At 67.1% G+C, this 57,671-nt stretch carries 48 protein-coding genes (2 of these 48 running past the window's edge); 11 read left to right on the top strand and 37 right to left on the bottom strand.

All coding sequences use genetic code 11. From position 1 onward, the window contains the following. The 7 genes from ABIB51_RS01915 to rfbA all read right to left on the bottom strand — a co-directional run. Positions 1-363 carry the 5' portion of an NAD-dependent epimerase/dehydratase family protein gene (locus tag ABIB51_RS01915; RefSeq protein ID WP_354184891.1) on the bottom strand. The gene continues 732 nt to the left of window position 1, outside the view, so the window shows 363 of its 1,095 coding nt (coding positions 1-363); it begins with the start codon at positions 361-363; its stop codon lies beyond the left edge, outside the window. Between the two features lie 23 nt (positions 364-386). After that, positions 387-1,274, bottom strand: a complete 888-nt coding sequence (locus tag ABIB51_RS01910; protein WP_354184889.1) for a glycosyltransferase family 2 protein — start codon at positions 1,272-1,274, stop codon at positions 387-389. A gap of 74 nt (positions 1,275-1,348) precedes the next feature. Further along, positions 1,349-1,750, bottom strand: coding sequence for a DUF2304 domain-containing protein (locus tag ABIB51_RS01905; RefSeq protein WP_354184887.1), 402 nt, complete (start codon positions 1,748-1,750; stop codon positions 1,349-1,351). Between the two features lie 2 nt (positions 1,751-1,752). Next, complete coding sequence (locus ABIB51_RS01900; protein WP_354184885.1) at positions 1,753-2,502, bottom strand: glycosyltransferase family 2 protein; 750 nt, start codon at positions 2,500-2,502, stop codon at positions 1,753-1,755. A 71-nt stretch (positions 2,503-2,573) separates the two neighbouring features. Beyond that, positions 2,574-3,572, bottom strand: a complete 999-nt coding sequence (locus ABIB51_RS01895) for a glycosyltransferase family 2 protein (protein ID WP_354184883.1) — start codon at positions 3,570-3,572, stop codon at positions 2,574-2,576. Between the two features lie 5 nt (positions 3,573-3,577). Beyond that, positions 3,578-4,897: a polysaccharide biosynthesis protein gene (locus tag ABIB51_RS01890; RefSeq protein ID WP_354184881.1), complete on the bottom strand. Its 1,320-nt coding sequence runs from the start codon at positions 4,895-4,897 to the stop codon at positions 3,578-3,580. Positions 4,898-4,903: 6 nt separating this feature from the next. After that, on the bottom strand, positions 4,904-5,767 hold the full coding sequence (gene rfbA, locus ABIB51_RS01885) for a glucose-1-phosphate thymidylyltransferase RfbA (protein WP_354184879.1): 864 nt from the start codon (positions 5,765-5,767) through the stop codon (positions 4,904-4,906). 130 nt (positions 5,768-5,897) lie between these two features. Here rfbA and ABIB51_RS01880 point away from each other — a divergent pair, with 130 nt between their 5' ends. Beyond that, positions 5,898-7,064 carry an acyltransferase family protein gene (locus ABIB51_RS01880; RefSeq protein WP_354184877.1) on the top strand — a complete coding sequence of 389 codons (1,167 nt, stop codon included), beginning with the start codon at positions 5,898-5,900 and terminating at the stop codon, positions 7,062-7,064. 162 nt (positions 7,065-7,226) lie between these two features. Here ABIB51_RS01880 and ABIB51_RS01875 read toward each other — a convergent pair whose 3' ends face one another. The 5 genes from ABIB51_RS01875 to glf form a co-directional block, all read right to left on the bottom strand. Beyond that, positions 7,227-9,188, bottom strand: coding sequence for a DUF6541 family protein (locus ABIB51_RS01875; protein ID WP_354184875.1), 1,962 nt, complete (start codon positions 9,186-9,188; stop codon positions 7,227-7,229). Between the two features lie 116 nt (positions 9,189-9,304). Next, entirely contained in the window at positions 9,305-10,060 is a 756-nt protein-coding gene (locus ABIB51_RS01870) for an ABC transporter ATP-binding protein (protein ID WP_354184873.1), read from the bottom strand. Position 10,061: 1 nt separating this feature from the next. Further along, positions 10,062-10,931 (bottom strand): ABC transporter permease, encoded by an 870-nt coding sequence (locus ABIB51_RS01865; protein WP_354184871.1) that lies wholly within the window; start codon positions 10,929-10,931, stop codon positions 10,062-10,064. After that, positions 10,932-12,923, bottom strand: a complete 1,992-nt coding sequence (locus tag ABIB51_RS01860; protein WP_354184869.1) for a glycosyltransferase — start codon at positions 12,921-12,923, stop codon at positions 10,932-10,934. Next, positions 12,920-14,107: a UDP-galactopyranose mutase gene (gene glf / locus ABIB51_RS01855; protein WP_354184867.1), complete on the bottom strand. Its 1,188-nt coding sequence runs from the start codon at positions 14,105-14,107 to the stop codon at positions 12,920-12,922. The genes ABIB51_RS01860 and glf overlap by 4 nt, the downstream gene beginning before the upstream one ends. A 189-nt stretch (positions 14,108-14,296) precedes the next feature. On the opposite strand from glf, the gene ABIB51_RS01850 reads away from it, so the two are divergent. Then, complete coding sequence (locus ABIB51_RS01850; RefSeq protein ID WP_354184936.1) at positions 14,297-18,319, top strand: FtsK/SpoIIIE domain-containing protein; 4,023 nt, start codon at positions 14,297-14,299, stop codon at positions 18,317-18,319. A gap of 12 nt (positions 18,320-18,331) precedes the next feature. Here the strand turns inward: ABIB51_RS01850 and ABIB51_RS01845 are convergent, their stop codons facing one another. Beyond that, positions 18,332-18,799 carry a hypothetical protein gene (locus ABIB51_RS01845; protein ID WP_502916053.1) on the bottom strand — a complete coding sequence of 156 codons (468 nt, stop codon included), beginning with the start codon at positions 18,797-18,799 and terminating at the stop codon, positions 18,332-18,334. A 239-nt stretch (positions 18,800-19,038) separates the two neighbouring features. Here ABIB51_RS01845 and ABIB51_RS01840 point away from each other — a divergent pair, with 239 nt between their 5' ends. Next, on the top strand, positions 19,039-19,287 hold the full coding sequence (locus tag ABIB51_RS01840; protein WP_003804966.1) for a WhiB family transcriptional regulator: 249 nt from the start codon (positions 19,039-19,041) through the stop codon (positions 19,285-19,287). Positions 19,288-19,452: 165 nt separating this feature from the next. Here the strand turns inward: ABIB51_RS01840 and ABIB51_RS01835 are convergent, their stop codons facing one another. From ABIB51_RS01835 to ABIB51_RS01820, 4 genes are read right to left on the bottom strand one after another with little or no spacing between them, the layout of a single operon-like run. After that, a complete protein-coding gene (locus ABIB51_RS01835; RefSeq protein WP_354184865.1) occupies positions 19,453-20,922 on the bottom strand; it encodes a sensor histidine kinase in 1,470 nt (489 codons plus the stop codon). 37 nt (positions 20,923-20,959) lie between these two features. Further along, on the bottom strand, positions 20,960-25,870 hold the full coding sequence (locus ABIB51_RS01830; RefSeq protein ID WP_354184863.1) for an NAD-glutamate dehydrogenase: 4,911 nt from the start codon (positions 25,868-25,870) through the stop codon (positions 20,960-20,962). Positions 25,871-25,929: 59 nt separating this feature from the next. After that, the gene (locus ABIB51_RS01825; RefSeq protein WP_354184861.1) at positions 25,930-27,225 is read right to left on the bottom strand and encodes a CpaE/TadZ family protein; all 1,296 of its coding nucleotides are present in this window, start codon (positions 27,223-27,225) and stop codon (positions 25,930-25,932) included. Next, a complete protein-coding gene (locus ABIB51_RS01820) occupies positions 27,222-27,866 on the bottom strand; it encodes a hypothetical protein (protein ID WP_354184859.1) in 645 nt (214 codons plus the stop codon). Before ABIB51_RS01820 ends, ABIB51_RS01825 begins: the two co-directional genes overlap by 4 nt. Before the next feature lie 152 nt (positions 27,867-28,018). Between ABIB51_RS01820 and ABIB51_RS01815 the strand changes: the two genes are divergently transcribed. Continuing rightward, a complete protein-coding gene (locus ABIB51_RS01815) occupies positions 28,019-28,234 on the top strand; it encodes a helix-turn-helix domain-containing protein (RefSeq protein ID WP_354184857.1) in 216 nt (71 codons plus the stop codon). A gap of 15 nt (positions 28,235-28,249) precedes the next feature. Here the strand turns inward: ABIB51_RS01815 and ABIB51_RS01810 are convergent, their stop codons facing one another. After that, positions 28,250-28,822 carry a hypothetical protein gene (locus ABIB51_RS01810; protein ID WP_354184855.1) on the bottom strand — a complete coding sequence of 191 codons (573 nt, stop codon included), beginning with the start codon at positions 28,820-28,822 and terminating at the stop codon, positions 28,250-28,252. Positions 28,823-28,985: 163 nt separating this feature from the next. On the opposite strand from ABIB51_RS01810, the gene ABIB51_RS01805 reads away from it, so the two are divergent. Together ABIB51_RS01805 and ABIB51_RS01800 are read left to right on the top strand one after the other, a co-directional pair. Then, positions 28,986-29,783 carry a LysM peptidoglycan-binding domain-containing protein gene (locus ABIB51_RS01805; RefSeq protein ID WP_354184853.1) on the top strand — a complete coding sequence of 266 codons (798 nt, stop codon included), beginning with the start codon at positions 28,986-28,988 and terminating at the stop codon, positions 29,781-29,783. Between the two features lie 113 nt (positions 29,784-29,896). Continuing rightward, entirely contained in the window at positions 29,897-30,433 is a 537-nt protein-coding gene (locus ABIB51_RS01800) for an Rv3235 family protein (RefSeq protein WP_354184851.1), read from the top strand. Positions 30,434-30,577: 144 nt separating this feature from the next. Here ABIB51_RS01800 and secA read toward each other — a convergent pair whose 3' ends face one another. From secA to mtrA, 7 genes are all read right to left on the bottom strand, one after another. Continuing rightward, entirely contained in the window at positions 30,578-33,316 is a 2,739-nt protein-coding gene (secA, locus tag ABIB51_RS01795; RefSeq protein WP_354184849.1) for a preprotein translocase subunit SecA, read from the bottom strand. 70 nt (positions 33,317-33,386) lie between these two features. Further along, positions 33,387-34,655 carry a winged helix-turn-helix domain-containing protein gene (locus ABIB51_RS01790; protein WP_354184848.1) on the bottom strand — a complete coding sequence of 423 codons (1,269 nt, stop codon included), beginning with the start codon at positions 34,653-34,655 and terminating at the stop codon, positions 33,387-33,389. A gap of 32 nt (positions 34,656-34,687) precedes the next feature. After that, positions 34,688-35,419, bottom strand: coding sequence for a ribosome hibernation-promoting factor, HPF/YfiA family (gene hpf / locus ABIB51_RS01785; protein WP_354184846.1), 732 nt, complete (start codon positions 35,417-35,419; stop codon positions 34,688-34,690). Positions 35,420-35,562: 143 nt separating this feature from the next. Continuing rightward, positions 35,563-36,552 carry a ComF family protein gene (locus tag ABIB51_RS01780; RefSeq protein ID WP_354184844.1) on the bottom strand — a complete coding sequence of 330 codons (990 nt, stop codon included), beginning with the start codon at positions 36,550-36,552 and terminating at the stop codon, positions 35,563-35,565. 78 nt (positions 36,553-36,630) lie between these two features. After that, positions 36,631-38,352 (bottom strand): LpqB family beta-propeller domain-containing protein, encoded by a 1,722-nt coding sequence (locus ABIB51_RS01775; protein WP_354184842.1) that lies wholly within the window; start codon positions 38,350-38,352, stop codon positions 36,631-36,633. Then, entirely contained in the window at positions 38,349-40,121 is a 1,773-nt protein-coding gene (mtrB, locus tag ABIB51_RS01770; RefSeq protein WP_354184932.1) for an MtrAB system histidine kinase MtrB, read from the bottom strand. The genes ABIB51_RS01775 and mtrB overlap by 4 nt, the downstream gene beginning before the upstream one ends. Positions 40,122-40,263: 142 nt before the next feature. Further along, entirely contained in the window at positions 40,264-40,938 is a 675-nt protein-coding gene (gene mtrA, locus ABIB51_RS01765; protein WP_354184840.1) for an MtrAB system response regulator MtrA, read from the bottom strand. A 176-nt stretch (positions 40,939-41,114) separates the two neighbouring features. On the opposite strand from mtrA, the gene ABIB51_RS01760 reads away from it, so the two are divergent. Then, entirely contained in the window at positions 41,115-41,828 is a 714-nt protein-coding gene (locus tag ABIB51_RS01760; protein ID WP_354184931.1) for a DUF4166 domain-containing protein, read from the top strand. A 19-nt stretch (positions 41,829-41,847) separates the two neighbouring features. Here the strand turns inward: ABIB51_RS01760 and ABIB51_RS01755 are convergent, their stop codons facing one another. From ABIB51_RS01755 to mnmA, 7 genes are all read right to left on the bottom strand, one after another. Further along, on the bottom strand, positions 41,848-42,891 hold the full coding sequence (locus tag ABIB51_RS01755; RefSeq protein ID WP_354184838.1) for a uroporphyrinogen decarboxylase/cobalamine-independent methonine synthase family protein: 1,044 nt from the start codon (positions 42,889-42,891) through the stop codon (positions 41,848-41,850). Position 42,892: 1 nt separating this feature from the next. Further along, entirely contained in the window at positions 42,893-43,324 is a 432-nt protein-coding gene (locus ABIB51_RS01750) for a chorismate mutase (RefSeq protein ID WP_354184836.1), read from the bottom strand. A 181-nt stretch (positions 43,325-43,505) separates the two neighbouring features. Next, positions 43,506-45,212, bottom strand: a complete 1,707-nt coding sequence (locus ABIB51_RS01745; protein WP_354184834.1) for an ABC transporter ATP-binding protein — start codon at positions 45,210-45,212, stop codon at positions 43,506-43,508. After that, positions 45,209-46,234 (bottom strand): ABC transporter permease, encoded by a 1,026-nt coding sequence (locus tag ABIB51_RS01740; protein ID WP_354184832.1) that lies wholly within the window; start codon positions 46,232-46,234, stop codon positions 45,209-45,211. Before ABIB51_RS01740 ends, ABIB51_RS01745 begins: the two co-directional genes overlap by 4 nt. Before the next feature lies 1 nt (position 46,235). Further along, complete coding sequence (locus ABIB51_RS01735; RefSeq protein ID WP_354184830.1) at positions 46,236-47,327, bottom strand: ABC transporter permease; 1,092 nt, start codon at positions 47,325-47,327, stop codon at positions 46,236-46,238. Between the two features lie 131 nt (positions 47,328-47,458). After that, the gene (locus tag ABIB51_RS01730) at positions 47,459-49,093 is read right to left on the bottom strand and encodes an ABC transporter substrate-binding protein (RefSeq protein WP_354184828.1); all 1,635 of its coding nucleotides are present in this window, start codon (positions 49,091-49,093) and stop codon (positions 47,459-47,461) included. Positions 49,094-49,384: 291 nt separating this feature from the next. After that, a complete protein-coding gene (mnmA, locus tag ABIB51_RS01725) occupies positions 49,385-50,509 on the bottom strand; it encodes a tRNA 2-thiouridine(34) synthase MnmA (protein ID WP_502916056.1) in 1,125 nt (374 codons plus the stop codon). A gap of 224 nt (positions 50,510-50,733) precedes the next feature. On the opposite strand from mnmA, the gene ABIB51_RS01720 reads away from it, so the two are divergent. After that, on the top strand, positions 50,734-51,990 hold the full coding sequence (locus ABIB51_RS01720) for an NAD(P)/FAD-dependent oxidoreductase (RefSeq protein WP_354184824.1): 1,257 nt from the start codon (positions 50,734-50,736) through the stop codon (positions 51,988-51,990). Here the strand turns inward: ABIB51_RS01720 and ABIB51_RS01715 are convergent. Next, positions 51,969-53,222, bottom strand: a complete 1,254-nt coding sequence (locus ABIB51_RS01715) for a cysteine desulfurase family protein (RefSeq protein WP_354184822.1) — start codon at positions 53,220-53,222, stop codon at positions 51,969-51,971. The genes ABIB51_RS01720 and ABIB51_RS01715 overlap by 22 nt on opposite strands. Before the next feature lie 118 nt (positions 53,223-53,340). Here ABIB51_RS01715 and ABIB51_RS01710 point away from each other — a divergent pair, with 118 nt between their 5' ends. Further along, complete coding sequence (locus tag ABIB51_RS01710; protein WP_354184820.1) at positions 53,341-54,216, top strand: DMT family transporter; 876 nt, start codon at positions 53,341-53,343, stop codon at positions 54,214-54,216. A gap of 31 nt (positions 54,217-54,247) precedes the next feature. On the opposite strand, the gene ABIB51_RS01705 is transcribed toward ABIB51_RS01710, so the two are convergent. After that, the gene (locus ABIB51_RS01705) at positions 54,248-54,949 is read right to left on the bottom strand and encodes a helix-turn-helix domain-containing protein (protein WP_354184818.1); all 702 of its coding nucleotides are present in this window, start codon (positions 54,947-54,949) and stop codon (positions 54,248-54,250) included. A gap of 89 nt (positions 54,950-55,038) precedes the next feature. On the opposite strand from ABIB51_RS01705, the gene ABIB51_RS01700 reads away from it, so the two are divergent. Beyond that, positions 55,039-55,452, top strand: a complete 414-nt coding sequence (locus tag ABIB51_RS01700) for a hypothetical protein (RefSeq protein WP_354184816.1) — start codon at positions 55,039-55,041, stop codon at positions 55,450-55,452. A gap of 22 nt (positions 55,453-55,474) precedes the next feature. Here ABIB51_RS01700 and ABIB51_RS01695 read toward each other — a convergent pair whose 3' ends face one another. The 3 genes from ABIB51_RS01695 to ABIB51_RS01685 all read right to left on the bottom strand — a co-directional run bounded on the left by ABIB51_RS01695 (position 55,475) and on the right by ABIB51_RS01685 (position 57,194). Further along, complete coding sequence (locus ABIB51_RS01695) at positions 55,475-55,645, bottom strand: hypothetical protein (RefSeq protein ID WP_354184814.1); 171 nt, start codon at positions 55,643-55,645, stop codon at positions 55,475-55,477. A gap of 62 nt (positions 55,646-55,707) precedes the next feature. Then, the gene (locus tag ABIB51_RS01690) at positions 55,708-56,145 is read right to left on the bottom strand and encodes a hypothetical protein (RefSeq protein ID WP_354184812.1); all 438 of its coding nucleotides are present in this window, start codon (positions 56,143-56,145) and stop codon (positions 55,708-55,710) included. A 146-nt stretch (positions 56,146-56,291) separates the two neighbouring features. Then, entirely contained in the window at positions 56,292-57,194 is a 903-nt protein-coding gene (locus ABIB51_RS01685; protein WP_354184810.1) for a diacylglycerol/lipid kinase family protein, read from the bottom strand. Between the two features lie 122 nt (positions 57,195-57,316). Between ABIB51_RS01685 and ABIB51_RS01680 the strand changes: the two genes are divergently transcribed. Next, positions 57,317-57,671, top strand: partial view of a J domain-containing protein gene (locus ABIB51_RS01680; protein ID WP_354184808.1) — the 5' portion only. It continues 629 nt past the right edge of the window; the window shows 355 of its 984 coding nt (coding positions 1-355); its start codon is at positions 57,317-57,319; the stop codon falls past the right edge of the window.

Here is a 57,671-nt window from a genome sequence, read left to right as displayed (position 1 = left end):
GAGGCCGTCCAGCAGCTGGGTCGTGCCGACGACGTTGACGTGTGCGTGCCGCGTGGACTCTTCGAGGGACTGCCCGGTGCCGGTTTCGGCGGCCAGGTGGATCACGACGTCGGGTGTCACGTCCTTGAGCAGCTGGTCCCATGTTTCCGCGTGGGTGACGTCTGCGACCACGAGCTCGGCGCCGCTGTCGAGTGCGGCCGGGCGGGCTCCGCTCGAGTGGATCTGGGGGTGCAGGTTGTCTACAACAACGACCCGGTCAAAATTCTCGACAAGGGCCGGGGAAATCGCGCAGCCGATGAATCCAGCACCGCCGGTGACGACGACGGTGCCACCGGGGCGAAGGGCATTACTGGTTTGGGACACAATGGACCTTTCGGAGCGTGTTGTTAGGAACCGATCGAATGGCGGGCGAGGGCGTAGCAGCCCGCCTTGTCGCGACGCACGGCAGCCTTCGGCAGGAGCGCGAACGCGTGGGCCCGGGATGTCAGCCTGAGTTTCGCCGAGCGCTCGGCTTTCTTCCAGCCGAGTTCCCTGGCCTGCGCTGCAGCGACTGCAAAGTAGCCCCGCTCGCCGTCGAACCGGGACCCGTCGATCAGCTTGGCCGACGACGCACTGTTGGAGTGCCGGCGGTAGGAGAAGCAGACTGTCGGGACGACCAGGAGCTGGGCGCCCCGGTAGATCATGTCCATGACCAGGGCGAGGTCCTGGATGATGGGGAAGCCATCCCGGAATTCGACCTCGCGGATTTTCTCCGTCCGGAACGCAAGGGACGGCCAGTACAGCCAGTCGCCGTGCATGAGGTTCGAGGCAATTGCCTCCCCTGCCAGGATCTGCATGCCGCCGCCGCGGGGCCGGACGAGCTTTTGCTTGACGACGTCAACGAGGGTGCGTGTGGGCCGGCCTTCGCCGTCGATGACGCGGACACCCGGCTGGATGATGGCGGCGTCCGGGAACTGGGCGTGCGCGTGCGCGATCACATCCACGTAGTTCGGCAGGAGGACGTCATCGCAGCCCAGGATCACCATGATGTCCTGGGTCGCCATCGCAACGCAGCTCCGGTAGTTCGCCGTGATGCCCTCGTTGACGTCCTTCCGGACGTACTTGACGCGGGGGTCGGTGATGGAGGCCATGTAGTTCGTGATCTCAGGATCAGGATAGGCGTCATCCACGACGGTCAGGAGCCAATCCGGGTTGTCCTGTTCCAGGACGCTTTGTACTGTTTCCTTCATGTACGCGGGGTCGCCCCAGTACGGAACGAAGATATCGACTGCCATTGCTGGTCCGTTCTTTAGAGCTGCAGATGGGCACCGGATGGACCCTGTCCCTGGTCCGGTGCTGAATTCTTGCGTTATTCGATCGGTTTTTTGAGGCCCTCTGCTGCGCCGTGCTGACGCGCCAGATCGGCGTCGAGCCGCGCTTCCAGGCGTTCCAGGTCAGCGCGGAGGATCGCCGATTCCTCGGCCAGGACCCTCGTCTCGTCTTCCACCACGGAAATCTCCCACGAAAGGTGCAGGCAGACGCCCAGAGCAAGGAGGATGCTGAGCGCAAAGAGCAGGTTGGACGGGACCTGCACGCCGAGTGACTTGGCGATTCCGGCCAGCAACTGCGGAAACGCCGCCAGGACCAGCGTCGCGAGACCGACAACGAGCCACAGCGCAGCGTACTTTTCCCGCAGGACCTTACGGCGGAGCATCTCAAAAATAACTACGACTATCAGGAGTGCCAAAACGAAGGCCACGAAGATGCCCATGATCATATCCCTTCGGTGAAGACCTTCCGGTCTTCTAAGTGGGAGGGCTTGCGCGTAAGCGCGAACAGCAATGCGAACACGGACCGGCCAAGATACACAGCGGCCTTTGCCGGGTTGTGGCTGGGCTGGCCGCCTTGCCGCGGACGCATCTCGACGGGCACCTGGGTGACAACGCAACCCGACTTGATGGCCACAACCAGCGAGTCGATGGTGTCTCCGAGGTACTCGGCCGGATAGTGGTCAATGAACTGGGAGATCCCGCGGCTGTTCGCCGCTTTGAAGCCGGACGTGACGTCGGTCAGCTTCTTGCCGGCCATCGCGGAGATGACGCGGGCAAGGAAGACCATGGCCCATTTGCGGGGTCCGCGTACGACGTAGTTGCCTTTGTCGGCAAACCGCGCGCCGATCGATATGTCGGCGTGGGCCAAACCGTCGAGCACCCGCTGGATGTCCCTGGGGTCATGCTGGCCGTCGGCGTCGACCTGGATGACGGCGTCATAGCCGTGCCGCTGGGCGTATTTGAAACCTGCCCGCATGGCGCCGCCGACTCCGATGTTGAACGGCAGCTCAAGGACCTGGGCGCCGGCGGCGGCCGCTGCTGCGGATGTCGCATCCGTTGATCCGTCATTGACGACGAGGACATCGTAGGAGACCGGCTGTGCCAGCACCTCGCGGACTGTTGCAGCTACTGACTCTGCTTCGTTCCAAGCCGGCATGATGACAAGCGCGCGCGTGAAGGGGGGGCGGGACATATAAACCAATCTATACCAATGAGGAATGCTGAACTAAGCCCGCGAAGGGGCGGCGTCGGCCGGCCAGTGGCTCACTGGGCCAGCCCGTAGCTGGCGGCGGAATGCCTGATGTAGAGGGCTGCAAACGGCCGGGGGAAGACTTTCAGGAGCAGCGCGGCGGCGGCGAACGGCGGCCGGGTCAGCGTTGTCAGGGCGATTTGCCGGAACGTCAGCGCGCGGCGGCAGTCGTCAATGGTCTCCTGCGCGGCGGGCTGGTTCTTCAGTTTCATGATCGCGCTTTGGGCCGTGATGAGGGTGATGAGCAGCCTCATGCTCGCGTAGAACCGTCCGTTGCTTCCGGACCGGAGCCGCTGGGGTAGGAGCGCGTCGAGGTCCCGCAAGGCCAGGTCCGTGTCGGACCGGGTGGGAATCCGGCCCCAGGTCAGGGACTGCGCGGAGATGTAGTACCGGTGCATCGGACGCTCAACGCTCCGGATCTTCCGTGCCCGAGGGTACAGGATGATGTTGACCGTCATGTCTTCGAACCGGGTCGACCCGACCGGGTACCTGACACCGGCGAACAGCGACGCCCGGTAGAGCTTGTCCCACGTGAACGGCGTCAGGCGGTCCGACATTGCATGGCGCATGGCCTGCTCGCCGGAGCATTCGCCGAGGAACCGGCTGTGGCGCGGTGCCTGTGATCCGTCGGGGCGGACCACCATATGTCCGGCGACGGCGATGTCGACATCCCCGGCCATTTCGCCGGCCATGGTTTGGAGGAATTCGGGGAGATACTCGTCGTCGGCGTCGAGGAAGGTGACGAATTCGCCGGCGGCAGCATCCAGGCCCGCGTTCCTGGCGCCGGACAGCCCGACGTTGGCGGGCAACGTGATGAGGCGCAGCCGGTGGTCCGGGACGGCGGCGAGCTTGTCCTTGACCACTGCTTCGGTATCGTCGGTCGATGCGTCGTTGACGATCAGCAGTTCGAAATTTTCATACGATTGCGCCAGCACGCTGTCGATCGCGCGCAGCACGGTCGAGGCGACGTTGTACGACGGCATGATTACGGAAATGGTCGGAGCATTCAGCACGCTGGTCAGATCCCTTTCTCTTCTGCAGGTGAGCGGTTGCCCCTACGCCGGTCCGCCCAGAGCCCCCAAAGATGCACCGCTGAACCGGCGAGGGGACCCGCCGCGAGGCTGCAGACCACTTTCAAGTCTAACGGCGCAGGCACGGTCAGGAGCGCAACGGAGACCACCGTCGCCGTGAACCATCCGGCCAGGTAGACCCGGTGCTGACCGGCGGAAAGGGCTGCCGTGCCCGTCAGGGTGACGACGGCCAGCAGGGCGGCGTCGACTGTCAGGAGCCCGATCCAGAGTCCGTCGATTGCATAGCTTGGTCCGAAGATGAGCATGATCGAGGGGCCGATGACTGCTGCCAGCACACCGGCCACCAAACCGGCGACGGCGATCAGGCCCAGTGGCGCAAGAAGCACGCGGTGTAGCTGGCGGCCGGAACCCATGAGCTTGGTCATGACCAGGCCCTGGAACGCCTGCAGCGGGATCAGGATGGGAGCCCGAGTGAGGGAGACCGCCAGCAGCAGCGGTGCGGCGCCGGCGAATTCGGCGTCGTCCGACATCAGTTTGATGAGCGCCGGGAATCCGGTGATGAGGACAGCGTTCGACGCGGCGGTCGCCATCGAATACCCGCACCGGCGGAGGTACTCGCCCATTCCGACGTCGGCCCGCTGGCTCAGCGCCGCCCTGCCCCGTGCGGTGGCGAAGACAAACACCAGCCACACGAGGGTCCCGGACAGCGCGGCAAGCTCCAGGCCGCCCAACCCGAAACCGAACAACGCGGCGGCAGCCACCACGACGAGGCGGACGCCTGATTCCGCTGTGGTCAGCGCGGCGTATCGGCTCCAGTTTTCCCGTCCGCCCAGCGTTCCGGCCAGGCCGACGTGGCCCGCGTAGAGCAGCACGGCAAGGCTGAGGCCGACCCACAGGGACACGGTCGACGGCGACGGGAACAAGCCCGGCATCCACCACGCGCCGCTCGCCGCGACCGCGGCTGCGGCAACTGCACCGATCAGGAGGGAAGACCCGATGATGGGGGCGCCCCGGTCCGCGGCGGTCCGGGCCTTGATCGAGGCCGACTTCACGGCCCGGGTCGCTTCGTGCATCAGACCGGTCATCACGCCGAACAGGCCGAAAAGCACACCCCAGAACGCCAGGAAGTCAGCGTTCTGCTCCACCGGCAGGACCCGGGCCGCGAGGACGAAAATGGCGTAGCCGCTGCCGGCGGCGAAGATCGACGAGAGGCCCACGAAGGAGACATTGCCCCGGGACGCCGTCTTCTCCCCCGGGCCGGTGCCGGGCCTCAAAGCCTCAGGGGATTCTGCGGGATCCGTGTTCACGCGCAGCTAGTTTTCCAGCAGACCGAGAAGGTACGCCCCGTAGCCGCTCTTCAGGAGCGGCTCGGCCCGTTCGCGCAGTTCATCGTCCGAAAGGAACCCGACGCGCCACGCGATTTCTTCCGGCGCGCCGATCTTCAGGCCCTGCCGGTTTTCCACGGTCCGCACGAAGTTCGAAGCGTCGTTCAAATCATCGATTGTTCCGGTGTCCAGCCAGGCTGTGCCACGCGGCAGGATCTCAACGTGCAGTTTGTTGCGCGCGAGGTAGGACTTGTTGATGTCGGTGATCTCCAGCTCGCCCCGGGGCGAGGGCTTGAGGCCGCTGGCGATCTCCACGACCTCGTTGTCGTAGAAATACAGGCCGGGGACGGCGTAGTGGCTCTTGGGTTTCGCCGGCTTCTCCTCCAGCGACAGTGCGCGGCCCTCATCGTCGAACTCGACGACGCCGTAGGCGCCCGGATCCTTGACCCAGTATCCGAAGACTGCGCCGCCGTCGATGTCAGCGTGCTTGCGCAGGTGCGTGCCCATGCCCTGGCCGTAGAACACGTTGTCCCCGAGCACGAGTGCGACCTTTTCCTCGCCGATGTGCTCCGCCCCGAGGATGAAGGCCTGCGCCAGACCATCCGGATTCGGCTGCTGCTTGTAGGTCAGATTCACCCCGAAGCGCGATCCGTCTCCCAGGAGCCGGTAGAACTGCTCGGCGTCGTGCGGAGTGGTGATGATCAGGATGTCGCGGATGCCCGCGAGGATGAGAGTGGACAGGGGGTAGTAGATCATCGGCTTGTCGTAGACTGGTACTAGCTGTTTGCTGATACCCATCGTGATGGGATGGAGTCGAGATCCGGTACCGCCGGCCAGTATGATTCCGCGCATCCGTCCATCATTCCGTGTGGCCATGCTGGGAGCAAATCACTGACCTGAGGGGAACTCCGTAGAAACCGTTGTTCCGTAGCCTCGCCGACCATGGCCGCGCGTGCCTTTCTTCTCCGGAGATTTTGTACCCTTGAACTCACGAAAATCGGAACTCCTGGTGGGGCGAGAGTTCAATCCTCGCACCAACAGCCTCAATCTGATCCGGCTGGTCCTTGCCCTGGCTGTCCTGGTGCACCACAGCTGGCCGCTGAGTGGAACACCCGACGAGCCCGTGTTCGCGGGCGAAAGCCTCGGCGGCTGGGCCGTCGCCGGCTTCTTTGGAATCAGTGGGTATCTCATCACGGCCAGCCGCTGGTCCCATGGGCTGGGTGACTACCTGGTGCACCGCCTCGCCAGGATCATGCCGGCCTTCATCGTCTGCCTTTTCCTGATGACCGCCGTTTTTGCTCCCATCGGGTACTGGGTCGCCAAGGGAAACCTGTCCGGTTATTTGTCGACCGCGACGAGCCCGCTGAACTTCCTGATCTCCAACGCCGGTTTGAAGATGGTCCACTACGACATCGCGGGGACTCCGCTGAACGTGCCGTACCCCGGGGCCTGGAACGGTTCGCTCTGGAGCCTGTACTACGAGTTCGTCTGCTACATCGTTGTTGCCCTCATCGGCATTTTTGCGGTCTTCCGCCGCTCGCCCTGGCCTGTGACGATCCTGTTCGTCGCGAGCGTTGTGGCACAGATCAATATCGATACCGTGAGCCGGCTGACCGACGGAAACTTCGACGTCGTCCTGCTGCTGCGGCTCCTGCCCTTCTTCCTCGGCGGAGCAACGGTCTTCGTGTGGCGGAACACCATCGGCATCCACTGGATACTTGGCGTCCTCAGCATCCTGGCTGCCCTGTGCCTGGTCTCGCTCTTTCCCGCCTGGGGCGGCCAGGCCTCCGGAGCCTTCGTGGCTTACGGCACGCTCTGGATTTCGACGTGGCTCCCCCAGCCCCGCGTCATCGGGAAAAACGACGTCTCCTACGGCGTCTACATCTATGCGTTCGCCTTCCAGCAGCTGCTGGCCGTGTTCGGCGCGCACCACTGGGGAATCATCGGCTTCAGCCTGGCCGCCACGGTGCTCACAGTGCCTACGGCAATCGCGAGCTGGTTGTGGATTGAACGTCCTGTCATGCGCCGTGTCCGGCGCAAGGACCACAACGACGCCCGGCCCGGTCCCGAAGCTTCCCCCGCCGCAGCCCTGGCCCCGGCGCCCAGCCCGGCGTTGACCCCCGCGGAAAGCACTCAGCCCGGATCCTGACAGACCGGGCCGCGGCGCAGGCCTGCACAACCGCAGGGCTGCAAGCTGCGGGGCTGCAACGCAAAGGAGGACCTCCCGATGGGAGGTCCTCCTTGTTTTCATGCCCCGTTGGCAACAACGTCGGCTGCGTCCCGGATGCCGGACGCGGCCTTCTGTTTCCGGCTAGTCCCAGCAGGCGCGGACCTTGAAGAGCCTGACGTCCGGCCCCTCCTGGTCGATGAGTTCCAGGCTTTCGTTCGGCTCCAGGTCCATGACTCCGCCGTAGCCGGCGAGCGTGCCGGTGACGGTCCGGGTACCAAAGTCCAGAACGTACTTCACGTTCAGTTTGCGGACCGACTCGCAGACTCCCGGGAACGTGGCCGCGTCCTTCAACCCCGCGTTGACCACGTCGACGTCGGAGCCGTGGGTGGTGAGGATGTGGGGCTGGATCACGGATCGTCCGGAGAAGGCGTACGCCAGGGAGGTGCCGCTGCTGGGGAGTCCGGCAATCGCCGCGCCCGGCTCGACGCCGTCTGCCAGGCGTTCGAGCATCTTTCGCTCCTCGGGAGACAGCAGTGCCGACTGCTCGTCGCTCCTGTACTGCCAATGGGCGTGCTCCGCAGCGAAGGTGGTGATGCCGGTCTGCGTCACGACGACCAACACCGCGAGGGCGGCCAGCGAGGAGGCCATGACGCCTCTGGGGGTTTGTGGCATTCGGGCGAAGCGGGACAATCCGGACGTCCTGGACTGGTCCCTCCGGCTGAGCCACCTGCGGCCGGCATCGATGAGGAAGGACGCGCCGATGACAGCGGGGCCCATGGTCGCCACGGGCAGGAGTGCGGCAAGTCGGTTGCTGTCGAAGTACCAGACGCCGGTGACGAACAAGCGGGGAATTCCGTTGTAGCCGGCGGCAAGGAAGAAGAAGAATGCCGCGATGGCATAGATCCCGATGAGCCAGCGTCGGCTTTTGAGCGCCCACAGCCGCCACAGCCCGACGAACAGGCAGATGCTGACGATCTCCTGGGACGGACGGCCGAGTGGTGCGTTGAGCAGCAGCTCTCCGACGGCCTGGGCCGGGGTCTCCACGACGGGCCAGTCGGCCGAACCTTCCGGCGGCCGGAGGTAACCCCAGAGGACGGCAAGGCCGAGCAGCCAGCCCAGGAACGCCACGGTGAGCAGGATGATGCTGCGTCGTCCGGTAGGGGACCTTTGCGGCCAGAGACGGCGGATTTTGAAGTAGTAGACGGCCGCGCTCGGGGGGATCATGAATGCCAGGAAGGCCATCAAGGTACTGGGGTGCGCCAGCGCAACGCCGGCGACGCCGACTCCCAGGCTGAGCCAGACCACAACCGAACTCTGCCGGTGGTGCCGGCCCAGACCGAGCGCGGTCAAGGCCATGCCGATGGCGGCGGGCAGGACGGAGATCGACAAGAGGTTGGGGTACAGCACGCCCCAGTCGATCATCAGCATGGGGAACGTCGAGAAGCCTGCCGCGAAAACGAAGGCCAGTACCGTCGTCGTGATCCTGTGGCCGGCGACTGCCTGGACGAGGTACAGGCAGCCGAGCGGCCAGACGACGGCACCGATCGCGATGTTGGTGGCGTTCACCACGACCGGAATCGTGGCGCCGCTCAGTTCCCCGACGATCGCCACCATGCCGTGCCAGCCGGAGGGATAGGCGCTGATGCCGGTGAAGGCTCCGAGATTGAGCGGCGACGCATTATGCGTTTCCATCGTCCAGCGGACCGCGTTCAGATGGAAGACGTTGTCATACGTCTGGGAGATGGAGTCCGGCGATATCATCGCCGTGCCCATCTGGACCCCGATGAGCAGGGCCGCTCCCAAGGCTCCCAGCCCGGCGGCAAGCACCATGGAACGCCGCTGGGGCTCAGCTTCCGGCTCCGGCGATTTCCGGATGACGGCGTTCCGGATCGCCCACGCGGCCGCCGAGACGGCAACGACCCCGGCCAGGAACGTGGCCGGCCCCCACGGAACACCCACGAAGGGATAGACCGTGGCCAGGAATCCTCCCACGCCGACAGTGAACGCCGGGGCAAGCAGCACCGAGTTGATGCCGCGTATCCGGATGGCCAGGGACAGAATCAGGCCGGGCAGGATGAACGCCAGCACGGCAAGAAGGATCACTGGCAAAGACTGCCACCAGGACAAGGAAACACCACTCTCAACGATTCGGGACGGATACTGCTAGCGAGGCGTCGGTCTACAAGACTACGTAACTCTACTTCACAGGCTTGGAATGCTTAGGTTTCACTGAGGGAGCGCCGGCGCAACTCTGAAACGACGTCGTGCACTTCCCCGTCCATCACGATCTCGCCGTGATCCAGGAGGACACCGCGCTCACAGACGGTGGCGACCAGGTCCAGGTCGTGGCTGACGACGAAGAGCGTCTTGCCCTTGTCCGAGAGTTCCTTGATCTTGGCGATGCACTTGCGCTGGAACGGCTCGTCGCCGACGGCGAGGATCTCGTCGATCAGGAAGACTTCCGGGTCCGTGTGCACCGCGATGGAGAACGCCAGGCGCAGGTACATGCCCGAGGAGTAGAACTTCACTTCGGTGTCGATGAACTCGCCGATCTCGGAGAATTCCACGATGGAGTCGAACTTCTCGTCGATCTGATTTTCGGTCATCCCGAGGATCGCACCGTTGAGGTAGACGTTGTCGCGGCCGCTGAGGTCGTGGTGGAATCCCGCCCCGACTTCGATCAGGCCCGCGACGCGGCCCCGTGTCCGCACCGTGCCGCCGTCGGGCTGCAGCACACCGGAGATCAGCTTCAGGAGTGTGGACTTGCCGGAGCCGTTGAGCCCCAGCAGGGCAACAGTTTCACCCTGCTTGACCTCGAGCGAGACGTCCTTGAGGGCCAGGAATTTCTTGGACAGATCCCCCTTGCGGCCCTTCACGAGCCAGACGAGGGCTTCCTTGAGGGACCGGGTGTGACGCAGAACGAACTGCTTCCGGATTCCCTCGCAGCTGATGGCAACATGGCCGTGCGCAGTCATCTCAGAGCTCCTGTGCAAAGTGGATGGCGAGCCGGCGGAACGTCAGCTGTCCCAGGAACAGCACCCCGAGCGTCACCAGCATGGAGACGGGGAGCCAGACAGTCAGCAGGCCCGGCGGCATGGTTCCGCTCACCATCTGGTCGGGTTTGAGCGTCGGTTCCCAGAAAGCCCAGTGGAAGACTTCGACGGCGACCGTCATCGGGTTCAGCTGGTAGATCCAGAACCACGGCCCCATCACGCCTTGGACCATCGACCAGACGTACAGGACTGGGGAAGCCCAGGTGACGATCATGACGATCATGTCCACGATGTTCTCGGAGTCCCGGAAGTAGACATTCATGGCCCCGAACAGGAGCCCCAGGCCGGTGGCGAGAACCGCCACCATCACGAAGATCAGGACGACGGATGCCAGTTGCACGATCGACGGCCTCCAGCCCACCACGAGGCAGGCACCGATCAGCACCACGAGCTGCGGCAGGAAGTGGGCGGCCGAGACCCACACCGTGGACACGGGGAACAATTCCCGCGGCAGGTAGATCTTCCGGATGAGATCACGGTTGTCCACGATGGACCGGGTGGCGTTCGACAGCGACTCGGTGAAGAAGTTCACCAGGACGATGCCGGCGAAGAGGTAGATCGCGTAGTTCGGCGTGCCCCGCTGGAGGTTAAGGAAGATGCCCAGCGCCACGAAGTAGATCAGGAACTGCACGAGCGGCTTGACGTACGACCACAGCAGCCCAAGCACCGAGCCGCGGTAGCGCACCTTGATTTCTTTGCGCACCAGCAGCTTCAGCAGGAACCGGTCTCCGTAGACGTCGAGGAGTCCGCGCCCGCTTCCGGGCTTGACGAGCTGGTCGGTCTCACCGGCCATCTAGTTGCCATCCTTGGAATGCGCCTCGAACGTCTTCTTCCACGAATCGATCGAGCTGATGTCGGCCACGGCGGACCGGTACTGCTCGGCCAGGCTGTCCCATTCACGGTACAGCCGCAGATGCAGGCGGGTCGCTTCGGTCAGCATGGATTTGAGCTTCTTCGGGTCCCGCTGGTACCAGGACGCGCCGGTGCCTTCGGCGTTGGAAACCACCACGCTGTCGTAGTGCGCGACCCTGAACCAGCGGTTGTCGCGGTGCGCCAGGTAGCCCTGCGGCCTCTCGGCGCTTTCCGGCTCGGGCGCCTTCATCAGCTGCCGCGCGACGGTCTTGATGCCCCAGGGAATCAGGTCCTTCTTATTGGGCATCCCGACGACGGTGCCGCCCATGGGGCCGCGTCCCAGCTTCGGGGCCGGGAAGTCGTCGACGTCGTCCTTCAACTGCGCGTCCGGGTACTCGGACTTCAATGCGTTGATCTTGGGCAGCTTCGAAGCCAGGATCTTGTGCAGCTCGTGGGGTCCCTCGAAGATGTCCTTGAGGGCTTCGATCCTGCCGTGTTCGGTGAAGTACTGCATCGAGACAAGGTGTTTGACGTCCGCCTGCACCGATTCGCGCAGCACCCGCCCGCCCTTCGGGTAGGGGCTGTGGATCAGGGTGGTGATCAGCCTGTTGCGCTCGTGGAAATAGGCCTGCCAGCCCACGAGGTCGTCCTTGTCGATCCAGGACACATGCCACACGGCGGCTCCCGGCAGCGACACCGTGGCGAAGCCGGCTTCACGGGCGCGCAGTCCGTATTCGGCGTCGTCCCACTTGATGAACAGCGGCAGCGACAAGCCGATTTCCTTGATCACCCGGGTGGGAATCAGGCACATCCACCAGCCGTTGTAGTCCACGTCCACGCGGCGGTGCAGCCAGGCGGTCTGGCGCAGGTTGGCCACGCTGAAGTCGTGACGGACCTCCATATCGGCATGAGGCGCGGACGGCACGATCCGGTAGGGATCCACGACCTCACCAAAGGTGTGCAGAACGCTTCGGTTGTAAAGATCGAACATGTGCCCGCCGACGATCGTGGGCTTGCGGCAGAAGTCTGCGAAGGTGAGCAGCCGGACGATGCTTTCCGGTTCGACGACGATGTCGTCGTCCAGGAGCAGGACGTAGTCGCTGCCGTTCTCCACGGCCTCATACATGCCGCGTGCGAAGCCGCCGGAGCCGCCGAGGTTGGCCTGGTTGATGACGCGGAGCTTACCGCCGAGGGATTCGCGGACCTCCGCGAAGCCTTCCTGGTCCTCCACCTTCTGGGTGCCCTGGTCCACGATCAGGATTTCCTTGACGTTCTCAAGGACATCCGGGTTTTCGGACAGGATGCGGGCGTTGTTGAGGCAGAAGTCCGGCTTGTTCATCGTGGTGATTTCGAGCGTGACCTGGCCGCTGGTGGCCGGTCCCCCGGTAGTCTCCCACTGGCCGTCCTCAAGGACGAGATCAGCAGAGCTGGCCGCCAGGTCGAACCAGTACCAGCCGCCGTCGCCAAACGGCTTCAGGGACAGTTCGAACACCGAGGTGGTGTCGCCGTCGACGTGTTTGCCGTCAACGCGCTGGACGGATCCGCGGGCGTTCGATTTGAAGACGGTGACGGTGCCGATGCCGCTGGTCCTGACCACCAGGCGGATGTCCCGGACGGACGTCCACCGCCGCCAGTAGCTCGCCGGGAACGCGTTGAAGTACGTGCCGAACGAGATCTGCTCACCGGACCGGACCCGCATGGAATGCCGGGTGAGGAGGTCTTCGAAGTGCGCCTCGCGGCTGCCGGAGCTGAACATCTGCAGCTTCTCTTCGGGCAGCTTCGGCGTGCGCGCGAGCTCGTCGTTCTCCCGCAGCCGGATGCCGCTGGCACTGCCGGCGTCCGCGTACAGGGACACGGTGTCCGGCTGGTCTGCCGAGGGCAGGATGACCCGCTGGATTGTCTTCCAGTTGTCTGTCACGTTTGCGGAGCTCATGCGTCCACTCCCCCGCTTTCGAGTTTGGCGCCGGCTTCGAAGTGCGGGCGGATCTGATTGTCGAACATGGTCAGGGCCGAGCCGATGGCCATGTGCATGTCCAGGTATTTGTACGTGCCGAGCCGTCCGCCGAAGAGGACATCCTGCTCGGCGGCCGCGAGGTCGCGGTACTTGAGCAGGCGTTCGCGGTCCGCGGCCGTGTTGATCGGGTAGTACGGTTCGTCGCCCTTTTCCGCGGCCCGCGAGAATTCCCGCATGACGACGGTCTTCTCGGTCTGGTAATCGCGTTCGGGGTGAAAATGGCGCGGTTCGATGATGCGGGTGTAGGCCACGTCGGCGTCGTTGTAGTTGACCACGGACGTCCCCTGGAAGTCTCCGACGTCGAGCACTTCCTCTTCGAAGTCGATGGTGCGCCAGGAGAGGTCGCCCTCGGCGTAGTCGAAGTAGCGGTCCACGGGACCGGTGTAGATCACCGGGACCTGGCCGACGACCTTGTTCTTGCTGTACTCGTGCGACTCGTCGAAGAAGTCGGTGTTCAGCCGGACTTCAATGTTCGGGTGTTCGGCCATCTTCTCGATCCAGGCGGTGTAGCCGTTGGTCGGGAGGCCTTCGTGGGTGTCGTTGAAGTACCGGTTGTCGTAGTTGTAGCGCACGGGCAGGCGGGAGATGATGCCGGCCGGCAGGTCTTTGGGATCCGTCTGCCACTGTTTGCCGGTGTAGTGCTTGATGAACGCCTCGTAGAGCGGCCGCCCGATGAGCTGGATGCCCTTGTCGTTCAGGTTCTGCGGATCGGTGCCGGCGAGCTCGCCGGACTGGTCCTTGATCAGCTCGCGCGCCTGGCCGGGGGTGAGGTTGGCCCGGAAGAACTGGTTGATTGTCGCCAGGTTGATCGGCAGCGAGTAGACCTCGCCCTTGTGCACGCCGTAAACCTTGTGCACGTAGTTGGTGAACGTGGTGAAGCGGTTCACGTACTCCCACACACGCTCGTTGGAGGTGTGGAACAGGTGCGCGCCGTAGCGGTGCACCTCGATGCCGGTTTGTTCTTCCTTTTCGCTGTAGGCGTTGCCTCCGATGTGGTGGCGGCGGTCGATGACTACGACCTTCAAGCCCAGCTCAGTGGCGGCCTGTTCTGCGATTGTCAGGCCGAAGAAGCCCGACCCTACGATGACGAGGTCAGCGGTCACAAACTCTCCTGGTTCGAATGCGGGCAGCCCAATGTTGCGCATTGTCTGCTGCTCTAGCCTACCCGAGGGTCGATCGGAACCACGGACCGGGCCCCTTTATCCACATGAGCGGACGGGCACCTGACGGCATCCCGCCGCCGCTTCTAGGGTGGACTGCAACCCGCCCCGGCAGAAAGGATCCCTGCGGTGATGTTCCACTGCACCCTCGTGCCGGCACCAGGTTCGACGCTCACAGGCGGGGCCGTCGAACTGGCCGTCGAAGTAGCCGGAGGGTGCTCCGGCGCCGAGCTCGAGGCGGCCATCTCGCGGCGCTGCGGGACGGGGCCGCTGAGTGCGGACGGTGTTCCGGTCCGGTCCCTGCGGGTCGGCGATCCTCCGCTGCGGAACGGGGCCGTCCTGGTGGACGGGTGCCTGCCTGCCGCCGCTGCCACTCCCGGTGTTTGCGGGCCTCCGCCGCTGGTCCTGGCCGTACACAGCGGTCCCGGCGCCGGCACGCTCGTCCCGCTGCGGCGGGGACGGTTCGGGATCGGACGGAGCGGGCCGGAGATCATCCTCCCGGACGCCGAACTGTCCCGCCGGCATGCCCGGCTGGACGTCTCGGACGCAGCTGTCACCATCGTTGATCTGCACAGCGCCAACGGAACCACCGTGGACGGCGCGCGCGTGCGCGACGCGGTGGTGACAACCGGTTCGGTAATCCGGTGCGGCAATTCCACGATGTCCCTGGTCTTCGGCGGCGGGTCCGCGGATTCGCGTGTGTCCGGGGCGGCGGGCGGAAGCGTTGCGGATCCGGTCCCGGCGGGCAGCCCCGCTGACGGTTTCGCCGGCCGGCGGGGCCGCGCGGCCGTACTGTTCACTGCGGCCCTGCCACTGGCCATCGGGGCCGGCCTGGCCGCGATCACCGGGATGTGGATGTTCCTCGCATTCAGCGTGGTGTCGGCCGCGTCGATGCTGGTGCCGGCCGTCTCCGGCCGGAGGCAGCGCCGCGCGCTGAAGGCAGCCATCGCGGCGGCGGTGCACGAGGACAGGGGACGACGCCGCCGGTCCGCGCCGTCCGCGGCGGAGCTGTGCCTCCGCAGCATGTCCGGGGTCCCCGACAGCGGGGAGCCGTCCGCCGGCGCTGTCTGGCTGCGGCTTGGCCAGGCGGAGCAACGGGCCAACATCCGGCCGGAGCCGGCGGATCCCGGATTCCGCCCGCCCCCGCTCGGGCTGATGCCGCTGACGCTGGACCCGGCTGCCGCCATCACCGCTGTCACCGGACCGGAGGAGGCTGTGGCAGGGCTGATCCGCTCCCTCATCCTGCAGCTCGCAGGCTATCCCGCCGCCCGTCGGACCAGGGTCCTCATCCACGGTGGCCCGCAGTCCCTCCCGCTGGCCGCGAGGTTCCTCCCCCGGGTCACGCTGTCCGGCCGGGACGCCGCAACCGCCAGCCACCTCCGCTCCGGCCCGGGTCCGGGCTGCGACCGGGGCGTGCTGATTATTTTCGACGACCCCGGCGCCAGTGGGGGCGGCACGGCAGCGTCCGAGACGGCCGCCGCCGCCGGACTGAGCGTCCTGGCCGCGGGCCTGGGCTGGCAGGTGATCCGCTGCCCACGCCACCCGGTTCCGTCCGCCCTGACCGCCGTCGTCCTCGGAGGGCGCACTGCCCTGCTGGCACACGGACCTGATGCGGTCCCTTTTCTCCCTGACCTTGTTCCGTCCCCGGTATTTGACGGCTATTGCCGCCGGCTGGGCTCGGCCGGCAGTCCGCGCACGGACCCCGCCGTGGCCGCCGGCGGATCACTGGCCGGGATCCTCCCGCTCGGAGCCCCGGACATTGCCCGGCGCTGGGCGGATTCCGGCGGGCTGACCGGGCTGCCGGTCCCGGTCGGCACCGGCGGGAAAGGAACCCTCCACCTGGACCTCCAGCGCGACGGCCCCCATGTCCTGGTGGCCGGCACCACAGGCTCGGGAAAGTCCGAGTTCCTGCGGACACTGGTGGCGGCCCTCGCCGCCAGCTACCCGCCCGACCGCGTCAACCTGCTCTTCGTGGACTTCAAAGGAGGTTCCGGTCTCGGGCCGCTGACCGGGCTGCCGCACTGCGTGGGCATGCTGAGCGATCTCGGGATACAGGAAGTCGACCGAACCTTGGTCTCGCTCCGGGCCGAGGTCCGGCGCCGGGAAGAACTGCTGGCCGCCGCCCATGCCCGCGATCTCCTCGAGTACGGCTCCCTGGACCGGGAACTGCCCGCCCTTCCCCATCTCATCATCGTCATTGACGAATTCCGGATGCTCGTCGACGAAGCCCCTGGGGCGCTGACGGAGCTGATGAGAATCGCGGCCATCGGCCGGTCTCTCGGCATCCATCTCGTCCTGGCCACCCAACGGCCGCAGGGCTCGATCACGGCCGACATCCGGGCGAATGTGACCAGCAGCATCGCCCTGCGGGTCCAGTCCGCGATGGAGTCGGCCGACATCATGAATTCCACGCTCGCGGCTGACATTCCCATCGGCAGTCCCGGCCGCGCCTTCCTCGCCAGAGGCAGCGAAGCACCGGAAGAGTTTCAAACGGCCATCCTAGCCCCGGACAGTTCCTGGTCCGACGCCGGGATGGTGCGGGTATGGACGGCCGAAGAGTGGCTCGCCGGCCCGCCCGCGGAGGAGCAGCGGAGCGACGCCGGCGGGGCCGAACGGGCACGGGCCCCGGAGGCGGCAGCGCTGGCCAGCGTGACCGGCAGGCTGTGGGCGGCGCAGGGCGGCGGCCGTCCGCGCCTGCCGGTCGCCCGTCCGCTCCCGCCGGCACTCCCGGCTCCGCCGCCCGGCGTCCCGGGCAGCCCCGGCACGGTCCGCCTGGGCTGGCTGGACCTGCCGGAAGAGCAGCGCCTTGCAGAGCTGGGCTGGTGCCCGGACGAACACGGCCATCTGGGGCTGGTCGGCGGGGCTGCAGGAGCCGGGGACGCCGCCCTCGCGCTGGCGGTGGACCAGTTGCTGGCCTCGGAGCAGGAGTCCCACCTCTACATCCTCGATGCCTCCGGTACCCTCAGCTGGACCGGACAGGCACCGAGGGTCGGGGCAGTGGCGGGCCTGCACGAACCCCGGCGGGCAATCCGGCTGCTGGAACGCCTGGCCGGCGAAATGACGCGCAGGCTCAGCGCGCCGGCCGTTGCCGGCACACCGGGGCTGGTGCTCGCCGTGTGCGGGTGGGGCTCCTGGGTCTCGGCATTCCGCTCGGGGCCGCTGGCCCGGGGCGAAGACCTGGTCCACGACATCGTCCGGGACGGTGCCAAGGCCGGAATCACCGTCGTTGCCTCGGGCGAGCGGGAACTGGCGACAGCGCGGTTTTTCGCCGGGATCGCCAACCGCATCTTCTTTCCGGCCGGGTCCACCGAGGAAGGCCGGCTCGCCTGGCCGCGGTTGCCTGCGCAGGACGCGGTTCCGGGCCGGGCAGCCGTTTTTGGTCCCTTCGCCGGGGCCACAGCGACGGCGGGCCACAGCGGGCAGCTCTATGCGGCACCGGACCCCGGGCGGCAGCCCGGGCCCGTGCAGCTGGTGCGGCAGGCTCCGTTCCGGATCGAGGCCCTGCCGCAGCGGGTCAGCGTGGCCGAACTGCTCGCCCGGACGGACTCCCCCGGACCGGGGCCCCGGGGCCACGTCCGCCTCTGCCTCGGAGTGGGCGGGGACGAGGTGATGCCGGTCTCGCTCACGCTGGCACCGGGAAGCGTCCTGGCGGTCCTCGGGGGTCCGGGCACGGGCAAGTCCTCGCTGCTGGCGGCCCTCCCGGATCTCAACCCCTCGGCCTGCAGCTGGCTGCACCCCCGGGCAGGCAAGGATCCGGCGGAATTCTGGGCCGGAGCCCTTGCCGCCGCCCGCTCGGGCACTTTGGACCGGCAGGCCGTGCTGGTGGCCGACGATGTCGACCTGCAGTCCGAGGACTGCAACCGCCAGTTGCTAAGCCTCAACAGCCTTGGCTGGACGGTGGTCCTGGCTGCCGGCTTCAGCCCGACGCTTCAGCACCGCGTCCCTCTGGTGCAGTCCGCGCGGGGCCACGGCAAAGGTGTGCTGATCTGCCCTAGAAGCCTTTTGGACGGGGACATCTTCGGGGTCAGGTTCGAACCGGAGGAAAACCCGCCGCGCGGACGGGCGGTGGTGATCTCGGACGGACACGCCTTGGCAGTGCAGTTGGCCGGAGATCCCGCCCCCGGCGGCGGGGCCGTGCCGGGAGCTGTCCCGTGACCGGGATGGCGGTTACAGGGCCGGAGGCGCGCTGCCGGTCCGGGACGCGAAGGCGATGACGCGCTTGTCGAACAGCAGCACGATGGCAGCCGCCGCCGGGACCAGCATTGCCAGTCCGGCCAGCGGGTATCCGCCCGTCAGGGTCGGGAAGCCAATGGTGAGGACAAAAAGCTGAGCCACGAGCGCTCCCGCCCTGGGCCAGCGGTATCCGCGGAACAGGAATCGTGCCACGGCAAAAAGCCACACCGAAAAGGCGAGGAGCAGCCCCAGGGTGAATACCGCGCCCCAGAAGGACAGCACCGGGGCGCCGGTCAACAATTGGCTTCCGTACCAGCCGGCGGCAACCAGCAGGGCTGTCGCCTCAAGCGCCGCAATTACCGCGATAACGGTGATTCCAGCAGGCCGGGCAATACCCGGTCCGGCAGGGCCGCCGGGGCCCGGCCCGGCGGCGTCGGAAGGGTTCTCGGGGGGTCTTGACACACTGGCACAGTACCGGACATAGTCGTCTAAATGTGAGGGCGCCGCCAGCCTATGTGATGCATCGCTCACGAGAGCATGGCATATTGCAGCCTATTACCCCTTGTTTACACAGCGTTAACATGACACGCTTAATCCAGATGACCGAGGGGGCCCCAGAGGGCCCCTTTCTTATGAAGCCTTTAGTGAATAATTTCACAAAGGCATTTAACGAGTTCCCAGGAATGGAGTGACTGATCAGCATGGATTGGCGTAACCGCGCAGCGTGCCTTGACAAGGACCCGGAGCTGTTTTTCCCGGTAGGAAACACCGGCCCTGCCCTCCTGCAGATCGAGGAAGCCAAAAGCGTCTGCCGGCGTTGCCCGGTGGTGGACACGTGCCTGCAGTGGGCGCTCGAGTCCGGCCAGGATGCCGGTGTCTGGGGCGGCATGAGTGAAGACGAGCGCCGCGCCCTGAAGCGCCGCGCTGCCCGCGCCCGCCGCGCTTCCTGATTTCCCGCTTTCGGCCGACACCGAAGCAAGGGCCGCAGACCTCAGGGTCTGCGGCCCTTGCTGTATCTAGCGTCCTGTATCTAACGCGCTGTCTCTAACGCGCTGTATCTAAGGCGCCATAAAGGAGGCCGGACCCGGCTTACCGCCGGGCCCGGCCGCCACAGCTCAGTTCTTGGCCAGGCTCAATACGATCTGTACAGCGGTGCCGCCGCCGTCCCGCGCTGTCCACTGGATGCTGCCACCCAGCTCGCTCGTGACCAGGGTGCGCACGATCTGCAGGCCCAGGCCTTCCACGTAGGGCGTTTCGGGAATGCCCACCCCGTCGTCCGCCACTGTCACGGTCAGCAGCTCGTCACCATCTTCGCTTTCCGACCGGTCCGCGATCAGGGAGACCGTGCCGGTACGTCCCTCCAGCCCGTGTTCGACGGCGTTCGTCACCAGTTCGTTGATCACGAGCGCCAGCGGCGTGGCGAAGTCGCTCGGCAGTTCCCCGAACAGCCCGGAGCGTTGCGTCTTCACCTGCTGCGACGGGGAAGCCACTTCGGCTGACAGGCGGAACTGGCGTCCGATCAGCTCATCGAAATCGACGCTCTGGGTGAGGCCCTGGGACAGGGTCTCGTGCACGAGGGCAATCGTCGCCACCCGCCGCATCGCCTGTTCCAGGCCCTGCTTGGCCTCGTCGCTGACCATCCGCCGGGACTGCATCCGCAGCAGGGCGGCCACGGTCTGCAGGTTGTTCTTGACCCGGTGGTGGATCTCGCGGATCGTGGCGTCCTTCGTGACGAGTTCCATTTCCCGGCGCCGCAGCTCCGAGACGTCGCGGCAAAGGACCAGGGCGCCGAACCGCTGTTCCTCATCGCGCAGGGGAATGGCGCGCAGCGAGAGGCTGACCCCCCGCGATTCGATTTCGCTTCGCCACGGCATCCTTCCCGTGACCACCAGCGGCAGTGTTTCATCGACCAGGCGCCGGTCCTTCAGGAGCCCTGCCGTCACTTCGGCCAGGCTCCGGCCTTCCAGCGATTCGCCGTCGCCGAGCCGCCGGAAGGCAGAGACGCCGTTGGGGCTCGCGTACTGGACGATGCCCTCGGCATCGAGCCGGATCAGGCCGTCTCCCACGCGGGGCGCGCCGCGGCGCGAGCCGGTGGGCGAGGCGAAGTCGGGCCACAGCCCCAGCGTGCCCATCCGCAGCAGATCGTAGGCGCACTGCCGGTAGGTCAGCTCCAGCCGGGACGGCATGCGCGAGCTGGAGAGATCCATGTGCGTCGTGACGATGGCGAGCGTCGTGCCGTTGCGGACCATCGGCACAGCCTCGACCCGCAGGGCCATGTCGCTGCTCCAGTTGGTCTCGTTCGAGCGCTCGATCGCACGGCTCTCCCACGCCTTGTCGACCAGCGGCAACAGGTCCGACCGGATCCCCTCCCCCACGAAGTCGGCGTGGAACACCGTATGCGTGGTGGAGGGGCGGACGTGGGCCAGCGCCACATAGCCGAGCTCGGGGTGCGGAAACCACAGCGCCAGGTCGGCGAACGCGAGGTCGGCGACCATCTGCCAGTCGCCGACCAGGAGGTGCAGCCACTCGGCATCCCCCGGGCCGAAATCAGCATGCTCCCTGATAGGGTCCGTAAAGATTGCCACAGCACCTCCATTTGCGACGCGGCGGGCAGCACGTGCCCTAGCGTCGAACGATTGACCTCAAGAGCCTCAATGCTACCGACAGCGAGGCCATGTCATCGGCCTCGAGCGCGTTGACCTCATCGAACATGCTCTTCGCACGGTCCAGTTGCTCGGCATTCTGGCTTTCCCACAGCTCCAGCCGGTCCTCCGCGGGGGTTCCGGGAGGCGTCGTATCGAGCACGGCGGTCGTCATGTCCGACACCGTGGAGTAGAGGTCATCGCGCAGGGCCGCCCGGGCCAGCGCCTGCCAGCGGTCCTGCCTGGGCAGCTTGGTGATGCGTTCCAGCAGGGAATCCGCGTGGAAGCGGTCAAACACCGTGTAGTACACGTGTGCGATGCTCTCCACGGGCTCGGGGCTGGCGTGCACGATCTTGGCGATGTCCAGCAGCACGAAGCTCTCGAACAGTTCCGCCCAGCGGTGGGCGAGGTCGTCCGGCAGTTCCCAGCCGCGCGCCTTCTCCAGCCATTCGGTCACCCGGGCACGGTCTTCGCCACGCAGATAGTCGAGGAGCCGTGCGCGCATCGGGTCCATCAGCGGCTTGAACTCCGCCACGGTCTCGGCGATTGGCCGGGACGCGTTGCTCTGGCTCAGGACCCAGCGCACTGCCCGGTCCAGGAGCCGGCGGATGTCCAGGTGGACGGTGCTCCAGTGCTCGGTCGGGAAGGACGCCGGCAGCTCGTTGAGTTCGCCGATCATGATGTCCAGCTCGTACACTTCGCGGAGCGCCACAAACGCCTTCGCGACGGCGGCCTCAGTGGCCGAAGTCTCCTCCATGGCCCGGAACGCGAAGGTGATGCCGCCCATGTTGATCATGTCGTTCGCCACCACGGTCGCGATGATTTCCCGGCGCAGCGGGTGGGTGTCCAGTTCGGCGTCGAACCGTTCCCGCAGCTGCTTCGGGAAGTACGCCCGAAGCGTTTCACGGAACCACGGATCATCGGACAGCGAGCTGTCCCGCAGCGCCGTCGTGAGCTCGATCTTGGCGTAAGCCGCCAGCACGGACAGCTCCGGCGAGGTCAGGCCCTGGCCCTGTTCGAGGCGTTCCTTCAGCGTCTCCGTGGTCGGCAGTGCCTCCAGGTCGCGCTTAAGGTCCGCCGACTTCTCGAGCCAGTCCATAAGGCGCTCGTAGCTGGGGCTCCATTCGGAGACCCGCATGCGGTCGTTGAGCAGCAGGATGTTCTGGTCGATGTTGTCCTGCAGCACCAGCCGGGCCACTTCGTCCGTCATCGAGGCCAGGAATTCGGAGCGTTCGGCGGGGTCAAGCTTTCCTGCTGCCACCATCCGGTCCACGAAGATCTTGATGTTGACCTCATGGTCCGAGCAGTCCACACCCGCCGAGTTGTCGATCGCGTCGGTGTTCAGGATGACGCCCTGCAGCGCGGCCTCGATGCGTCCGCGTTGGGTCATGCCCAGGTTCCCGCCTTCGCCGACCACCTTGACCCGCAGATCGCGGCCGTCGACCCGGATGGAGTCGTTGGCCTTGTCGCCGACCTCGGCATTCGTTTCCGTGCTGGCCTTGACGTAGGTGCCGATGCCGCCGTTGTAAAGCAGGTCGGCCGGGGCGAGCAGGATCGCGCGGAGCAGTTCCGGCGGGCTGAGCCGGGTGGTGCCGTCCGGCAGCCCCAATGCCTCGCGCACCTGTGCCGAGACCGGAATCGACTTGGCCTGGCGTGCGAACACGCCGCCGCCTTCGCTGATGAGCGACTTGTCGTAGTCGTCCCAGGAGGAGCGTGGCAGCTCGAAGAGCCGCTGGCGCTCCGTGAAGGACGCCGCCTCGTCCGGGGTCGGATCCAGGAAGATGTGCCGGTGGTCGAAGGCCGCGAGCAGGCGGATGTGCTTGGAGAGGAGCATGCCGTTGCCGAAGACGTCACCGGACATGTCGCCGACGCCGACCACGGTGAACGGTTCGGACTGGGTGTCGAGGTCCAGCTCGCTGAAGTGGCGTTTCACCGATTCCCAGGCGCCGCGGGCGGTGATGCCCATGGCCTTGTGGTCATAGCCCACCGAGCCGCCGGACGCGAAGGCGTCGCCAAGCCAGAAGCCGTACTCGGCGGCGAGTCCGTTGGCGATGTCGGAGAACGACGCCGTGCCCTTGTCGGCTGCCACCACAAGGTAGGAATCGTCGTCGTCGTGGCGTACGACGTCGGCCGGCGGCACGAGCGTTTCGCCGTCCGGCGTCGTGATGAGGTTGTCCGTGATGTCCAGCAGGCCGCGGATGAAGGTTTTGTAGCTTTCAATGCCTTCCGCCATCCAGGCGCTCCGGTCAGCGGCCGGGTCCGGCAGCTGCTTCGCGTAGAAGCCGCCCTTGGCGCCCGTGGGGACGATGACGGCGTTCTTGACGGTCTGCGCCTTGACGAGGCCCAGGATTTCGGTGCGGAAATCCTCGCGTCGGTCCGACCAGCGCAGCCCGCCGCGGGCCACCTTGCCGAAGCGGAGGTGCACGCCCTCGACCCGGGGCGAGTAGACCCAGATCTCGAACATCGGCCGGGGGAACGGCAGGCCCTCGATGACGGCAGGGTTCAGTTTGAAGCTGACGTGGGTCTTGTTCTGGTAGTAATTCGTCCGCAGCGTGGCCTGGATCAGGTTCGCAAAGGTGCGCAGCACGCGGTCGGCGTCCAGGGTTGCGACCTGTTCGATGGCAGCATCGAGTTTGGCGCGGACCTCGTCCTGCCTGGCCGTGCGTTCGGCGTCTCCGAGCGAGGGGTCGAAGCGGGCCGAGAACAGGGCTGTGAGTCCCCTCGTGACGTCGGGGTTGGCCAGCAGGGTGTCCGACATGAACTCGAACGAGTTGGTGTTGCCCATCTGCCGCATGTATTTCGCGTAGGCCCGCAGCACAATGATCTGCCGCCAGTGCATGCCTTCGCGCAGCACCAGCCGGTCGAAGCTGTCCGATTCCACGGCTCCCGACACGGCGGCCCCGAAGGAGTCGCCGAGCAGCTGGCCGGTGCTCAGGGGATCCACCCCGGCCGGGTATTTCAGGCCCAGGTCGTAGAGGAAGAAGTCGCGGTGGTCCGAAGTCTCGATCTCGAAGGGTCGCTCGTCGAGGACCTCCAGGCCAAGGTTGTGGAAGTACGGCAGGATCTGGCTGAGGCTCTTTGGCTCGAGCATGTAGAGCTTGACCCGGGCGTCTTCCTCCAGCGTGGCGCCGGCACCGTCGGGCAGGTACACGTGGACTCCGGGCTCTTCCTTGACGCCCTCGCCGGCCCGCTCGGCAGCAGCACCGTACTTCTCGAAGCGGGCGATGTCCTCCAGGGCATCTTCCACTTCGTAGTCGACCCGGTAGCTGGCCGGGAAGGCCTCTGCCCAGATGGACGCCAGTTCCTTGTCGGTCTCCTCCGCGGCGGTGGTTTCCGCTGCAGTCGTTTCCCCTGCGGCGGTGACCCTGCCGCCGCCGACGCGGGCCCGGAGGACCTCGGAGATGCCTTCGGACCAGGACCGGCCAGCCCGGACGAGGCGCTTCTCCAGCTCGTCGCTGCTGATGTTGCTCACGTCGGCGCCCTTGGGGAGCCGGATGCGGAAGAAGAGCCGCGCCAGCGCGGACTCGGTCATCCTGGCCTCGTAGTCGATGGACACGGCGTTGAACGTCTCCCGCAGTTCCTCTTCAATGCGCAGGCGCACGTTCGTGGTGTAGCGGTCACGGGGAAGATAGACGACGGCGGACATGAACCTGCCGTAGATGTCCGGCCGGAGGAACAACCGGGTCCGGCGTCGTTCCTGCAGCCGCTGGATACCCGTGGCGATGGCGGCCAGATCGGGGATCTCGATCTGGAAAAGCTCGTCTCGGGGGTAGGTTTCCAGGATACCCAGCAAGTCTTTGCCCGAGTGGGAATCGGGCGGGAAGTCGGCGTCGCGCAGGACGGCGGCCACCTTTTCGCGGACCACAGGGATGTCGCGGACGGACCCGGCGTACGCGGTGGTGGCGAAGAGGCCGATGAAGCGGCGTTCACCGTTGACGTTGCCGGCCGCATCGAAGCTCTTGACGCCGATGTAGTCCAGGTATGCCGGGCGGTGCACTGTGGAGCGGGAGTTGGCCTTCGTGATCACGAGCGCGCGCTTTTCCCGCGCCTTCTTCCGGCCGGCTTCGGTCAGGTGCTGGATCTGGTGCGGGGTGTCGACACTGGGGCGCAGCAGTCCGAGGCCGCTCTCTTCCCGCGGTTCCAGGACGTCCTCGCCTGATTCGTTCTTGAGCTCGTATTCGCGGTAACCGAGGAAGGTGAAGTTCCCGTCGTCCAGCCAGCGGAGCAATGCCTGCGCCTGACGCAACTCGGCGATCTGCCCGGAGTTGGCTATTTTGTCCAGGTTGCCGGCGATTTCCTGCGCTTTGTTGCGCATCTTGGGCCAGTCCTCGACGGCAGCACGGACGTCGCCGAGGACCCGGGAGAGGCCCTTGACGAGGTCCGCGTGCTTGGCCTCGTCCGCGCTGTCGATCTCGACGGCGATCCACGATTCCATATGGGATGCGTTGTCGCCCTCCGCGATCAGGTGGGAGAGGTTCGGCATGGCGGCGGTATCGCCGCTGGAGATGCCCAGATGGGACGGAACGCGGGCAACCTTGACGAGCTGGCCGGTTTCGCGGTTGCGCGTGACGACAAACAGCGGGTGCATCACAAGGTGGATCGGCGACTTCTGCCGGACCAGTTCCGCGTTAACGGAGTCCACGAGGAAGGGCATGTCGTCAGTGACGATGTAAACGACGCTGCAATCCGGCTCGTCGACGATGGAGATGTTGGCATTTCCGGGGACCCGGATGGCTGCAGCCTGGCGGTGCGCTTCTGCCCTGGCAGTGAGCAACTCCCGGGCATAGGCCCGGGCATCCTCTTCGGCAAGGTGCTCGTAGTAGTCCCCGAGATACCCTTCCCCGGCACCGATCGAAACGGTTTGATCCTCCACGCTGGACCCAGACGACATCGACAAACGCCTCCATCAAAAAAGTTCATGGCCGCATCATTGCGACCCGTATGGCGAGCCTAACTCTTTGCCCGGACCTTTGCTGTGGAAGAAAATACAGAGGATTTACGGTTTCGCTGGACAGGTGCACAAACCAAATCCGCGATGGCCTTCCTGAGCGCCGAATCCGGGGCTGATTCGAGCAGCAGGGACCCGCTCAGCAGTGCCGCGTCAGCGGCCGCCGCGTCCGCCGGAAGGAAGGCGGAGACGGCAGGCGCCGGTCCGTAGCGTTCCCAGGCCTCGCGCAGTTGCCGCTCGGGCGCGCGCCCCACAGCGGCGGCCCGGACCTTGTTCATCACGACGAGGGGTGATGCCTCCGGGACGGCGGTCTCCAGCTGCACCAGGCCGCGGACCAGGCGCGGCACCCCGATGGAGTCTGCTGCCCCGACGGCGAAGACGGTGTCGGCCATTTCCAGACAGCGCAGGGTTGCGGCATTCCGGCGCGGGGCAACGCTGTCGAAGCTCAGCTCCTCATCGGCCTCCAGGCAGAAGCCGGTGTCAATAACCGTCACGTCGGCCAGCTCCCGTGCCCGGTCCAGCACAAGGGAGAGCGCAGCAGCGCGGAGCTCCGTCCAGCGGTCCGCCCGGGTGATCCCGGTGAGCACCCGGAAGGACCCGGACTTGGTGGCCACCGGCGTGGCGACCCTGAGCAGCGCCTCCCCGTCGAGCAGGCCCTGGTCCGCCAGCCTGCAGGCCTGCGCCAGCCCGGCAGCTTCATCGAGCAGTCCGAGCATGGCCGCCAGGCTGGCCCCGTAGCTGTCCGCGTCAACCAGCAGAACGGACTTGCCCTCCGCCGCGAGCTCCCCGGCAATGTTGGCGGCGACGAAAGTCCGGCCCGGCGAGCCCGCCGGACCCCAGACGGCAAGAATCCGGCCGGTTCCCGCACGTTGCGCCACACGCCCGGCACCGCCGTCGGACGGGTGCGGAATGGTCTCGGCGCCGGACGGGCCGGCCGCCGGCCCCGCCCCACCCAGCTGTTCCACCGCTCCTGTGATGCGGCTGGCAAGGGTGGCTGCATCGACACCCGGCGCCTCGGCGGAGACGCCTATCCCCCGCAGTCGGAGCATCTCCTCCGGGCTGTCCGTGAGCGCCAGCACAGCCACCCCGACCGCGGACAGCCGGTCCACCAGGGATGCCGTCAGCTCCTCGCTGCCCTCCGCGATAATGGCTGCCCGGGCCAGCCCGCTCTGGCAGGCGGCCAGCAGCTCCGCGAGTTCACCGCACCGCCGGACGACAGACACTGGTCCGTGGAGTCGCTCCAGCCCGTCCACCACGTCCTGGCTCGAGTGCCCGACGGTCACCACCGGAATGCTCATCGCGAGGTACCGCCCGGATTCCAGACCACCGAGATCTTCGCCTTGTTGGCCTGTGCCCCCAGCAGCCCGGGCATTTGACTGTCCGACACCAGGACCATCACGACCGTGGACCGTGCGGAGCCGAGGGCGGTGCTGCCGGGAGTGATCTGGGCGATTTCCGCACCCGGTAGCAACAGTGCGGGTTGGCTGAATCCGTTGCGGGTGTCCGGCAGTGCCACCCAGACATCCACGCTGGAGCCGGCCACGGCCTGGGCGGGAAGGGCCTCGTCGACGGTGACGGCAACCTGCTTGCGGTCCAGGAGGTCAATCCGGCCCGTGCTGTCACGCGGCACCAGCTGATCCTTGCCGATCCGTTGCACCGCGACGAGCCCTTCGGCCAGTCCTGTCTCCGGGGTCAGGTAGAGCTGCTCCACGTCGCCGAGGCGGACCTTGACCCGGTTCAGCTTGTCCGCGGTCAGTGTCTCGCCGACGGCGATTGGTTCCCGTGCCGCATAGGCCTCCGTGGTCTGGTCCGCGGCCCCCACGAGCGAGATGACGCCGGCCGCGGAGGCGAGCACGAGCAGGATGCCGACGAGGAGCCGGGGATCTTTCCACGAAGGCTTCTTCAGCCGTGCACCGCCGGCTACCGTGCTCACGCCCATGCGCCCACGCCCCCTGTCGTCGCCGTCCGGCCTGTGGTGCCGGGAACCCCCATTGTGACGGCTTGCAGGCACCGGCGGGAAGATGCAGAGCCAAACAAGTACAAATTGTGGATAACCGCACCAGATGAACCCATCGGTGGCAAAATGGAGCCATGCCCCGATTCCTGACCCTCGCAGACGTTGCCGAGCAGCTCCAGATCAACGCTCCGGCTGCCTACGCGCTGGTGCGCAGCGGCGAACTGAAGGCCATCCAGGTGGGCGGCCGCGGCCAGTGGCGCGTGGAGGAAAAGATGCTCGAGCAGTACATCGAGGAGCGGTACGCCGAGGCGAGCCGCATGATTGCCGAGGCTAAGGCCAGGAACGCCTGAGCCCCCGCGGCCCGGCTATGCCTCTGCAATCCGGGCCGATCTGAGGGCCGACAACGCCGCAAAGGGAATGGTCGCCATGCCGCGGACCGCGGCCGCGCGCCGGTCCTCTCCCTCCTCCGCCAGGGCAAGGTCCAGATAGTCGCGCCCCACTCTGTCGATCACGCCGTGGAGCGCGGCTTCCCCCGACGCACTTCCCGACGTCAGGACGGCGAGCCTCGTCCGGTCGCTCGCGAGTCCCCGGAGGGCGCTGGCCAGGCCGAGCCGCTGGCGCACCCTGGAGGGCTCGGTTATTGCCAGCCGGGAAAGCCCGAGGTACCGGACGACGGCCGAGTAGGGGATCAGGACCTGGTGCCGCGCCTCGTTGAGGACCAGCGCCTGGCTGCCCGCGTGGCTGAGGACGCCCTCGAACACCGTCCCGGAGGCAAGGTGCACACGGACCCGCAGTCCGAGTGAGCCGCGGAGCCTGTCTGCGAGTTCCACGGCCGCCGCTTCCAGACGAGCCCGCTCCGCGATTTCCGCCTCCAGGTCCAGCTGCCCGCTGGCGGCCAGCTGTCCTTCCAGATCTGTGAACAGGTCGTCCCAACGCATGGCGCCAGCGTAGGCGTGCCCTCAGCCGGGGTCAATCCACACGTCGCCCTCCGGCTCTGGACAAATCGGCGCATTCGGGATCACACTCTTTTAAACAGATCTAAATGCATCAAACGACCTCAAACGACCTCAAACATTGCGTGAAGTAGAAAGGGTGGCCATTGTGAGCAGTGCAGGAACAGCGCGCCGGAAAACCGGGCCCCGGCGTCTTCCGACCGCCGACGCCGCCATGGCCGGGGTGATTCTGCTGCTGGGCTGCGTCCTCGCCGGAACCGGCCACAGCCTCGTGCAGCGCTGGCGCTCAGGCACGGCGCGGCAGCAGTCCGTGGGGTTCGAGGACCAGCTTGGCATCTTCGCCAATACCACGGGCCTGATCGTGATTATGTGGTGGGCCATGTCGTTCACAGCCGCGGTAGCCGCGGCGTTGCTGGAACGCAGCGGACGGACCCGGGCCGCGGCGGCCACCGGCAAATTCAGCCCCGCTTTCATGCGGCGCCTCGCCCTGGCGTCCGTTGGAATCCAACTGCTTGCCGCGCCCCTGGCCACCGCCGGCACGCCGGCCCCCGGCCCCGACCCCGGTTCCCTGCCCAGGCCTGCGGTCTCCGCGCAGTGGAACCCCGCGACGGCGGCGGCTCCTTCCCCCGGCCCCTCGGGACATCACGCCGGTTCCTTGGGACCGGACCTCCGCCCGCAGTGGACCCCGCGCGCCCCGGCGATCGAGCCCGGCCCGCTGGCTGCGCGCCAGCTCAGGACCCGGGAGACCGCAGAAGTACGCGATGTTACCGTCCGCGCCGGGGACTCACTCTGGAGCCTGGCCGCCGCCCGGTTGGGACCGCTCGCGACCGACGCCGACATCGCCCGGGAATGGCCCCGCCTCTACCAGGCCAACCGGGCAGTCATCGGCGACAGCCCGCACGTCCTGCGTCCGGGACAGATACTCAGACCTCCTTCCGGAGGGTAGCGGCCCCGCCACCTTCGGAATCCCCGGCAGCAACCGGCCAACAGCAGACAGCAGGCAGCAGACAGCAGACAGCAAGCATCCAACAGCCACGAACCAACAGCAAAGGAAACGTCATGAGCGCACCCAGCGGGATCCGCGCATTCGCGGAATCCCCGGCTTCACCCCGCCACCCCCTCCGCGTGGTTCCCTGCGGCCATGCCGCGGCGTCGGACGGCCAGCAGCCGTCGTCGGCATTGGCAGCACCCGCCCTGACAGCAGTGCCTTCGCCGGCGGCAGCCGGAGCACACCTGACGGTCGTGGATGAGGGCCGGGAGATCTGCACGATCTGCCGGAGTACTGTCCAGGCCGCTGTCGAAGTCCTGGCCGGTACGCGGCCCGTGCAGCAGCTTGCCCGGCGGCTCGACCAGCGCTGCCTGGCGTCCCTGCAACACCGGGCGGCGCTGACACGGCGGGTGGCATCCGGGAACTCCCCCACCGCCGGACGGCTGCACCGCAACCCTTCCGTGCGCTCGGTCCGTGCCTGCAGGATCTCAGCGGACATCTACGAGGCCAGTGCCGTGGTGGTCGATGAGCTGCGGGTCCGGGCCGTGGCGCTTCGGCTGGAACGAAGCAAGCTGGTCTGGCGGGTCACGGCGCTGGAAATCGGCTGACTCCGCGGCCAAAGGCTGGAGTACAAGGTCTGGAGGACAAAGGGCTTGGGGGGCAGGACGACCGGAAGGAGGGTAAACGGGAGAGGACCGGAACAACAGTTCCGGTCCTCTCCTCTGTGCAGCGGCCTGGGCGGCAGTGGCTGGCTAGCGGCGCTTCTTCTTGTTCGCTCGGCGCGGGCCGTCCTGCGCCGCGGCCTTGGCCGGGTTGCCGGAACGGCCGGACGACTTGGCCTCGATGCGGGTCTGGGCTGCGCCGTCCTCGCCGGGGGCGGTGTACTGCAGCTGGGCAGGCTTCTCCGGGGCTTCCAGTCCGGCAGCGCGGATCTGCGGCTCGTGGTGCTCCGTGTGCTGTCCCTCGGCGTCCGCAATGACTACGTCCTCGGCCGGAGTCACCTCGACCTCGAGGTTGAACAGGAAACCGACGCTCTCCTCACGGATGGCCTCCATCATGGCCTGGAACATGATGAAGCCCTCGCGCTGGTACTCCACCAGGGGATCGCGCTGGGCCATCGCCCGGAGCCCGATGCCTTCCTTCAGGTAGTCCATCTCATAGAGGTGCTCCTGCCATTTGCGTCCGATGACGGACAGCACCACGCGGCGCTCAAGCTCGCGCATGCTCTCGGAGCCGATCGCTGCTTCACGCGCCTGGTAGACCAGACGGGCGTCGGAGAGGATCTCCTCCTTGAGGAAGTCCACCGTGATCCGGGACTTGCCGCCTGCTTCGTCGATCAGGTCGCGCGGAGTCACACTGACCGGGTACAGGGTCTTGAGGTTGGACCAGAGCAGGTTGAAGTCCCAGTCGTCCCCGGTGCCGTCGGAGGTGGCTTCCTCGATGGAGGCGCTGATTGTGTCCTCGAGGAAGAACTGGACCTTTTCGTGCAGGTCATCGCCTTCGAGGATGCGCCGGCGGTCGCCGTAGATGGCTTCGCGCTGGCGGTTCAGGACGTCGTCGTACTTCAGGACATTTTTGCGCTGTTCGGCGTTGCGGCCTTCCACCTGGCCCTGGGCCGAGGCAATGGCCCGGGAGACCAGTTTGGATTCCAGCGCGACGTCGTCCGGCACGGAACTGTTCATCAGCCGCTCTGCCGCGCCGGAGTTGAACAGGCGCATCAGGTCATCGGTCAGGGACAGGTAGAACCGGGACTCGCCGGGGTCGCCCTGACGGCCGGAGCGGCCGCGGAGCTGGTTGTCGATGCGGCGTGACTCGTGGCGTTCAGTACCCAGGACGTAGAGGCCGCCGAGATCGAGGACTTCCTCGTGTTCGTCCTTGACCGCCTGTTTGGCGGCTTCGAAGGCGGCGGGCCAGGCGGCCTCGTATTCTTCGGAGTTTTCTTCCGGGTCCAGTCCGCGCGTCGCCAGTTCGGCGACGGCGGTGAACTCGGCGTTGCCGCCGAGCATAATGTCGGTACCGCGGCCGGCCATGTTGGTGGCGACCGTCACGGCCGCTTTCCGGCCGGCCTGAGCCACGATGGCGGCTTCACGGGCGTGGTTCTTGGCGTTCAGGACCTCGTGCCGGACGCCTTCCTTGGCCAGCAGCCGGGACAGGTACTCGCTCTTCTCGACGCTGGTGGTGCCCACGAGGACCGGCTGGCCCTTTTCGTGCCGTTCGGCGATGTCCTTGACCACGGCGTCGAACTTGACGGCCTCGTTCTTGTAGACGAGGTCAGCCTGGTCGAGGCGCGTCATGTCCCGGTTGGTGGGGATCGCTACGACGCCGAGCTTGTAGGTGCTCATGAACTCGGCGGCCTCGGTCTCGGCCGTACCGGTCATGCCCGCGAGCTTGTCGTACATGCGGAAGTAGTTCTGCAGGGTCACGGTGGCGAGGGTCTGGTTCTCGGCCTTGATCTCGACGCCTTCTTTGGCTTCGATGGCCTGGTGCATGCCTTCGTTGTACCGGCGGCCGGCGAGGATGCGGCCGGTGTGCTCGTCGACGATCAGCACTTCGCCGTCGAGGATGACGTAGTCCTTGTCCCGTTTGAAGAGTTCCTTCGCCTTGATGGCGTTGTTCAGGAAGCCGATGAGCGGGGTGTTCGCGGATTCGTACAGGTTGTGGATGCCGAGGTAGTCCTCGACTTTTTCGATCCCGGCCTCGAGGACGCCGACGGTGCGCTTCTTCTCGTCCACCTCGTAGTCTGTCTCGGACTGGAGCCGTGTGACAACCTTGGCGAATTCGCTGTACCAGCGGTTGGTGTCGCCCTGCGCGGGTCCGGAGATGATGAGCGGGGTGCGGGCCTCGTCGATGAGGATGGAGTCCACTTCATCGACGATGGCGAAGTGGTGGCCACGCTGGACCAGCTCGGACTTGTCCCATGCCATGTTGTCGCGCAGGTAGTCGAAGCCGAATTCATTGTTGGTGCCGTAGGTGATGTCCGCGGCGTACTGCTCACGGCGCAGGGAGGGGTCCTGGTTGGACAGGATACAGCCGCTGCTCAGGCCCAGGAAACGGTAGACGCGGCCCATGAGGTCGGACTGGTATTCGGCGAGGTAGTCGTTCACGGTGATGACGTGGACGCCGTTGCCGGCGAGGGCGTTGAGGTAGGCCGGAGCGGTGGCCACCAGGGTCTTGCCTTCACCGGTCTTCATTTCGGCGATGTTGCCCAGGTGCAGGGCGGCGCCGCCCATCAGCTGGACGTCGAAGTGGCGCATGCCAAGGGTGCGGGAGGACGCTTCGCGGACGGCGGCGAACGCCTCGGGCAGGAGGTCGTCCAGCTTTTCACCGTCGACGTGCCGGGCACGGAGCCGGTCGGTCTCTTCACGCAGTTCGGCGTCCGTGAAGGTCTTGAAGGAGCTTTCCAGGGCATTAATGGAATCGGCATAGTTCCGCAGTTGCCGCAGGGTTTTTTTGTCACCCGTGCGGAGAAGTTTTTCGATAAGTGATGCCACGTGAAGTTGCTCCCAGTCTCAAGCTGCCGAATTCTGGCGTGTTTAGTCTACGGGAGAGACGCACAGCCGGTTACGCCTGTTCCCTCAGAGCGGATACGGCGTTTTCCGTCCCGCTGACGGCGTCCGCGAGCGCCGGCGCCAGGTCCCCTCGCGGTGAAACGACCACCCGGTCCAGTTCCAGCCACTCTGCCATGAGGTGGAGCTCCGCGGCGAGTTCGACGGCGGTATCGGCCGGCGCGCCCGGCTCGGCGTGGGCGGCCCTCGCCAGGAGGAGGCCGTTGGCGCGGTCGGCTTTGAGGTCCACCCGGGCGACGATCCCGGCGCGGAGCAGGAACGGCAGCACGTAGTACCCGAAGCGCCGCTTCGGCTCCGGGGTGTAGATCTCGATCCGGTAGTGGAAACTGAAGAGTGCCTCAAGCCGGCGGCGTTCGAAGACCAGCGAATCGAAGGGGCTCAGCAGCGCCCTGCCGGTGGCGGCCCGCGGTAGTTTCGCCTCGACGTGCCGGAACAGGGGCTTGTCCCAGCCGGCCACCGCGACCGGGAGCAGCCGGCCCGCGTCCACGAGATTCTGCACCGAGACGGCGGCGGCCTTCAGCGGAGTCCGGAAGTAGTCAGCGAAGCAGCGCACCGTCCCGATCCCGTGGGCCTGGGCGGCGGAGTCGATCAGCCGGTCCATTGCGGCCGCGGCGTCCGGTCCGGCCGCGCCAGGGCCCGCCGGGCGCGCCGGCACCGCCGGCACCGCCGGCAGGATCCTGGCAGTGAGGGTGTAGCGGCGTTCGAAGGAGTCCGTGCGGGACGCGGCGGAGATGAGGCCTTCCTCAAAGAGGTGCTCCAGGACCCGTTTGACGGCGTTCCAGTTCCAGCCCCAGTTGTCCTGCTGCCGGTCTTCCACGTGTCCCAGCCTGGCGGTGAGCTCGGCGGCGGTCATCGGTTTCCCGGCGGCGAGCGCTTCCAGCACCCGGGACGCGACGCCGTCCCGCAGTTCCGGGTCCATGGCGTGCGCACCCACCCATTTCCGGCTCTGCCACAGCACGAGGTCCTGGAAATGGTCGGGCCGGATGAAGCTGGCCTCGTGGGCCCAGTACTCCATCATGCGGCGGGGGTGGGTGCCGGCCATCCGGTGCAGGATTCCGCGGTCGTAGTTGCCCAGCCGGGAGAAGAACGGCAGGTAATGGCTCCGGGCCAGGACATTGACGGAGTCGATCTGGACGAGGTGCAGGCGGCCAAACGTACGGCCCACCGCCCGTGCAGTCACGGGGCCGGCGGGCCGTACTTTGTCCAATCCCTGGGCTGCCAGTGCGATCCGCCGCGCCTGCTGAAGGCTCAGCGAATCGTTCACCTTAGTCCCTTCGTCCGTTCGTCAGCACCAGCTTAGGTGCTGACGGGCTCATCCTCGGAACGGTAGGCGAGGATCTTTTCCTGCATTTCCTGCTCGGCCTTACCCGGTTCGCAGGTCTGGTCCAGCGAAATCACGCCGTAGGTCCATCCCTCGCGGCGGTACACCACGGACGGCGCCTTGGTCTCTTTGTCCACAAAGAGGTAGAAGTCGTGCCCGACGAGCTCCATGTTGTCGACGGCGTCGTCGAGCGTCAGGGACGCAGCGGTGAACACCTTGCGGCGGATCAACACGGGCGAGTCTCCGGCCGGGATATCATTCTCAACCTCATACGGCGATTTCTGGGCGGGGGCCTCCTTGGGCTCAAGCCAGTGGTTCGCCTCCTCGTAGATCGGCTCGGTGGTGCTGGCCGGCTCGAGGGTTGCCGTCGCCTCGGTGACGGACTTGGGGGTGTGCCTGCCGTGGTGGACCTTTTTGCGGTCCTTGGCCCTGCGCAGGCGTTCAAGAAGTTTGTTGTAGGCGAGATCGAACGCGGCGAATTTGTCTGCAGCGCTGGCTTCGGCACGGATGACGGGGCCGCGGCCCAGGACTGTCAGCTCAACCGTGAGCATCTCATCGGCTTGGCGTGCTTTGGTCTCCTTGGAGACCTTCGCGTCCACCCTCTGGACCCTGTCCCCCAGCGAGGTGATCTTCGAGATCTTCTCGTCGGCGTACTCGCGGAAGCGGTCTGAGACCGTCAAATTACGTCCGCTGATCATGAACTCCATAGTGCCCTCCAAATAACTTCGGTGACACGACGGCGGCACTTCCTGGGGTCGATCTGAATGACAGTCGAGCCCCTTTCCGAGCCGCTATCGACAGGTACATCTGTTCTTGGTACCCATCTTCGACGTTAGTTCATAGCTACCTCTTATTCATCCTTTTTTGGTTTATTTTTTCCCCTGCCGCCCGTCTCGCCTGCCACCATGCGATCAGCGGCGCCGAAGTCGGATGCGACCGGCGGGCGTGTCGCGGCGAGGACAACGGCGCCCAGGACCACTCCCCCGGCCTGCCGCAGGGCGCGGGCTGCTTCGGCCAGTGTGGCACCGGTGGTGAGCACGTCGTCGACGATAATGCACGCCCGTCCGCGGGGTTCCGGGGGCCACAGGCCGCCCCGTGTGCGCATGGATCCGCGGACCCGCCGGGACCGGGCACCGCGGCCCAGTCCCTTCTGCCCGCCGGCCGGCCGGCGGAGGGCGACACTGCCGTTCCCGTCCCCGCCCCTTCGCGCTCCCGCCAGCGGCCCCGCCTTCCGGAGTGCGTCGACGACGAGGGGGCCGGACCCTTCGGCGGCCCCCGACGCCCTGTAAGAGCAGGATCTCTTGAGCAACAGGTGGACGGGGCTGAAGCCCCGTTTCCGGTAGGCGCCGTTGCTCGTGGGGACCGGCACCAGCCAGAGTCCTGCCGGGTCGCCCGTGGCGGCGCTCACGGCCCCGGCGAGGGCCTTGGCCAGCACGTCGCCGAGCTGCGCCTGGCCGTGCCGTTTGAAGGACAGCACCGCTTGCGCCAGCTCTCCGCGATAGACGCCTGCCGCGACGACCGGAAGCAGCACGGTCCCGTCCATGTCCATCAGGGCCGGCGCCTGCGCCTCCGCCCGGAACGGGTTGCCGGTCAGGAGCCGGATCTGCCGGGCGCAGGTGCCGCAGAGCGCCAGGTCCTCCGTCCCGCAGCAGACACAGTCCACGGGAACGGCGAGGGCCAGCAGTTCAGCCGCGGCAGCCGCTGCCCGGTCCGCCAGCCGCAACGGCCCGGCGGGATAGTCGTCACGGTGTCTCGCGGCCGGGGGCTCCGGCGAAACCAGGTCAGGATCCGCGGCGCGCCGCCGGCCTTTGCCGCCGGTGCGTTCCTTGTGCCTGCCCACCCGTCAAGGATCGCCCGGCGCCGCCCGCGGCGACAGCGGCCGGGACAGCTATGTGGACAGCCCGCCGGTACCGGCCGTTCAGCCGGGGTAGGACGGATCGATCGGTCCCTTGAGCTGCGGGGACCAACCGTTGCCCAGCCGCTGGAAAATACCTTCCGAGGACTGGGCGAAAATTTCTTCCGCGCCGTTGCCGGCGCTGAGGGCGGTGAGCCCCGGCCAGGGTGCGAGCGCCTGGGGCTGGGCTGACGTCAGGGACAGCAGTTCGGGGGTCACAGCGTCCTTTGACGAGCCTTTCATGACGGCAACGGTGGTGTCGTCCACCCAGACCCCCTGGTCAGGGTCGCCGGCGGTCTGGAGGGTCATCGGCGCGGTGAGGTCCCGCGGGGTGCCGTCGGACGCCCGGATGACGCCGGTCACCTGGACCTTGGTCGTGCCGTTCAGCTCCGAAACCACGAGCGCGCGGGCCCCTTCACGGGACACCCGGAACTCCTTGACCGTGCGCCCGGCGAGCCAGCCCGGTGCCAGTGACACCGTGGGCACGGCGGCCCCTTCGGCCACGCCGACGGGGCGGTAGGCGATGACTTCGCTGGCGCCGCCGGCTCCGGGACCTGCCGTCCACACCCAGTCATAGCGTCCGAAGGACGGCCGGGAGAGGCTGGCGCGGGTGGCCAACGCCCTGGCCGGTTGGCCCGGCACGATCGAATACAGGGTGGTGCGGGCACCGTTGAGGAATGCCACCGACTGCGAGACGGGTGACTCTGCCGGGGACCGGGGTACGAGGGCGGTGACGGACTGGATGTCCGGGAGCGGAGAGATCCTGTTGTTCTCATACCGGACCAGGTCGTTGTCGCTGATTGCGATCTGGTGGGCCGGGACGTTGTTGTCGCGGATCGGAGGCAGTACGGATCCGTTGTCTTCGACCCGCACCAGGTCCTGGTTGGCCCGGAGTTCAACGTTGATGACATCGGGCTGGCTGCGGAACGTCAAGGCGAGCTGCGTCTGCATCCGCAGCCGGTCCTCGTTGGAGGCCTCCACGAGGTCCTTCGCCGTGAGATCCACCTGGGCCGCCCCGGAGACAACCGGAACCGATTCCCGGGCCAGCTTGATGCCGGAGGGGAAGGCGCTGACGACGGCGCCCTTGAGGTAGGGCGCGGGTCCGCCGAGCAGGGCGCTGGTCATGGCCTTGACGGTTTTCTTCCTGATGAACCAGCGGACATCGGGGACGGCATAGGTGAAGGTGGGGTCGTAGAAGTAGATCGGATAGGCGCCGTAGATGACCTTGAATGTCTCTTCCGGGATGGCCGTGCCGTCCGGGATCTCGGCGATCCGCCATTCGCCGTCGACCTGGGTCAGCGTGGCGGGAATGTTCTCCTTGGTGCCTGGCGGATGCTGGGTGGCGACGCCGTCGGCATCGACTGAGTACGCCACGTCCAATTGGTAGTTAAAGACGTTCTCGACGCCCGTGCGCACCACCCGGGCGGACCGGAACACGAGGACACGCTGATCCGGTTTCCAGGTCACGGAGGAGGCCTGGGTGAGGTATTGGCGGGCGACGGCGTAATCGTCCTCATAGCCGCTGCCGGCGAGGTAGAAGTCCTCGATCACCGCTTCCGGTTCTGCGCCCGGGCGGGGCGCGGACGGGAAGAAGACGGGGGCGTTGTTGGGGTTGCCCGCACTCTCGTCCGTGCTCTTGCCGACCGGTCCTGAACGGGGGATCTGGGCGCACGACGTCAGGACGAACAGCAGTACCGCCAACACGGCCGCGCAGGCAGTCGTGAGCTTCCTCGAGGGACCCCTCATGACTCCTCCTTCGTTCCGGCGTTGCCGGTTGCAGTAGCGGGGACCGTGCTCTCCCGGACCGGCGAGGGGTCCAGCAGCAGCATGGTCCGTTCCGGACCGGAGCCGGGCAGCCCGACGTCGGCCGGCTCCAGCTGGAGCGGTGACCTCGTGATGGTCTCGCCCTGGCGCAAGGGAAGGGTCAGGCGGAAGTTGGACCCGTTGTCCTTCTTGCCCCAGGCCTGTAGCCAGCCGTTGTGGAGCTTGGTGTCCTCCGCGGCAATGGACAGTCCCAGGCCGCTGCCTCCCGTGGTCCGGGCCCGGGCCGGATCGGCGCGCCAGAAGCGGTCGAAGACGCGGGCCGCTTCCGCAGCGCTCATGCCGATGCCGTGGTCGCGGACGGCCACGGCGACGGAGGTGCCATTGGCCGCCACGGAAACGTTCACCGGCCGGCCCTCACCGTGTTCCAGTGCGTTCAGGATGAGGTTGCGCAGGATCCTGTCGATCCTGCGGTCGTCCATTTCCACGATGGTGCTTCCCGCGGGGGCGTTGAGGGTGACTGCGGAGCCGTACTCGGCTGCGACGGGCGCCACCCCGTCGATCACATGGGTGATGAGCTGGACGATGTCGGTAGGCTCGGCGTCGAGCGTGGCCACGCCGGCGTCGAACCGGGAGATCTCCAGCAGGTCCGCCAGCAGGGACTGGAACCGTTCCACCTGGTTGTGCAGCAGTTCGGCGGAGCGCTTGTTGATGGGGTCGAAGTCTTCCCGCGCATCGTAGAGCACTTCCGCGGCCATCCGCACGGTGGTGAGCGGGGTGCGCAGCTCATGGGAGACGTCGGAGACGAACCGCTGCTGCATCTGGGACAGGGTGGCGAGCTGGGTGATCTGTTCCTGCAGGCTCGCGGCCATGTGGTTGAACGAGGCCCCCAGCCGGGCCACCTCGTCCTCGCCCTTGACCACCATGCGCTCCTGCAGCTGCCCGGCGGCCAGTTTTTCGGACACGACGGCGGCGTGGCTGACCGGGCTCACGACGCTGCGGGTCACGTACCAGGCGACGCCGCCGATCATCAGCACCAGCACGGCGCCGCCGGCGAGCAGGACGTTCTGGATCTCGTCGAGGGTCTTTTGCGCCGTGTTGAGGTCGTAGATGAGGTAGAGCTCGTAGACAGTGCCGTTGAAGGTCACCTTGTTGCCGACGGCGATGCCGGGGCGGTCCTCGGTACCCACCGGGAATTCGGTGGAGGCCCAGAACTGTTCCTTGCCGGAATTCTGGACGGCCTTGCGCAGCTCGGGCGGGATCACGCTGATGGTCAGCTGGTCCGAGGCGCGGGATTCCACCCAGCGGTTGCGCGGCTTGGTCTGCTCGGGCATGGCTTCGAAGACATAGCGCCGCTGGATCACCGAGCCGCGGCCCTCGACGGCGTTGAGGGTGTCATAGACGAGCGTGATGACGCTGGACTGGTCGGTGACCTGGGCGCCGTCGAACGTGTCCTGGACCTGCTTGACGTTGTAGCGGGTCTCGGACTCCGCCTGGGCGAGCCGTTCCTGGAAAAGGTTGTTGGCGATCTGGTTGGAGAGGTAGGCGCCCACCACGGCGAAGGAACCGATGGCAAGCATCAGCGTCGTCAGGACCGTGCGGAACTGCATCGAGCGGCGCCATTTACGGTGCAGGGAGCGGAGCAGATAGCGGATGCCCGGGAGCAGCCGGGAAACCCCGGTCCGGACCAGCCGGGCGACGCGCACGCCTACGATCAGCGCGCGCCGGAGCCAGATCCTGGCACGGAAGCGCATCCGGGACCAGCCGCCGGCCGGGCCGTGCGGCTGCCCTTCGGGTGCGGGTTCGGGTGCGGACGCGGGTCCCGGCGCGGACGCGGAAACTGCCCGGTCCGACACTGCCTCGTACGACGCCGCGCGGGGAGCGCCGTCGGACGGCTCAGGAACCTGCTTTGTAGCCGACACCACGGACCGTCAATACAACTTCGGGGGCTTCCGGGTCACGTTCGATCTTGGACCTCAGCCGCTGGACGTGGACGTTGACCAGCCGTGTGTCCGCGGCGTGGCGGTAGCCCCAGACCTGCTCCAGAAGGAGCTCCCGGGTGAAGACCTGCCACGGCTTGCGGGCCAGGGCAACCAGCAGGTCGAATTCGAGCGGGGTGAGCGAGATCCGTTCGCTGCCGCGGCTTACGAGGTGGCCGGCAACGTCGATGGTGACATCCGCGATGCGCAGGGTCTCCGGTGCTTTCTGGTCGCCGGGCCGGAGCCGGGCGCGGACGCGGGCCACGAGCTCTGCGGGTTTGAAAGGCTTCGGCACATAGTCGTCGGCGCCGGACTCCAGGCCCCGGACGACGTCGGACGTGTCGGATTTCGCCGTCAGCATGACAATCGGGACGTCCGACTCGGCGCGGATCTGGCGGCAGACTTCGATTCCGTCCATGCCCGGGAGCATCAGGTCGAGCAGCACGAGATCGGGCTTGGACGCACGGAACACTTCGAGTGCCTGCCCGCCGTCGGCGCAGAAGACGGGTTCAAAGCCGTCATTGCGCAGCACAATGCCGATCATCTCTGCGAGCGCCTCGTCATCGTCCACTACCAGAATGCGTGCCTTCATAGTTATATATTCCCTTATTGGATTGGCTTTGTCGTATTGAGCGCTTTCCGGGCATGGCGCGGGACATTGTCCGGGGCTCAAACTCCGGGCGGCGCGCGGCCGGCTGTGACAAGCAGCCGCATGTCCTGCATGCTGTGGACAGACACCCATCCGGCCAGGACCCGCAGGAGGCTCCCGTGCACATCCCGATCTACCAGCTTGCCCTCGGCACCGATTTCACCCGGTTGCAGCCGGAACTGCAGGACTACTTCTCACTCGCCCCGGGCTCGGGCCACTATGGCGTCGGCGAAGGCGTCTTCGAGGTGGTGGGCTGCCGGCAGTCCTGGCTGCGCCCGCTGCTGCGCCTGACAAGCGGGGAGCAGGCCTTCTTTCCCGAGTATGGCGAGGGCATCCCGTTCCGGATCGAGAACCACGCCCACCTGGACCCCTTCGGACGCTCCAGCCTGACGGCCCGGCGGGAGATCTTCTTCCCCGCCACCACGCGGCTCTTCCACGACACCACAAGCTACGTGGACGCCGGCAGCCGGCGGGGCCTCGTCGACTACGTCGGCCGGTACCGCCGGCTCGCGACGGACCTGAATTTGAGCGTCTCCCGCGAAGGCAGGCTCCGCGGCGTCTCGGAGGTATCGAGGCTGTTCCTCGGGCCGTTGCGGATTCCCTTGCCCGGTGTGCTGGATGCCAAGGCCTACGCCGAACAGTGGTGGGAGCCGCGGGAAGGCAGCCAGGGCAAGCACCGGATCCAGGTCAAGGTGATCCAGCCGCAGATCGGCCTGGTGCTCGTCTACGCGGGGCACTTCGACTACCGGCTGGAGGCCTACGCCGGCGGCATCACGGCGCCGGGCTACCTCCCCGGCGCCGCCCGGCCGGACCACTGGGAGCGGCGCGTCTGAGTCCCCCGGCCCGGTGGGCCTAACCGAGGGCCAGCTGGTTGAGCCCGTCCGCCACCTGGGTCAGCCGGGTGAGCACGGCCGTCGCGGACGACGGCGAGTGCTGCGCGAGCCCCTCCGAGGGAGTGACGCGCAGCGCGCCCAGTGTGGATGCCGGGAGCCCGAGCTGGCGCCAGGGGCGCCAGACCGTTTCGACGACGTCGGCGACGCGCGGCAGCGCAGCCGCCGGCGTGGCCACATCCAGCGCGCCGGCCCACAGCCGTTTACCGCCTTCCACCGCTCCGGCAAGCTGCTCCCACTGGCGGGAGGTCAGGGCCCGCAGCGGGACGGCAATCCCGTCCGCGCCGGAGGCCAGGATCCGGTCGAAGGGAGCCTCGATTTCGGAGACCGAGACGACAATTTCGACGGCGCCGGCGTCCCGGAGCGCATCAATCACCAGCCGCCACGCTTCGGTGGCTTCCCCGCCGGGAACCGAGCGCAGGGTCCGGTACCCGCTGGAGGTCGGAATGGTGCCGGCGAGCACCGAGGCGATCTCCGGTTCGTCGATCTGCACGACGAGCCGGGCTCCGGGGGCCGCCGAGGCCACCCGCTTGAGATAGCTGCCGACCCCGGCGGCCAGCGAGGCTGCGACATCCCGGCGGGCGCCATAGTCGATCAGTGCCCGCTCCCCGTTGTGCAGGTGCAGGCCGGCGGCGAGGCTGAGCGGGCCGCGCAGCTGGATCTTCAGGTCCGTGCCGGGGGTGTCCTCTGCGCCGACCACGTCGGCCAGGACGTTGATGTCGGTGGCCAGGGCCGAGCGGGCCCGCATCAGGTCCTTGCCCGGGCGGTCCACAATCCGCCAGCCGTAGGGCTGGACGTCCACGGCAAGTTCGACGAGCAGCGAGGCCGTCCGGCCAAGTGCGTCCGAGCCGACGCCGCGGTCCGGGAGTTCGGCAAGGAAGGGCAGGTGCGGGCTGCCGAGTTCGCCGCGGACGATCCTCGTGGCCTCCAGCGGGTCTTCGCCGGGCCAGGGGCCGAGCGCCGTGGCCGTGACCTGGCCGGGATCCGGAAGGGTGGCGGCTGCCACGTCAGGCGTCCGACGGGACGGCGGGGCCCGCAGCGGCGCGGCCGGAACCCTGTGCCTGGGCGGCGGCCTCGTGGTCCTCGGCGATCGCTTCGTGGTGGCGGATGACCTCGCCGATGATGAAGTTCAGGAATTTTTCGGCGAACGCCGGGTCCAGGTGCGCCTCGGCCGCGAGCCGGCGCAGCCGGGCGATCTGGGCGGTCTCCCGGCCCGGGTCCCCAGCGGGGAGCTTGTGGGCGGCCTTGAGGAAGCCGACCTTCTGGGTGGCTTTGAAGCGCTCGGCCAGAAGGTACACGAGGGTCGCATCGATGTTGTCGATGCTTGAGCGGATCGACAACAGTTCCGCCATCACCGCGGGATCCACCTGGCCGGCCAGGGAGCTGGCTCCAGGATCAAAGGAATCGGCATCGGGATTGGTCTGGTTCTGCTCGGTCATTGACCCAGTCTAGGGGCACCGCTGCTAATCTCCCCTGCTGTTAAGCGGCGCCCGGCCGGGTGCGGACAGCCGCCGCGGGCGCCCGCACGAACCCGCCGGAGACCGCAGGAAAGGGACATGCCCACCGTTCACTGTGAACGGTGGGCATGTCCCGTGCCGTGGCCGGCGTGCCGGAGCGGTCCTAGCCGCCGAGCAATACGGCGCGGAATTCCTCCCGGCGCCGGGCCTGCTCCTCCGGGTCCGGGACGGGCAGGGAGGCGATGAGTTTCCGCGTGTAATCGTGCTGCGGGTTGCCCATCACCTGGTTGCCGAGCCCCTGTTCCACCATCTTGCCCTTGTAGAGCACCCCGACCCAGTGGGACAGGATGTCCACGACGGCGAGGTCGTGGCTGATGAACAGCGCGGCGAAGCCGAATTCGGTCTGCAGGTCCTTGAACAGTTCCAGCACAACAGCCTGTACCGAGACGTCGAGGGCCGACGTCGGCTCATCGGCGATGAGCAGCTTCGGGTTCAAGATCAGCGCGCGCGCCAGCGAGGCGCGCTGCCGCTGTCCGCCGGAGAGTTCGTGCGGGTAGCGGTCAGCGTAGGACGCCGGCAGCTGCACGGATTCGAGCAGCTCGCGGGTCCGCTGGCGTGCCTGCGCGGGGGTCGGCTGGCTGTGGATGACCAGCGGCTCGGCGACGCACTCCCCGATGGTCAGCTGCGGGTTGAAGGACGCGGCCGGGTCCTGGAACACGAAGCCGATCTCCTTGCGCAGGGGCTTGAACGTGCGCTCTTTGAGGTTGAGCATCTCGTAGCCCAGCACCTTGAGGCTTCCGCCGGTGGTCCGGTTCAGTCCCGCGATCGCACGGCCGATGGTGGTCTTGCCTGAGCCTGACTCGCCGACGAGCCCGAACACCTCGCCCTCGGACAGGGTGAAGTTGACCCCGTCCACTGCTTTGAAGGCAGGCGTTCCCAGCCGGCCGGGGTACTCGATGGTTAGCTCCCTGGCCTCGACGAGCACCTTGCCGCCCTGGTGGGCGCGTTCGGTCATCCCTTCGGAGGCGGAGTTCCTGCCGAGGTGCGGAACGGCCGCGAGGAGCTTCTTTGTGTAGTCCTGCTTGGGTTCCGCGAACAGGGTCCGTGAGCTGGCCTCTTCGACGACGTCGCCCTGGTACATGACGACGACGCGGTCGGCGAGATCGGCCACGACCCCCATGTTGTGGGTGATCAGCACGATCGAGGTGCCGTACTGGTCCCGCAGGTCTCGCAGGAGTTCCAGGATTTCCGCCTGCACTGTGACGTCCAGGGCAGTCGTGGGCTCGTCGGCCACAATCAGTCCGGGGTTCAGGGCGAGGGCCGCGGCAATCACGACACGCTGCTTCTGCCCGCCGGAGAACTGGTGCGGATAGTAATTGACCCGGGTTTCCGGATCCGGGATACCCACCTTGCGGAGCGCGTCGATGGCACGCGATTTGGCTTCCTTGGCGCTCACGCGGCCCGTCCCGCCGTGGCCGGCGTGGGCACGGATGCCTTCGGCGATCTGCCAGCCGACGGTGAAGACCGGGTTGAGCGCGGTGGACGGTTCCTGGAACACCATGGCCACGTCGCGGCCGCGGATCTGCCGGAGCTCGGCCGGGCTGACGCTGATCACGTTGCTGCCGTTGATGAGCACCGCCCCGGAGCTGAGGGCCGTCTCCGGCAGGAGCCCCAGGATGGTTTTCGCGGTGACGGTTTTCCCCGAACCGGATTCGCCCACGATCGCGACGACTTCGCCGGGATTGACGACGAGGCTGACGTCCTTGACGGCGTACACGTCGCCGGCGTCGGTCGCGAACGTGACCTTGAGGTGGTCGATATCGAGGACGGGCCCGGCGCCGGGACCCTGCGGGTCGATGTTGATGGTCATGAACTTCTCACTTCTGCGTCGATTGCTGCCTGCGCCCCTGCCGTGGAATCCGGGCTGCCCTTGCCGGAAGAGGCGGCCTTCCGGCCGCGCAGACGGGGATCGTTGAGGTCGTTGATGCTTTCACCGACCAGCGTCAGTCCGAGGACCGTGAGCACTATCGCCAGGCCGGGGAACACACCCGTCCACCAGATGCCCGAGGTGGTGTCCGCGAGGGCCTTGTTGAGGTCGAAGCCCCACTCGGCGGCCGACGTCGGCTCGATGCCGAACCCGAGGAAGCCCAGGCCGGCGAGGGTCAGGATGGCCTCCGAGGCATTGAGCGTGAAGATCAGAGGCAGCGTGCGGGTGGCGTTCTTGAAGATGTGGCGGCTCATGATGCGGATGTTCGAGGCGCCCACCACCTTCGCCGATTCCACGAACGGCTCGGCCTTGAGCCGGATGGTCTCGGCCCGGATGACGCGGAAGTATTGCGGGATGAAGACCACGGTGATGGATATCGCCGCCGCCAGGATGCCGCCCCACAGACTGGACCTGCCGCCGCTGATGACGATCGCCATGACGATCGCCACGAGCAGGGGCGGGAAGGCGTAGACCGCGTCGGCAATCACCACGAGGATCCGGTCCATCCAGCCGCCGAGGTAGCCGCTGACCAGGCCCAGGATCACGCCGATGAAGATCGACATGATCACGGCCACGACGATCACCATGACGGCGGTCTGCGCGCCCCAGACGACCCGGGAGAAGACGTCGTAGCTGCCGACAGTGGTGCCCCAGAGGTGCTTGCCGCCGGGTGGCTGTTGCGACGGGAAGTTGCCGTCGGCGTCGGAAATCTGGGAGAAGCCGAACGGTGCGATCAAGGGGGCGAAAATCGCGGTCAGCAGGAAGAGGGCGGTCAGGACGAGGCCCGCGACGAGCATGCCCCGCTGCAGGCCGACGCTCTTGTTGAAGTGCGATACGACCGGCAGGCGCCGGTGCCAGGGGGCCCGGGGGTCCTTGAAGGTTTCAAGAATGGGAGTGGTGCTCATGTCAGTACCTCACGCGGGGGTCGATCAGCGCGGCGAAGATGTCCACGATGAAGTTGGTCACAGCCACGATCACTGCCAGCAGGACCACGATGCCCTGGACAGCCACGAAGTCACGGGCCGTCAGATAGGTGGCGAGCTGGAAGCCGAGGCCCTTCCATTCGAAGGTGGTCTCGGTGAGCACGGCCCCGCCCAGCAGCACGGCAATCTGAAGACCCATCACGGTGATGATCGGAATGAGGGCCGGCTTATATGCGTGCTTGGTGACGAGGCGGAATTCGCTGACGCCGCGCGAACGGCCGGCTTCCACGTAGTCCTTGCCGAGCGTGCCGATCACGTTGGTGCGGACCAGCCGCAGGAAGATGCCGGCCGTCAACAGGCCGAGCGTGAGGGCGGGCAGTACGGCGTGGGCCATCACGTCGCCCAGTGCGGCCATGTTGCCGCTGCGGATGGCGTCCAGCCAGTAGATGCCCGTCGGCGCCTCCAGGGCGGTCAGGGCGAGCTCGGTGGACGGCCTGGCGCGTCCGGCGACCGGGAGCCAGCCCAGCCAGACCGCGAAGGTCAGCTTGAACAGGAGGCCGGAGAAGAAGACCGGAGTGGCGTAGCAGAGGATGGCGAAGATCCGCAGCACGGCATCGGGGGCCTTGTCGCGCCGGTGCGCGGCGATCATGCCCAGCGGGATCCCGACGACCAGGGCGACAAGGAGGGCGTTGATGGTCAGCTCCAGTGTGGCCATGCCGTAGGTGAGGAGCATCTCCGAGACCTTGCGGTTGTCGGAGAGCGTGGTGCCGAAGTTGCCGGTCAGCAGCTGGCCCAGGTACTCGAAGTACTGCACAAAGATGGGCCGGTCGTAGCCGGCAGCCGTGATGCGCTCCTGCAGCTGTTCCGGCGGAAGCCGTCCGCCGAGGGCTGCCGTGATGGGATCACCGGTGATCCGCATCAGGAAGAACACCATGGTGACCAGGATCAGGATGGTCGGAAAGATCAGCAGGAACCTGATCAGGAGATATTGGCCGAGTCCCCCACCGGACGACTTCTTCTTTGACGGCAGGAGGCCGTCGGCGTCGGTTGGCGGCGCCTCGATAAGTGTTGTCATTGGTACCTAAATGTGTGTTTCCGTCGGCCTTGTGGGCTTCGGGAATCTGTTGTCCTCTATCAGCAGGAAAGGCGGGACGCCGTGCAGGCGCCCCGCCTCCTGGGCTGGTCAGAACCGGATGGGGATTGGACCTACTTGGAAATCACGCCAAGGCGGGTCTTGAAGGAAGCATCGAGTGTCTTGTCGACACCCTTGACATCTTTGCCGGCGACCATCAGCTGGGCACCCTGCAGCAGCGGCAGCGTGGAAAGATCCTTGGCGACTGCCGTCTGGGCCTCACCAAGCACCTTTTCGCGTTCGGCCTTGTCCACCGTGGTCAGCTGCTTGCTGACCAGATCGGTCACGGCCGGGTTCTCGTAGTGGTTCTTCAGGAAGTTGCCCGGAACGAAGAACGGCGTGAGGTAGTTGTCGGCGTCGGAGTAATCCGGGAACCAGCCGAGCTGGTAGACGGGGTAGGCGTCGGCCGTGCGGTCCTTGGAGTAGGTGACCCACTCGGTGGACTGCAGCTCGACCTTGAACAGGCCCGACTTCTCCAGCTGTTCCTTGATCATGGCGTACTCGTCGCCCGAGGACTTGCCGTAGTGGTCCGGGTTGTACTGCAGCTTCAGGGTGACGGGGGCGGTGACGCCGGCGTCGCTGAAGGCTTTCTTGGCCTTGTCCAGGCTGGGCTTGCCGCTGCCGTCGCCGTACATTTCCTTCAGCGGCTGGATGGCGCCGACGAAGCCGTCGGGAACGACGGAGTACGCCGGCAGGTACGTGCCCTTGTAGACCTGGCTTGCGATCGCATCGCGGTCGACGACATTGGCCATGGCCTGGCGGACAGCAAGAGCCTTCGCCGGATCGGCGTCGGCTGCCTTGGCGCCGAACGGCATGGTGTCGAAGTTGAACACGATGTAGCGCAGCTCGCCACCCGGGCCCTTGTAGACCTTGACCTTGGAATCCTTCTCGAGGTCAGCGGCGTCCGTCGCGGTCAGGCTGCGGCCGGCGACGTCGATGTTGCCCTGCTGGACATCCAGCTTGAGGTTGTTCGAATCCGCGTAGTACTTGATCGTGGCGCCGTCGTTTGCCGGCTTGCCGAGCAGACCCTTGTAGTCAGGGTTGGCCTTGAGGCTGACGAGCTCGTTCTTCTTGTAGCTTTCGATCGTGTAAGGACCTGCGAACGGCTTGCCCTTGACGATCTCGTCGTCGCTCATCAGTTTGTCGGCCGGGAAGACTTCTTCGTCGATGACCGGTCCGGCATTGGCGGCGAGGACGCCCGGGAACACCTGGTCGTTGCCGGCCTTGAGCGTGAAGACCACCGTGCTGTCATCCTTGGCTTCCACGGAAGCGAGGTTGCCGAGCAGCGAGGCCGGGCCGTTGTCGTCGGCGATGCTGACGACGCGGTCGATCGAGAACTTGACGTCCGACGACGTGAGCGCGTGGCCGTTGGCGAACTTCAGCCCCGATTTGAGCTTGACGGTGTATTCCGTCGGGCTGGTGAAGGAAGCGGACTCGGCGATGTCAGGCGTGGAGTCGGCTGTGCCGGGCTTCGAATTCAGCAGGAACGGGTAGATCTGGTTCATCACCATAAAGGAGCCGGCGTCATAGGAACCGGCCGGGTCGAGGGTGACGACCTTGTCGGTCGTTCCGTACGTAATGGTGCCCCCGCCGGCGGCGCTGCCGGAAGCCGTCGCGCCGCCGGAAGGGCCGGTGCAGGCGGTCAGGGCGAAGGCGGATACCCCGGCGAGCGCGATGGCGCTCTGCAGGGCCTTTTTGTTCATTGCCATCTGTGAACTTTCTGTTCGATGAGTACTAGTGCGCAGCCCGGAAGTGAAACGAACGACTCGGTGGGCGGCGCGCTGTCCTGATTCCTAGATTCAACCAGAGAACCATCTGGTGAATCGTTACATCTTGTGAGATGAGACACAAAATTTACACGAACGGTAGGAACCCATCACTTTCTTCAGGAATCCACCCGGATATCCGGCATGCGCCAGCGGCGCCGGATCGGTCCGGTGTTAATGGAAGGAGCACCGCACATCGGGGATGTGCGGTGCTCCTTCAAAATATCCGGGGCGTCAGAGGGCCTGGCGCTGCAGCGAGCGGGCGGCATCAATGGTCGCCTGCCCCAGCACGCGGCTGCCCTGGTAGAGGACCACCGTCTGGCCGGGTGCGACGCCGCGCAACGGCTCGATCAGGGTGACGACGAGGTTTCCGGGGCCGGCTTCGACGCCGTCCGCTTCCGCACGTTCCATCCTGGCCGTGGCGGGCACGGGGTCACCGTGGGCGCGGACCTGGGCGTAGCAGTCGAACTCCTCGCCGGTGGCTACCTCGGCGATCGGCAACCCGGCCCAGGAGACCTTGATGCCGCGTATTTCATCGATGGCCAGGAAGGCTTCGGGCCCGACGACCACCTTATTTTCCTTCGGCCTGATCTCCAGGACGAAGCGGGGTTTGCCGTCGGCGGCCGGGGTTCCCAACTTCAGGCCGCGGCGCTGGCCGACGGTGAACGCGTTGGCGCCCGGATGTTCGCCGACCTTTGCGCCGGACTCATCGACGATGTCGCCCGTCGTCATTTCGATCTTCTCGGCCAGCCATCCGGCGGTGTCGCCGTCGGGGATGAAGCAGATGTCGTGGCTGTCCGGCTTGTTGGCCACGGAAAGACCCCGGCGTTCGGCTTCGGCGCGGACCTCCGCCTTGGACGGGGTGTCCGCCAGCGGGAACATGGAGTGCTTGAGCTGCTCGTGCGTCAGCACGCCCAGCACATAGCTCTGGTCCTTCGCCCAGTCCGCGGCGCGGTGCAGTTCGGGGTTGCCCTCGGCGTCCGTGATCACCTTGGCGTAATGCCCGGTGCAGACGGCGTCGAAGCCCAGGGCGATCGCCTTCTCCAGCAGCGCCGCGAACTTGATCCGCTCGTTGCAGCGCATGCAGGGATTGGGCGTGCGCCCGGCGGCGTACTCGTCGATGAAGTCCTGCACCACGTCCTCCTTGAACCGCTCGGAGAAGTCCCAGACGTAGTACGGGATGCCCAGCACGTCACAGGCGCGCCAGGCGTCGCGGGAGTCCTCGATGGTGCAGCAGCCGCGGCTGCCGGTTCGCAAGGTGCCCGGCATCCGGGACAGCGCGAGGTGGACGCCGACGACGTCGTGCCCCGCCTCGACGGCGCGGGCGGCTGCAACGGCGGAATCAACGCCGCCGCTCATGGCTGCAAGAACTCGCATGCTGGCTTTCTCTGGGGGTCGGGGGCGCGGGCACAGCGGCCGCGGCCCATGCCGGCGGCCGCAGGACTAACACAATGCCTGCCGCACCATTCTATCGCCACGCCGAATCCTCACCCAAAAGCCTTGACTGGAGTCTCCCGCCCTTCTAGCGTCAGAATTATCGGTTTTAGAATCCGCAACGCGCCCCCGGCGGGAATGGAGTTCACGTGGCTGTCGAGGACATCGTGATCGTGGGCGGCGGGCTGGCCGGAGCCACGGCAGCCAAGACTTTGCGGGCGGAGGGCTTCAGCGGCCCGGTGGTGCTGGTGGCTGCCGAGTCCCATCAGCCGTACCTGCGCCCGCCGCTGTCCAAGGAGTACCTGCTGGGCAAAGCCGGCGACGACGCCCTGCCGGTGGTTCCCGAGGACTGGTATGACGCGAACGACGTCGACCTCCGGCTTGGCGTCCGGGTCACGGAGCTGGACCCGGCCGCCCGGGCCGTGGTTCTGGATGACGGCCGCCGGCTGGAGTATGCCTCCCTCCTGCTCGCCACCGGAGCGCGGCCCAGGACCATCCCGCTGCCCGGCAGCGGGCTCGACGGCGTCAGCACGTTCCGGACGGTGGAGGACAGCCGGCGCCTCCACGCCCGCCTCGCCGACGGTGGCCTGAATGTCGTGATGGTCGGGTCCGGCTGGATCGGGATGGAACTGGCCGCCGCCGCGAGCACCTATGGCAACACCGTCACCCTGCTGGGGCTGGAGGACGTTCCGCTGGCAGCGGCGATCGGCCCGGACCTGGGCGCCTTTTTCCGCTCGCTGCATGAGTCCCACGGTGTGCGCTTCAGGCTCCCGGCGGCTGCAGCCGGGATCCAGGGCAGCTCGGGCCGGGTGACCGGAGTGGTCACCGACGCCGGCGAGGTCCTGCCCGCCGACCTCGTGGTCATCGCCGTGGGCGTGGTGCCGGAGCTCAGCCTGGCCGAGGCGGCCGTCATCGGGATCCGCAACGGCATACTCACCGACGCGTCGCTGCAGACCTCGGCGCCCGGGATCTTCGCCGCCGGCGACGTCGCCAACGCCCTGCACCCGTTCACCGGGGAGCACCACCGCAGCGAGCACTGGTCCAATGCGCTCAACGGGGGCAAGGTGGCCGCCAAGGCGATGCTAGGCGTCGATGCTGCACTGGATACCATCCCGTACTTCTACACGGACCAGTACGACGTCAGCATGGAGTACTCGGGGTTTCCGTCGCTGGTTGCCGGGCCACCGGTCATCCGCGGCTCGGTTGCGGACAAGGAATTTATTGCCTTCTGGCAGCGCGAGGGCAAGGTGGTGGCCGGGATGAACGTGAACTGGCCCAGCGCCGCCAAGCCGCAGAAGGCGATCAAGGCGCTGATCAGCGCACGCACCGCCGTCAGCCCGGACCTGCTCGCCGACTCCTCGGCACCGCTGGATCGGCTCCTGGATCAGACCCTTCCAGGGGATTGACGGGTAGCCTGTCGCGCAGACTCGCGGGCGACCGTTCCGGCGGTCTGGATGCTGGACTCATGCCCGGCCATGCCGGCCTGGCGGGCCCGCACGTAGGCGCCCGGCAGTGCGGCGAGCAGGGCATCGACGTCGGCGTCGGTCGAGGAATGCCCGAGCGTAAACCGCTGCGCACCCCTCGCCGTATCCTCGTCCAGGCCCATGGCCAGCAGCACATGGGACGGCCTCGGAACACCCGCGGTGCAGGCAGAGCCCGTGGAGGATTCCACGCCGGCGAGGTCCAGCAGGAACAGCAGCGAGTCCCCCTCGCAGCCGGGGAACGTGAAATGCGCATTGCCCGGCAGCCGGCCGGTCCCCGGGGCCCCGCGCAGCACGGCCTCGGGCACCGCCGCCAGGACGCCGTCGATCACCCGGTCCCGGAGCGCCGCGATCCGGGCAGCCTCCTCGGGGATCTTTGCGGCGACGGCACCGGCGGCGGCGGCAAAAGCGGCGATCGACGCGGTGTCCAGGGTCCCGGAGCGGACGTCGCGCTCCTGCCCCCCGCCGTGCTGGACCGGGGTCAGCTTCACCGCCCGGCCCAGGATGAGCGCGCCGACGCCGACGGGTCCGCCGATCTTGTGCCCGGAGACGGACATGGCGTCGAGTCCGGTCCCGCGGAAGTCCACGGGCAGGGAGCCGAAGGCCTGGACGGCGTCGGAGTGCACGGGCACGCCGGCGGCGTGGGCCAGTTCCACAATCCGGGCGACGGGCTGGATGGTGCCGACCTCGTTGTTGGCCCACATGACGGTGACCAGGGCGATCGAGGCCGGGTCCCGGGAGAGCTCGGCCTCAAGCGCCGCGAGGTCCACCACGCCCGCGGCGTCCACCGGGAGCCAGCAGATCTCGGCACCTTCATGCCGTCCGAGCCATTCGACGGTGTCCAGCACCGCATGGTGTTCGACGGCGGAGCACAGGATGCGGGTCCGCGCAGGGTCCTCGGCGCGGCGGGCCCAGTACAGGCCCTTGACCGCGAGGTTGTCTGCCTCGGTCCCGCCGGAGGTGAAGATGACCTCCGAGGGGTGGGCGCCGGCGGCCGCTGCCAGCACTTCCCGTGCGTCCTCCACGGACCGCCGCGCGCGGCGGCCCGATCCGTGCAGCGAGGAGGGGTTGCCGGTCCGGGCCAGTTCGCGCGTCAGTGCAGCCAGCGCCTCCGGGGCGAGGGTGGTGGTCGCGGCATGGTCGAGGTATACAGGCACAGCCCAATTCTACCCGCGGCCTCTGCCCGCGCCCTGTGCATCCGGCGCTGCCGCGCCGCGTGCGGCGGAGCAGGCCGGAGCAGCCGGGGACGATACGGGGCTGGTGTACATTCAAGCGGTGAAAGCGTCCCTCTACCTTGTGCTGGCCGCCCTGTTCTGGTCCGGCAATTTCGTCGTCGGACAGGCCGCCGTGGCCTCGATGACCCCGCTGGACCTGACCTTCTGGCGCTGGGCCCTGGCCGCCGTGCCGCTGCTGCTGCTGGCCCACTTCATCGAGAAGCCGGACTGGCGCGCGGTGCTGCGCCGCTGGCCGGTGCTGCTGCTGCTCAGTGCCCTGGGCATGAGCGGGTACACGCTGCTGCTTTACGGCGCGCTCGGATTCACCTCCGCGGTGAACGCCTCCCTCATTACCGCCGCGAACCCTGCCCTGATCGTGGTCATGGCGGTCGTCCTGCTCGGCGAGAGGACCACCCGCCTGGGCTGGCTCGGCATCTGCCTCGGTCTGCTGGGTGTGCTGATCGTTCTGACCCGGGGTGAACTGGCGCGCGTCTTCAGCCTCTCCATCAACACCGGCGAGCTCCTGATGATCGGCGCGATCGTGGTCTGGGGCTTCTACACGATCATCGCCCGGCGGCTGGATGTGCCGGCCATCGCGGCCACCGCCGTGCAGGTGGTGATCGCGACCGTGACGCTGGCGCCGTTCGCGTTCGCCATGAACGTGCGGTTTCCCGACACCGCGGCCGAAGGCTGGTCGCTGGCGTACATCGCCATCTTCCCCTCGCTGGGCTCCTACCTGTTCTGGAACCTCGCGCTGAAGACCACTCCGCCGGGCACCGCCGGGAACTACCTCAACCTGATGGTCGTCTTCACGGCCATCATTACCGTGCTGCTGGGGACCCCGCTCACCCTCGTGCAGGTCATCGGCGGACTCTTGGTGATCGCCGGCGTACTGTTGACCGGTATCAAGGGGCAGGCCAAGCTCAAAGTCGCCTGACTGCAGGGCCGGCGCCGGTGACATTGCCGGCTCAGACCGGCCTGATCCGGGCACAGCACTGCGCCGGCCTGGCCGCGCCCAGCGCCCTGAGATCCTCGATGTCGAGTGCCTCGATTCGCTCCGGGTCGAGGCCGCAGCCCTCAGCGGCGCCGCCGAGGAAGGCTCCGTTCATGGCGCAAACCACCCCGGCATGGCCTTCGGCGAGCCGGTGGAAAGGGCAGTTGAGCAGCACCAGGCCCCCTTCGCCGTCGCCCTCGGGACGGTACCCTTCCGCGGCAAGGAACTCGGCGAAAGTGGCGGCGCCGGTTCCGGCCCGGGCTGTTGCCTGGCCCCGTGCGAAAGCGGCCCGGAGCAGTGCCTCCCGGGCGGGGACGCCGCTGGCCGCCGCGTCCTCGATAGCGGAGACCATCAGCTCCGCGGCGAGATCGTAGTTGCGGTCCGGTACCGAGGCCGCCACCTCCTGGACCGCGGCCCGGTACAGCTTGGCAGGACGTCCCGATCCGGGCCCTCCCCGGCCCCCGAGCTTCCGGAACTCCACGGCCAGCAGGCCGTCCTGCACCAGCCGGTCGAGCTGGAAGGAGGCGGTGCTCCTGGGCAGGCCGAGGGCTGCTGCGGCGTCGTCCCGGCTGACGGCGTCGCCGGAGGAGGACACGAAATCAAACAACGCCCGGCGGCTCTCATCGCCGAGAGAGGCGACGGCTTCAATCCTGCGGTTCCACGGGGCTCGGATCATGGGATCAGCCTAACTCTAAAAACAAGATTCATTGCTTAACTTGCCGTACCATTCTAAAATCAAGCTAACCACTTTTAGAAGGAGTTCCCATGAAATCCTCGACAGCCCTCTCGTCAACCGCCAGCCCCCGGGCCGCCGCACCGGAGCGTCAGGCGTTCCTGCTGCTGCGGACGGTCTTCACCGTCGCCCCGATTATTTTCGGCCTGGACAAGTTCACCAATCTGCTGACCGACTGGACCATGTACCTGGCGCCGGTTGCCACGTCCGTGGTCCCGCTGCCGGCCCAGAGCATCATGTATATCGTCGGCGTCGTTGAAATCGTCGCCGGCCTGGCGGTGGCGATCCGGCCCCGGTTCGGATCACTGCTGGTGGCGGTCTGGCTGCTCGGCATCATCGTCAACCTGCTCGTGCTGGGCGCCTTCTTCGACGTCGCACTCCGGGACTTCGGCCTGCTGGTGGGTGCGCTGGCGCTGAACCGGCTCTCGCCAAAAAAGAACCGCTAGGCCGGTCACGCTGCGGGACGGCTCAGCCCGGCGGGACAACGGCGAGCCACTCCGCAACATCGGCCCTGGCCGAGGCCAGGGCCGCCGCGTCCGGGCAGGAAACCGAGATGTAGACCGAGGCGGCGGCCGTGCCGAACAGCCGGGCGTAGACGGCGGTTGCTCCCGCGCCGGCCCGCTGGCCGGCCTCGAGCACCAGCACCTCCACGCGCGGGGCGGGTTTGTCCGGATCCCCGCCCCAGCGCAGGGTGTCCGTCTTCAGGTACGCGGGCTGGATGCTGGGGTCAAGGTATTGGAAAGCGCCACCGTGGAGGCTTTGTCGTCCCCGGACACAACGAGCGGCTGCTGGTTCACCCGGACCTTGGCCGCGGCCAGGCAGCCGTCCGCCTTCACGTATTCGCTGCCGCCGGCCACGCCCTGTTTGCCGGTCTTCCAGCCGGGGGTCTCCCGCAGCCCGTCGGAGACCTGGACCGGGACCCCGGCCGCCAGGCTCTCCCCCGCGGCAAAGGACATGTCCCGCGCTGCGACTGCCGCGGCGTCGTGTCCCGGCGTCACGGTGGGAGTGGAGCGGGTCGGGGTGCCGGCGGCTGCCCGCGGCGCTGCGGGATCGGGCACGCCGACGCTGCAGCCGGCCGCCGAGGCCGTTGTGGCCAGCAGCAGGACGAGCATTACCGCCCGGCCACGCCGCCCGGACACGGAACCCTGGTGTGCCGTCCCTATTCCCGGGAACCCGCCCATGCATTCCTCCGCCAGTCCGCCCTGCCTGCGCCGTATTCCGGCCCGGACCTCCGCATGATTCTAGACGCTTCGCGTCCCGGGCACGTGTCCCTGCGCCGGGGTCGCTAGGCAAGGACGCGGACGGCCGCCGGGACCACCTCGATGGTGAGGGGCAGGGGCCCGATCCGCTCGCCGTCGGCGTACGCCACCACGTTGTCCGCGGCCACCTCGATCCGGCGGACCCGGCGGATGTGCACCGCCGGGTGCCCCGTATGGCCGCCGGAAAAGACCTTCGGGAAGACCGCCAGCAGGCCCAGCCTGGACAGTGGCCCGACGATGAACAGGTCCAGGTGGCCGTCATCGAGCAAGGCATCGGGGGTGACCTTCATGCCTCCGCCGATCGACTGGCCGTTGGCAACGGAGATGAGCATGGCCTGTTGTTGCCAGCTTTCGCCGTCGGCCGTCACGGTGTAGCTGATGGCCCGGAACGATGTCAGCTCGCGCAGCATGGCCAGGTTGTACCGTGCGTTGCCGCGCGGCCAGCGCCAGGCGTTGGCCCGCTCGTTGACGGCTGCGTCGAACCCGGCCGAGACCACACCCGCGAACCACCGGGTCACCCCGCCCGAGCTGACCCTGCCGACGTCGATCATCCTGCCCCCTGCGGACAAGGCCTCGAGCGTCCGCGCGCAGGCGGCGGCCACGTTGCGCCGCGGCAGCCGGAGCGCCCTGGCCATATCATTGCCGGTCCCGGTGGGAATGATCCCCAGCGGGACGGTGCCATAGGGCGCGCCGGAACCGGCGAGCGCGTTGACGCCGAGGTGGACCATCCCGTCGCCGCCGACCACCACGAGGGCGTCCGCCCCGGATGCCAGCGCCTGTGCCACGGCCCCGGCCAGCTCCGCATAGCTGTCCTCGCGCAGAAGCAGGACATCGGCCCCGGAGGCACGGAAGCAGGACGCCGCCTCCTCGCCGGCCTGCCGGCTGCGGCCGAAGGACGCGCGCGGGTTTACGGCAAGGGCGATCATCATGCGCTGAATTATGCCAGCGCCCGGGAACCATCCGGGACCGCGCGGTCGTTGTTCCCCTAGCCGGTTAAACTGGCCAGACGTCCACGATGGGCCGGTACCAGCAACGTGTAAAGGATTCTTGCTTGACGCAGGGCAGCAGCTCGCATTACCAGGTCCTCAGGATCCCCGTGACGGCGACCGAAAAGGAAATCAAGGTGGCCTACCGCAGGGCCGCCCGCAAGGCGCACCCGGACCACGGCGGCGATCCCGCCGCGTTCCGGCAGGTCACCCTTGCCTACGAGACCTTGATCGATGCCAAGCGCCGCGCGGATTACGACCGTTCCTACGGCAGCGGCCGGGGCTCCTTCGCCGGCCCGCCCGCCGACGAGGGCGCCCACTTCGATGCCCCGGCCGCGGGCAGCCGCGCCTCGGCCCACGTCCGCCGCCCCAACACCCCGCGGAACACCTCGGCAGACGCCCCCGTGTATGTCCCGGCCT

The organism is Arthrobacter sp. UYCu712 (assembly GCF_040547005.1).
In the GTDB taxonomy this organism is placed as follows: Bacteria; Actinomycetota; Actinomycetes; order Actinomycetales; family Micrococcaceae; genus Arthrobacter.
The sequence above is the reverse complement of the archived record's forward strand: the minus strand, read 5'-3'. Positions and strand labels throughout refer to the sequence as shown.

Excerpts from the sequence above, each read along its gene's own strand:
- ABIB51_RS01910 (WP_354184889.1), bottom strand. The coding sequence starts at position 1,274 with ATGGCAGTCGATATCTTCGTTCCGTACTGGGGCGACCCCGCGTACATG.
- ABIB51_RS01905 (WP_354184887.1), bottom strand. The coding sequence starts at position 1,750 with ATGGGCATCTTCGTGGCCTTCGTTTTGGCACTCCTGATAGTCGTAGTT.
- ABIB51_RS01900 (WP_354184885.1), bottom strand. The coding sequence starts at position 2,502 with ATGTCCCGCCCCCCCTTCACGCGCGCGCTTGTCATCATGCCGGCTTGG.
- rfbA (WP_354184879.1), bottom strand. The coding sequence starts at position 5,767 with ATGCGCGGAATCATACTGGCCGGCGGTACCGGATCTCGACTCCATCCC.
- ABIB51_RS01870 (WP_354184873.1), bottom strand. The coding sequence starts at position 10,060 with ATGACTGCGCACGGCCATGTTGCCATCAGCTGCGAGGGAATCCGGAAG.
- ABIB51_RS01865 (WP_354184871.1), bottom strand. The coding sequence starts at position 10,931 with ATGGCCGGTGAGACCGACCAGCTCGTCAAGCCCGGAAGCGGGCGCGGA.
- ABIB51_RS01860 (WP_354184869.1), bottom strand. The coding sequence starts at position 12,923 with ATGAGCTCCGCAAACGTGACAGACAACTGGAAGACAATCCAGCGGGTC.
- ABIB51_RS01850 (WP_354184936.1), top strand. The coding sequence starts at position 14,297 with ATGTTCCACTGCACCCTCGTGCCGGCACCAGGTTCGACGCTCACAGGC.
- ABIB51_RS01840 (WP_003804966.1), top strand. The coding sequence starts at position 19,039 with ATGGATTGGCGTAACCGCGCAGCGTGCCTTGACAAGGACCCGGAGCTG.
- ABIB51_RS01830 (WP_354184863.1), bottom strand. The coding sequence starts at position 25,870 with ATGTCGTCTGGGTCCAGCGTGGAGGATCAAACCGTTTCGATCGGTGCC.
- ABIB51_RS01825 (WP_354184861.1), bottom strand. The coding sequence starts at position 27,225 with ATGAGCATTCCGGTGGTGACCGTCGGGCACTCGAGCCAGGACGTGGTG.
- ABIB51_RS01820 (WP_354184859.1), bottom strand. The coding sequence starts at position 27,866 with ATGGGCGTGAGCACGGTAGCCGGCGGTGCACGGCTGAAGAAGCCTTCG.
- ABIB51_RS01815 (WP_354184857.1), top strand. The coding sequence starts at position 28,019 with ATGCCCCGATTCCTGACCCTCGCAGACGTTGCCGAGCAGCTCCAGATC.
- ABIB51_RS01810 (WP_354184855.1), bottom strand. The coding sequence starts at position 28,822 with ATGCGTTGGGACGACCTGTTCACAGATCTGGAAGGACAGCTGGCCGCC.
- ABIB51_RS01800 (WP_354184851.1), top strand. The coding sequence starts at position 29,897 with ATGAGCGCACCCAGCGGGATCCGCGCATTCGCGGAATCCCCGGCTTCA.
- hpf (WP_354184846.1), bottom strand. The coding sequence starts at position 35,419 with ATGGAGTTCATGATCAGCGGACGTAATTTGACGGTCTCAGACCGCTTC.
- ABIB51_RS01775 (WP_354184842.1), bottom strand. The coding sequence starts at position 38,352 with ATGAGGGGTCCCTCGAGGAAGCTCACGACTGCCTGCGCGGCCGTGTTG.
- mtrB (WP_354184932.1), bottom strand. The coding sequence starts at position 40,121 with ATGCGCTTCCGTGCCAGGATCTGGCTCCGGCGCGCGCTGATCGTAGGC.
- mtrA (WP_354184840.1), bottom strand. The coding sequence starts at position 40,938 with ATGAAGGCACGCATTCTGGTAGTGGACGATGACGAGGCGCTCGCAGAG.
- ABIB51_RS01750 (WP_354184836.1), bottom strand. The coding sequence starts at position 43,324 with ATGACCGAGCAGAACCAGACCAATCCCGATGCCGATTCCTTTGATCCT.
- ABIB51_RS01745 (WP_354184834.1), bottom strand. The coding sequence starts at position 45,212 with ATGACCATCAACATCGACCCGCAGGGTCCCGGCGCCGGGCCCGTCCTC.
- ABIB51_RS01740 (WP_354184832.1), bottom strand. The coding sequence starts at position 46,234 with ATGAGCACCACTCCCATTCTTGAAACCTTCAAGGACCCCCGGGCCCCC.
- ABIB51_RS01735 (WP_354184830.1), bottom strand. The coding sequence starts at position 47,327 with ATGACAACACTTATCGAGGCGCCGCCAACCGACGCCGACGGCCTCCTG.
- ABIB51_RS01730 (WP_354184828.1), bottom strand. The coding sequence starts at position 49,093 with ATGGCAATGAACAAAAAGGCCCTGCAGAGCGCCATCGCGCTCGCCGGG.
- mnmA (WP_502916056.1), bottom strand. The coding sequence starts at position 50,509 with ATGAGCGGCGGCGTTGATTCCGCCGTTGCAGCCGCCCGCGCCGTCGAG.
- ABIB51_RS01705 (WP_354184818.1), bottom strand. The coding sequence starts at position 54,949 with ATGATCCGAGCCCCGTGGAACCGCAGGATTGAAGCCGTCGCCTCTCTC.
- ABIB51_RS01700 (WP_354184816.1), top strand. The coding sequence starts at position 55,039 with ATGAAATCCTCGACAGCCCTCTCGTCAACCGCCAGCCCCCGGGCCGCC.
- ABIB51_RS01685 (WP_354184810.1), bottom strand. The coding sequence starts at position 57,194 with ATGATGATCGCCCTTGCCGTAAACCCGCGCGCGTCCTTCGGCCGCAGC.